The organism is Catenulispora subtropica (assembly GCF_039531675.1).
In the GTDB taxonomy this organism is placed as follows: domain Bacteria; phylum Actinomycetota; class Actinomycetes; order Streptomycetales; family Catenulisporaceae; genus Catenulispora; species Catenulispora subtropica.
Window position 1 is genome coordinate 420241 of the sequence record NZ_BAAAQM010000001.1, and the last position, 55955, is coordinate 476195.

At 70.2% G+C, this 55955-nt stretch carries 55 protein-coding genes and 1 pseudogene (2 of these 56 only partly in view); 28 read left to right on the plus strand and 28 right to left on the minus strand.

Going from position 1 to position 55955, the window contains the following annotated elements:
- Together ABD466_RS01810 and ABD466_RS01815 are read right to left on the minus strand one after the other, a co-directional pair.
- Nucleotides 1-817: the 5' portion of a carbohydrate ABC transporter permease gene (locus ABD466_RS01810; protein ID WP_344655098.1), read on the minus strand. The gene continues 83 nt to the left of window position 1, outside the view; the window shows 817 of its 900 coding nt (coding positions 1-817); its start codon is at nt 815-817; its stop codon lies beyond the left edge, outside the window.
- On the minus strand, nt 814-1746 hold the full coding sequence (locus ABD466_RS01815) for an ABC transporter permease (protein WP_344655099.1): 933 nt from the start codon (nt 1744-1746) through the stop codon (nt 814-816). The genes ABD466_RS01810 and ABD466_RS01815 overlap by 4 nt, the downstream gene beginning before the upstream one ends.
- Before the next feature lie 275 nt (nt 1747-2021).
- Between ABD466_RS01815 and ABD466_RS01820 the strand changes: the two genes are divergently transcribed.
- Nucleotides 2022-3041: a hydroxyacid dehydrogenase gene (locus ABD466_RS01820; protein ID WP_344655100.1), complete on the plus strand. Its 1020-nt coding sequence runs from the start codon at nt 2022-2024 to the stop codon at nt 3039-3041.
- An 8-nt stretch (nt 3042-3049) separates the two neighbouring features.
- On the plus strand, nt 3050-3247 hold the full coding sequence (locus tag ABD466_RS01825) for a hypothetical protein (RefSeq protein WP_344655101.1): 198 nt from the start codon (nt 3050-3052) through the stop codon (nt 3245-3247).
- Between the two features lie 110 nt (nt 3248-3357).
- Here the strand turns inward: ABD466_RS01825 and ABD466_RS01830 are convergent, their stop codons facing one another.
- Nucleotides 3358-4260 carry a hypothetical protein gene (locus ABD466_RS01830; protein ID WP_344655102.1) on the minus strand — a complete coding sequence of 301 codons (903 nt, stop codon included), beginning with the start codon at nt 4258-4260 and terminating at the stop codon, nt 3358-3360.
- Nucleotides 4261-4545: 285 nt separating this feature from the next.
- On the opposite strand from ABD466_RS01830, the gene ABD466_RS01835 reads away from it, so the two are divergent.
- Together ABD466_RS01835 and ABD466_RS01840 are read left to right on the plus strand one after the other, a co-directional pair.
- A complete protein-coding gene (locus ABD466_RS01835) occupies nt 4546-5961 on the plus strand; it encodes a magnesium transporter MgtE N-terminal domain-containing protein (protein ID WP_344655103.1) in 1416 nt (471 codons plus the stop codon).
- 1 nt (nt 5962) lies between these two features.
- Nucleotides 5963-6466 carry a DUF1003 domain-containing protein gene (locus tag ABD466_RS01840; protein ID WP_344655104.1) on the plus strand — a complete coding sequence of 168 codons (504 nt, stop codon included), beginning with the start codon at nt 5963-5965 and terminating at the stop codon, nt 6464-6466.
- Between the two features lie 24 nt (nt 6467-6490).
- On the opposite strand, the gene ABD466_RS01845 is transcribed toward ABD466_RS01840, so the two are convergent.
- Nucleotides 6491-6847, minus strand: coding sequence for a VOC family protein (locus ABD466_RS01845; RefSeq protein ID WP_344655168.1), 357 nt, complete (start codon nt 6845-6847; stop codon nt 6491-6493).
- A gap of 14 nt (nt 6848-6861) precedes the next feature.
- Nucleotides 6862-7668, minus strand: coding sequence for a methyltransferase domain-containing protein (locus ABD466_RS01850; protein WP_344655105.1), 807 nt, complete (start codon nt 7666-7668; stop codon nt 6862-6864).
- A gap of 252 nt (nt 7669-7920) precedes the next feature.
- On the opposite strand from ABD466_RS01850, the gene ABD466_RS01855 reads away from it, so the two are divergent.
- Complete coding sequence (locus ABD466_RS01855) at nt 7921-8463, plus strand: MarR family winged helix-turn-helix transcriptional regulator (protein WP_344655169.1); 543 nt, start codon at nt 7921-7923, stop codon at nt 8461-8463.
- A gap of 208 nt (nt 8464-8671) precedes the next feature.
- Nucleotides 8672-9556, plus strand: a complete 885-nt coding sequence (locus tag ABD466_RS01860) for an SGNH/GDSL hydrolase family protein (RefSeq protein ID WP_344655106.1) — start codon at nt 8672-8674, stop codon at nt 9554-9556.
- A 104-nt stretch (nt 9557-9660) separates the two neighbouring features.
- Here the strand turns inward: ABD466_RS01860 and ABD466_RS01865 are convergent, their stop codons facing one another.
- The 5 genes from ABD466_RS01865 to ABD466_RS01885 form a co-directional block, all read right to left on the minus strand.
- A complete protein-coding gene (locus ABD466_RS01865) occupies nt 9661-11223 on the minus strand; it encodes an MFS transporter (RefSeq protein WP_344655107.1) in 1563 nt (520 codons plus the stop codon).
- Between the two features lie 288 nt (nt 11224-11511).
- Nucleotides 11512-12012: a cyclic pyranopterin monophosphate synthase MoaC gene (moaC, locus tag ABD466_RS01870; RefSeq protein WP_344655108.1), complete on the minus strand. Its 501-nt coding sequence runs from the start codon at nt 12010-12012 to the stop codon at nt 11512-11514.
- Nucleotides 12009-13253, minus strand: a complete 1245-nt coding sequence (gene glp / locus ABD466_RS01875) for a molybdotransferase-like divisome protein Glp (RefSeq protein WP_344655109.1) — start codon at nt 13251-13253, stop codon at nt 12009-12011. The genes moaC and glp overlap by 4 nt, the downstream gene beginning before the upstream one ends.
- Nucleotides 13254-13330: 77 nt before the next feature.
- Nucleotides 13331-14251, minus strand: coding sequence for a UTP--glucose-1-phosphate uridylyltransferase (locus ABD466_RS01880; protein ID WP_344655110.1), 921 nt, complete (start codon nt 14249-14251; stop codon nt 13331-13333).
- A 13-nt stretch (nt 14252-14264) separates the two neighbouring features.
- Nucleotides 14265-14951, minus strand: a complete 687-nt coding sequence (locus ABD466_RS01885; RefSeq protein WP_344655111.1) for a GGDEF domain-containing protein — start codon at nt 14949-14951, stop codon at nt 14265-14267.
- Nucleotides 14952-14993: 42 nt separating this feature from the next.
- On the opposite strand from ABD466_RS01885, the gene ABD466_RS01890 reads away from it, so the two are divergent.
- From ABD466_RS01890 to ABD466_RS01910, 5 genes are all read left to right on the plus strand, one after another.
- Nucleotides 14994-15614, plus strand: coding sequence for a 5-formyltetrahydrofolate cyclo-ligase (locus tag ABD466_RS01890; protein ID WP_344655112.1), 621 nt, complete (start codon nt 14994-14996; stop codon nt 15612-15614).
- A gap of 94 nt (nt 15615-15708) precedes the next feature.
- Complete coding sequence (locus tag ABD466_RS01895; protein WP_344655113.1) at nt 15709-18039, plus strand: ATP-binding SpoIIE family protein phosphatase; 2331 nt, start codon at nt 15709-15711, stop codon at nt 18037-18039.
- 124 nt (nt 18040-18163) lie between these two features.
- Complete coding sequence (locus tag ABD466_RS01900; RefSeq protein WP_344655114.1) at nt 18164-18520, plus strand: FmdB family zinc ribbon protein; 357 nt, start codon at nt 18164-18166, stop codon at nt 18518-18520.
- A 136-nt stretch (nt 18521-18656) separates the two neighbouring features.
- Complete coding sequence (locus ABD466_RS01905; RefSeq protein WP_344655115.1) at nt 18657-19208, plus strand: RcpC/CpaB family pilus assembly protein; 552 nt, start codon at nt 18657-18659, stop codon at nt 19206-19208.
- Between the two features lie 47 nt (nt 19209-19255).
- Nucleotides 19256-19924, plus strand: coding sequence for a nitroreductase family protein (locus tag ABD466_RS01910; protein WP_425558512.1), 669 nt, complete (start codon nt 19256-19258; stop codon nt 19922-19924).
- Nucleotides 19925-19964: 40 nt separating this feature from the next.
- On the opposite strand, the gene ABD466_RS01915 is transcribed toward ABD466_RS01910, so the two are convergent.
- Nucleotides 19965-20480, minus strand: coding sequence for a hypothetical protein (locus ABD466_RS01915; RefSeq protein ID WP_344655117.1), 516 nt, complete (start codon nt 20478-20480; stop codon nt 19965-19967).
- Nucleotides 20481-20560: 80 nt separating this feature from the next.
- On the opposite strand from ABD466_RS01915, the gene ABD466_RS01920 reads away from it, so the two are divergent.
- From ABD466_RS01920 to ABD466_RS01935, 4 genes are all read left to right on the plus strand, one after another.
- Nucleotides 20561-21835, plus strand: a complete 1275-nt coding sequence (locus ABD466_RS01920) for a serpin family protein (RefSeq protein WP_344655118.1) — start codon at nt 20561-20563, stop codon at nt 21833-21835.
- 70 nt (nt 21836-21905) lie between these two features.
- Complete coding sequence (locus ABD466_RS01925) at nt 21906-22475, plus strand: FHA domain-containing protein (protein WP_344655119.1); 570 nt, start codon at nt 21906-21908, stop codon at nt 22473-22475.
- Between the two features lie 69 nt (nt 22476-22544).
- Nucleotides 22545-22808: a LapA family protein gene (locus tag ABD466_RS01930; RefSeq protein WP_344655120.1), complete on the plus strand. Its 264-nt coding sequence runs from the start codon at nt 22545-22547 to the stop codon at nt 22806-22808.
- Between the two features lie 104 nt (nt 22809-22912).
- Nucleotides 22913-23908 (plus strand): hypothetical protein, encoded by a 996-nt coding sequence (locus ABD466_RS01935; protein WP_344655171.1) that lies wholly within the window; start codon nt 22913-22915, stop codon nt 23906-23908.
- Between the two features lie 123 nt (nt 23909-24031).
- Here the strand turns inward: ABD466_RS01935 and ABD466_RS01945 are convergent.
- Nucleotides 24032-24888, minus strand: a pseudogene (locus ABD466_RS01945) (LamB/YcsF family protein).
- A gap of 117 nt (nt 24889-25005) precedes the next feature.
- Between ABD466_RS01945 and ABD466_RS01950 the strand changes: the two are divergent.
- Nucleotides 25006-25818, plus strand: coding sequence for a hypothetical protein (locus tag ABD466_RS01950; protein ID WP_344655121.1), 813 nt, complete (start codon nt 25006-25008; stop codon nt 25816-25818).
- On the opposite strand, the gene pheA is transcribed toward ABD466_RS01950, so the two are convergent.
- Both pheA and ABD466_RS01960 read right to left on the minus strand, forming a co-directional pair.
- A complete protein-coding gene (pheA, locus tag ABD466_RS01955; protein ID WP_344655122.1) occupies nt 25805-26749 on the minus strand; it encodes a prephenate dehydratase in 945 nt (314 codons plus the stop codon). The two genes, ABD466_RS01950 and pheA, sit on opposite strands and share 14 nt — an antisense overlap.
- 16 nt (nt 26750-26765) lie before the next feature.
- The gene (locus ABD466_RS01960; RefSeq protein ID WP_344655123.1) at nt 26766-27926 is read right to left on the minus strand and encodes an FAD-dependent monooxygenase; all 1161 of its coding nucleotides are present in this window, start codon (nt 27924-27926) and stop codon (nt 26766-26768) included.
- Between the two features lie 90 nt (nt 27927-28016).
- On the opposite strand from ABD466_RS01960, the gene ABD466_RS01965 reads away from it, so the two are divergent.
- The 7 genes from ABD466_RS01965 (at nt 28017) to ABD466_RS01995 (ending at nt 36158) form a co-directional block, all read left to right on the plus strand.
- Entirely contained in the window at nt 28017-28613 is a 597-nt protein-coding gene (locus tag ABD466_RS01965) for a TetR/AcrR family transcriptional regulator (RefSeq protein WP_344655124.1), read from the plus strand.
- Between the two features lie 267 nt (nt 28614-28880).
- Nucleotides 28881-30008 carry a pyruvate dehydrogenase (acetyl-transferring) E1 component subunit alpha gene (gene pdhA, locus ABD466_RS01970; protein ID WP_344655125.1) on the plus strand — a complete coding sequence of 376 codons (1128 nt, stop codon included), beginning with the start codon at nt 28881-28883 and terminating at the stop codon, nt 30006-30008.
- A gap of 1 nt (nt 30009) precedes the next feature.
- Entirely contained in the window at nt 30010-31005 is a 996-nt protein-coding gene (locus tag ABD466_RS01975) for an alpha-ketoacid dehydrogenase subunit beta (RefSeq protein ID WP_344655126.1), read from the plus strand.
- An 18-nt stretch (nt 31006-31023) separates the two neighbouring features.
- The gene (locus tag ABD466_RS01980) at nt 31024-32526 is read left to right on the plus strand and encodes a dihydrolipoamide acetyltransferase family protein (protein ID WP_344655127.1); all 1503 of its coding nucleotides are present in this window, start codon (nt 31024-31026) and stop codon (nt 32524-32526) included.
- 98 nt (nt 32527-32624) lie between these two features.
- Nucleotides 32625-33419 carry a carbon-nitrogen family hydrolase gene (locus tag ABD466_RS01985; RefSeq protein ID WP_344655128.1) on the plus strand — a complete coding sequence of 265 codons (795 nt, stop codon included), beginning with the start codon at nt 32625-32627 and terminating at the stop codon, nt 33417-33419.
- Nucleotides 33420-33478: 59 nt separating this feature from the next.
- Nucleotides 33479-35176 carry a serine/threonine protein kinase gene (locus ABD466_RS01990; protein WP_344655170.1) on the plus strand — a complete coding sequence of 566 codons (1698 nt, stop codon included), beginning with the start codon at nt 33479-33481 and terminating at the stop codon, nt 35174-35176.
- A gap of 61 nt (nt 35177-35237) precedes the next feature.
- On the plus strand, nt 35238-36158 hold the full coding sequence (locus ABD466_RS01995; RefSeq protein WP_344655129.1) for a short-chain dehydrogenase/reductase: 921 nt from the start codon (nt 35238-35240) through the stop codon (nt 36156-36158).
- A gap of 38 nt (nt 36159-36196) precedes the next feature.
- On the opposite strand, the gene ABD466_RS02000 is transcribed toward ABD466_RS01995, so the two are convergent.
- The 7 genes from ABD466_RS02000 to dnaK form a co-directional block, all read right to left on the minus strand.
- Nucleotides 36197-36601, minus strand: a complete 405-nt coding sequence (locus tag ABD466_RS02000) for a DUF3037 domain-containing protein (RefSeq protein ID WP_344655130.1) — start codon at nt 36599-36601, stop codon at nt 36197-36199.
- Nucleotides 36598-37461, minus strand: coding sequence for a HipA family kinase (locus ABD466_RS02005; RefSeq protein ID WP_344655131.1), 864 nt, complete (start codon nt 37459-37461; stop codon nt 36598-36600). The genes ABD466_RS02000 and ABD466_RS02005 overlap by 4 nt, the downstream gene beginning before the upstream one ends.
- A gap of 85 nt (nt 37462-37546) precedes the next feature.
- Nucleotides 37547-40162 (minus strand): ATP-dependent chaperone ClpB, encoded by a 2616-nt coding sequence (gene clpB / locus ABD466_RS02010; RefSeq protein ID WP_344655132.1) that lies wholly within the window; start codon nt 40160-40162, stop codon nt 37547-37549.
- Nucleotides 40163-40231: 69 nt separating this feature from the next.
- Entirely contained in the window at nt 40232-40699 is a 468-nt protein-coding gene (locus ABD466_RS02015) for a heat shock protein transcriptional repressor HspR (protein WP_344655133.1), read from the minus strand.
- 7 nt (nt 40700-40706) lie between these two features.
- Nucleotides 40707-41825 carry a molecular chaperone DnaJ gene (gene dnaJ / locus ABD466_RS02020; protein WP_344655134.1) on the minus strand — a complete coding sequence of 373 codons (1119 nt, stop codon included), beginning with the start codon at nt 41823-41825 and terminating at the stop codon, nt 40707-40709.
- Nucleotides 41826-41890: 65 nt separating this feature from the next.
- A complete protein-coding gene (gene grpE, locus ABD466_RS02025; RefSeq protein WP_344655135.1) occupies nt 41891-42571 on the minus strand; it encodes a nucleotide exchange factor GrpE in 681 nt (226 codons plus the stop codon).
- A gap of 185 nt (nt 42572-42756) precedes the next feature.
- Nucleotides 42757-44634 (minus strand): molecular chaperone DnaK, encoded by a 1878-nt coding sequence (gene dnaK, locus ABD466_RS02030; RefSeq protein WP_344655136.1) that lies wholly within the window; start codon nt 44632-44634, stop codon nt 42757-42759.
- Nucleotides 44635-45005: 371 nt separating this feature from the next.
- Between dnaK and ABD466_RS02035 the strand changes: the two genes are divergently transcribed.
- Nucleotides 45006-45752, plus strand: a complete 747-nt coding sequence (locus ABD466_RS02035) for a hypothetical protein (protein WP_344655137.1) — start codon at nt 45006-45008, stop codon at nt 45750-45752.
- Nucleotides 45753-45820: 68 nt separating this feature from the next.
- On the opposite strand, the gene ABD466_RS02040 is transcribed toward ABD466_RS02035, so the two are convergent.
- Nucleotides 45821-46873, minus strand: coding sequence for an alpha/beta hydrolase (locus tag ABD466_RS02040; protein ID WP_344655138.1), 1053 nt, complete (start codon nt 46871-46873; stop codon nt 45821-45823).
- A gap of 170 nt (nt 46874-47043) precedes the next feature.
- Between ABD466_RS02040 and ABD466_RS02045 the strand changes: the two genes are divergently transcribed.
- Nucleotides 47044-48126, plus strand: a complete 1083-nt coding sequence (locus ABD466_RS02045; RefSeq protein ID WP_344655139.1) for a phosphotransferase enzyme family protein — start codon at nt 47044-47046, stop codon at nt 48124-48126.
- Here ABD466_RS02045 and ABD466_RS02050 read toward each other — a convergent pair.
- The 3 genes from ABD466_RS02050 to ABD466_RS02060 all read right to left on the minus strand — a co-directional run bounded on the left by ABD466_RS02050 (nt 48101) and on the right by ABD466_RS02060 (nt 50767).
- Nucleotides 48101-48652 carry a bacterial proteasome activator family protein gene (locus tag ABD466_RS02050; RefSeq protein ID WP_425558513.1) on the minus strand — a complete coding sequence of 184 codons (552 nt, stop codon included), beginning with the start codon at nt 48650-48652 and terminating at the stop codon, nt 48101-48103. The genes ABD466_RS02045 and ABD466_RS02050 overlap by 26 nt on opposite strands.
- A 70-nt stretch (nt 48653-48722) precedes the next feature.
- Entirely contained in the window at nt 48723-49718 is a 996-nt protein-coding gene (locus ABD466_RS02055) for an NAD(P)H-quinone oxidoreductase (protein WP_344655141.1), read from the minus strand.
- 446 nt (nt 49719-50164) lie between these two features.
- Nucleotides 50165-50767 carry a TetR/AcrR family transcriptional regulator gene (locus ABD466_RS02060; RefSeq protein WP_344655142.1) on the minus strand — a complete coding sequence of 201 codons (603 nt, stop codon included), beginning with the start codon at nt 50765-50767 and terminating at the stop codon, nt 50165-50167.
- A 97-nt stretch (nt 50768-50864) separates the two neighbouring features.
- On the opposite strand from ABD466_RS02060, the gene ABD466_RS02065 reads away from it, so the two are divergent.
- Nucleotides 50865-51608, plus strand: coding sequence for an SDR family NAD(P)-dependent oxidoreductase (locus tag ABD466_RS02065; protein ID WP_344655143.1), 744 nt, complete (start codon nt 50865-50867; stop codon nt 51606-51608).
- Nucleotides 51609-51659: 51 nt separating this feature from the next.
- Here ABD466_RS02065 and ABD466_RS02070 read toward each other — a convergent pair whose 3' ends face one another.
- Nucleotides 51660-52442: an oxidoreductase gene (locus ABD466_RS02070; RefSeq protein WP_344655144.1), complete on the minus strand. Its 783-nt coding sequence runs from the start codon at nt 52440-52442 to the stop codon at nt 51660-51662.
- Nucleotides 52443-52629: 187 nt separating this feature from the next.
- On the opposite strand from ABD466_RS02070, the gene ABD466_RS02075 reads away from it, so the two are divergent.
- Entirely contained in the window at nt 52630-53607 is a 978-nt protein-coding gene (locus ABD466_RS02075; RefSeq protein ID WP_344655145.1) for an ATP-binding protein, read from the plus strand.
- Here the strand turns inward: ABD466_RS02075 and ABD466_RS02080 are convergent.
- Both ABD466_RS02080 and ABD466_RS02085 read right to left on the minus strand, forming a co-directional pair.
- Nucleotides 53573-54499, minus strand: a complete 927-nt coding sequence (locus tag ABD466_RS02080) for an alpha/beta hydrolase (protein WP_344655146.1) — start codon at nt 54497-54499, stop codon at nt 53573-53575. The genes ABD466_RS02075 and ABD466_RS02080 overlap by 35 nt on opposite strands.
- 14 nt (nt 54500-54513) lie before the next feature.
- Nucleotides 54514-55095, minus strand: a complete 582-nt coding sequence (locus ABD466_RS02085) for a TetR/AcrR family transcriptional regulator (RefSeq protein WP_344655147.1) — start codon at nt 55093-55095, stop codon at nt 54514-54516.
- Between the two features lie 112 nt (nt 55096-55207).
- Between ABD466_RS02085 and ABD466_RS02090 the strand changes: the two genes are divergently transcribed.
- On the plus strand, nt 55208-55955 hold the 5' portion of the coding sequence (locus tag ABD466_RS02090) for a sensor histidine kinase (protein WP_344655148.1). 473 nt of this gene lie beyond the right edge of the window; only the first 748 of its 1221 coding nucleotides appear in the window; the start codon lies at nt 55208-55210; the stop codon falls past the right edge of the window.

Sequence of the window (55955 nt, forward strand, 5' to 3'; positions counted from 1 at the left end):
CGATCACCACCAAGGCCGAGATGGCCTTCATCGGCGCGATGCCGGTGACGTCCAGACCGGCTTCCGCGTTGGGGTTGTTGCCGGCGATGACGAAGCCTCGCAGCACCGTGGACAGCGGGTTCAGCGAGCCGCCGTTGGTGTAGAGCATCGCCCGGAAGTAGTCGTTCCAGTAGCCGACGGCGTAGTACAGGCCGACCACGGCGATGATCGCCTTGGACAGCGGCAGGACTATTCGGAACAGGGTCCTGATGTCGCCCGCCCCGTCCAACCGCGCGGCCTCGTAGAGCTCCTCGGGGATGCCCTGGAAGAAGCCGCGCATGATGACGAGGTTGAAGACGTTGATCATCGCCGGCACGAACAGCGCGGCCAGGTGGTCGAACAGCTTCAGGTCGGTGACCACCAGGAAGCTCGGGATCATCCCGGCCGGGAACAGGAACGTGAACAGGATCGCCAGCAGGATCGGCTTGCCGGCCAGGACGTTCGGCCGGGACAGCGCGTAGGCCAGGAACGTGGTGGAGGCCAGGCTCAGCGCCGTGCCGATCGCGGTGACCAGGACCGAGACCCACAGCGCGTGGCCGATGGTCCCGCCCTTGAAGACGTTGGTGTAGGCGGAGAAGTCCAGCTTGTCCGGCCACAGCGACCAGCCGCCGTTCGCGTTCACCTCGGCGTCCGAGGACACCGACGTGGCGAACACCAGCCAGAACGGCACGGCCACCAGGGCCAGGATGACCACGACCGCGACCGCCTTGACCGCGCTCACGGCCGGCTTCGGCCGGCCCATCCACACCGGGCGCAGGTTCGTGCCCTCGACGCTCACTGGTAGACCCCCTGCTCGCCGAGCTTGTGCGCGATCTTGTTGGCGGCGATCACGAGGATCATCGCGACGATGCCCTTGAGCAGCCCGGCGACCGCCGCGATCGAGAACTGTCCGCTCTGGACGCCGTGGTAGTAGACGTAGGTGTCGATCACCTCGGCGGCGGCCGGCGTGAAGGTGTCCCGCTGCTGCATCACCTGGTCGAACCCGACCGACAGGATGTCGCCGACCCGCAGGATCAGCAGCAGCACGATCACCGGCCGGATCGAGGGCAGGGTGACGTGCCAGGTGCGGCGGGCCCACCCGGCGCCGTCCAGCGCGGCGGCCTCGTACAGCGCGTCGTCCACCTGGTACAGCGCGGCCAGGAAGATGATCGTGCCCCAGCCGCAGTCCTTCCAGACCAGCTCCAGCAGCATCATCGGCTTGAACCAGGACGGGTCCCGGAAGACGTCGACCACCACGTGGTGCGAGTCGCTCGTGAGCAGGCTGTTGACCATCCCGGAGGGGCCCAGCACCTGCACGAACAGCCCGACAACGACCACCCACGAGATGAAGTGCGGCAGGTAGACGAAGCTGACCACCAGCTTGCGCACCCAGTTCCGGGTCAGGCTGAACAGGAACATCGCCAGCGCCAGCGGCACCGGGAAGTAGAACAGCAGCTGCACCAGGGCCAGCTCGAAGGTGTTGCCGACGGCGTGCCAGAAGTCGGGGTCGTCGAACAGGGTCGTGAACTGCTGGAAGCCGACCCAGGCGCTGTCCTTGACGCCGACGAAGGGCACGTAGTCCTTGAAGGCGATGACGTTCCCGAGCTGCGCCAGGTACTGGAAGATCCCGAAGTACAGCACGCCCGGCAGCATCATCAGCAGCAGGACCTTGTCCCGCCGCAGGCGCGCCCAGCGCGGCATGCGCGGCGCGGCGGCGTTGGCAGCCATTGCCGGACCTCCCTTCCGCGGTAGCCGTTCGCATCGCCGTTTCGGTGCGATGGGACGCGAACCTAAAACGGTTACTGTCCCGCGTCAAGTGATCGAGGTCGACGTAGCCGACTTGTGATCTGGCATGACGTCAACGTGGAGATCTTGACCTCGCGCTCAGCGCCACCTACAGTCCCGGTGCTACGAAACCGGTTACACACCCCCAGCGTCTCGGCCGCCGCCGAGCGGGCATACCTGTACCGGCACAGACTTCGCTCCGACTGGGAGGGGACCCCATGGCCGGCCGTGTCGCCGCCGTTCTCGCCATGCGCCCGGACGTCGCCGACGCGGCGTTCCCGGCCGCCTCGCGCGCCCGCCTCGACGCCCTCGTGGCACTCGACCCCGGCCCGGTCCTGACGGACTTCGGCACGCCGCGGGCCCGGGAGGCGCTGGCCGGCGCGGAGGTCCTGCTGACCGGCTGGGGCTGCCCCGTGCTGGACGCCGGAGTGCTGGACACCGCGCCGCGCCTGCGCGCCGTGATCCACGCGGCCGGTTCGGTGAAACACCATCTGGGCCCGGACTTCTGGGCGCGCGGGATCCTCGCCTCCTCGGCGGCCGACGCCAACGCGTACCCGGTGGCCCAGTTCACGCTGAGCGTGATCCTGCTGTCCGGGAAGCGGACCTTCGAGATGGCACGGCACTACGCCGAGGGCGGCTTCAAGGACGCGGCGACCTCGCCGCGGTTCGGGAACGCCGGCCGCACGGTCGGCGTGATCGGAGCCTCGAGGATCGGCCGCCTGGTGGTGCCGATGCTGGCCCGCGAGGGGTTCCGGGTGCTGGTGTCCGATCCGACGCTGACCGCGGCCGATGCCGCTGCGCTGGTCCCGGCACCGTGGTCGGTGGAGGTGGTCGGACTCGACGAGCTGCTGCGCCGCAGCGACGTGGTGACCGTGCACGCCCCCTCGCTGCCGGAGACCCACCACCTGCTCGACGACGCGCGGCTGGCCCTGATGCGCGACGGCTCGGTGCTCGTGAACACCGCGCGCGGCGCGCTGGTCGACACCGACGCCCTGGCCCGGCACTGCGCCGCGGGCCGGATCGACGCCTTCCTGGACGTCACCGACCCCGAGCCGCTGCCGCCCGGCCACCCGCTGTTCCTGCTGCCGAACGTGGTGGTGACGCCGCACCTGGCCGGGGCCATGGGCTCGGAGGTGGCGGGCCTGGGCGACTTCGCGATCGGCGAGGTCGAGCGCTACGTCCGGGGTCTTCCCCTGCGCGGGGCGGTCCGTGAGGATGATCTCGCACGCATCGCTTAGGGGCTTCCTTGGAATCCGAGCCCACGCCGAGCATCGAGCGGATCCTCAGCGAGGGTTTCCTCGCGCCGGTGCGGGTCGAGGACCGCACCCCCGACGTCTCAGCGCCCTGCTGGGCGACGATCGTCACGGGACCACGGTGGACCGGCACGGCGCGCGGGCGAACGACTTCGAGGGCCACCGGCTCGCCGAACACCCGGATTTCCTGACCGTGCCGGCGCGGGACTTCCTCCGGCACACCTGCCTCGCGGCCGGCGCGTGGCCTTCCCCGGCCACGATCGAGACCCACGGCCCCGCTCTTCGCAGGTCCGGCCGCCGGCTACTTCGCGATCTTGGCTATGTCCACGACCTGCGCCGCCGGCGGCGGGTTCAGCGTCACAGGGCTGTCGTAGTCCAGGAACTCCAGCGTCCCGCCACCCGGCGGCAGCACGCGCAGCAGCCAGGGCGACCCGTCGATGGCGACGTAGACGCGCGAGTCGTTCTTGCCGGACAGCACGATCGACTTGGTGCCCCGGATGTCCTTCTGGCCGTCCTTCTCCAGCGAGCCCACACCCTGCATGATCTGCTGCACCAGCTGGCGCGGGTCGGTGAGCGAGGCGAAGGTCTGGTACTGCGCGTCGGCCGGGCCGATGTGCAGGTAGTTGACCTGCATCGCGCTCACCGTGATGTCGCCGGGCGTGCTGGCCGCGGACGTGGGGCTCCCCGAGGACCCGGACGCTCCGGAAGCCGTGGGCGCGCCCGAGGACGGTGATCTACCCGAGGTCGGCGACTTGCCGGAGGTCGGCGACTTCCCGGGGGTCGCCGCGGCGCTCGACCCCGAAGTGGGGTCCGAGGTCGGCGTGGGGGGCGCGGCGGCACTGTCGCCGAACCGGGCCACCACCGAGCGGTAGAACTGCTCGTCGCCCTTCACATAGACGTCGGGGCCGATCCTCAACAGCTCAATGACCTCGTTGTCTATCGTCACCGTGCCGGAGGCGCCCTTGTCCTTCACCAGCCGCACGTCCAGCGCGACGTGCTCGCCGCCGGACGTGAACTGCCCCTGGATGTGGACGCTGCTCGCGGCGACCACCGCGTCCTCGGCGGTGGTCACGATCGCGCCGGTCGACTTGGTCGCCACACCGTTCTTGCCGGTGGAACCGCAACCGGTCAGGACCGCCAGGGCTGTCACCGCCGCGATCGCCAAGACGTTCGCTCGGACGGCGGTTTCTCGGGGGGTGCGCACGATACTCCAGTCGGTCGGTGACGGGCACGAGACTAGACGGTCCGCGCCCGCGGCGGGAATGGAGTAGCGGAGCCTGCCGCGCCACCCCCGGAACCGGTAGCCTGATCGCATGATCGGACCCGCGGCGCGGCGCGGCCCGCGGCGTTTCGATCAGCGGCCCGGGCACGCCCACCCGTCGCCCACCGCCACCCTCGGCGGAGGCGCTACGTGCCACAGTTTCGATGTTCATGACCACTAGCGGCGCCCGTGCCGCCGCGCCGAGCCGGGCTGGATGCGGAGGTTGGTGTGCGAGTCCCCTCCCGCGTCTATGTCTCCCACCTCGCCGGTAAGTCGGTCTTCGACTCCGACGGCGACCCGGTCGGCCGGATCCGCGACCTGGTGGTCGCCATGGGCGGCGGCGACGCCGCACCCCGCGTGCTCGGTCTGGTCCTGGAGATGCACGGCCGCCGGCGCGTCTTCCTCCCGATCGGCCGGGTGAAGTCGATCGAGAACAACCAGGTGGTCTCCAGCGGCCTGGTGAACATGCGGCACTTCCAGCAGCGGCCGGGCGAGACCCTGGTGCTGGCCGAACTCCTGGACCGCCGGGTGACCCTCAAGGCCACCGGCGCGGCGGCGACCGTGCGCGACGTCGGCATCGAGCCGGAGCGCGGCGGCAAGGAGATGGCGCTGACCAAGCTGTTCGTGCAGAAGGCCGCCAAGGGCCTGCGGCGCCGCAGCGAGACGCTGACCGTGGACTGGGACGCGGTGACCGGGCTGGCCGCCGAGGCGCCGGGCGCGCAGGGCGCGGCCGAGCTGGTCGCGGCGCTGGACAAGCTGCACGCCGCGGACCTGGCGCACGTGATGCACGAGCTGTCGCCCAAGCGGCGCGGCGAGGTGGCGGCGGCGCTGGACGACGAGCGCCTGGCCGACGTGCTGGAGGAGCTGCCCGAGGACGATCAGGTGGAGATCCTGGGCGAGCTGGAGTCGGAGCGGGCCGCCGACGTGCTGGAGGCGATGGACCCGGACGACGCCGCGGACCTGCTCGGCGAGCTGAGCGCGGACGAGGCCGAGCGGCTGCTGGCGCTGATGGAGCCGCAGGACGCGAACCCGGTGCGGCGACTGCTGACCTACCGCGAGGACACCGCGGGCGGCCTGATGAACTCCGACCCGATCATCCTGCCGCCGAACTCCACCGTGGCCGAGGCCCTGGCGCTGGTGCGGGACGAGGAGCGGACGCCGGCCAACGCCTCCCTGGTGTTCGTGACCCGGGCGCCCACCGAGACGCCGACCGGGCGCTACCTGGGCGCCGTGCACATCCAGCGGCTGCTCCGGGAGCCGCCGATGGCGCTGGTGTCCGGGGCGGTGGACGTGGAGCTGGAGCCGCTGCGGCCGGACGCGCCGCTGAACGAGGTCACGGCGTACATGGCCACGTACAACCTGGTGGCCGCGCCGGTGGTGGACGCCGACGACCGGCTGCTGGGCGCGGTGACCGTGGACGACGTGCTGGACCACCTGCTGCCGGACGACTGGCGGATGCAGGCGGCCCGGATGCCGCACGACGAGATGCCGCCGGAGCAGCGCGAGGTCGTGGATCTGCTGGAGGAGCAGGAGCAGCAGGGTCCGGAGGAGGCACGGGGGGTCGACGGCGAGACGCCGGGGGCGGGGCCGGCACCCGACGCGGGGTCCGGTCGCGCCATGCGCGTCGTTGCAGGGGAGGCCTGACATGGCGCGCGAGTACGCCCAGTCGAGACTGGACCAGCCGCGCGGGCGGCGGCAGGTGTCGCTGAAGCCGTCGTTCGACCCGGACGCCTTCGGACGGGTGTCGGAGTCGATCGCGCGGTTCTTCGGGACCGCGCGGTACCTGGTGATCCAGTCCATGGTCGTGGTGGTCTGGATCCTCCTGAACATCATGGTCGTCACGAAGACGATCCGCTGGGACCCGTACCCGTTCATCCTGCTGAACCTGGCGTTCTCGACGCAGGCCGCGTACGCCGCCCCGCTGATCCTGCTGGCGCAGAACCGGCAGGCCGAGCGGGACAAGGTGCAGGTGGCCGAGGACCGGGCGCGCGAGGAGCTGTCGATCGCGACGATGGAGTACATCACCCGGGAGATAGCGTCGCTCCGGATGGCGGTGGGCGAGGTGGCCACCCGGGACTACGTGCGCGGGGAGATGCAAGCTCTGTTGAAGGAGCTCGACGAGCGGGACCGGGGCCTGACGGACGAGTGACGGCCCCGTGCGCGCGGCGTGTGCCTACTGCTGGATGAACTCCAGGCGGTTGCCGTGCGGGTCGAAGGTGTGCATGCGGCGGCGGTCCGGGATGGTGTCGTCCCAGGTGTACTCGTGGCCGGCGCCGGTGAGGGCGGCCGCGACGGCGTCGATGTCGGTGACGACGATGCCGGGGTGCGCCTTGCGGGCGGGGGCGAACGGCTCCTCGACGCCGGTGTGGATCTCCAGGTTCCCGGCGGCGAACCAGCAGCCTCCGCGGGCCGCCAGGACCGGCGGCTTGGGCAGCTCGGTCATGCCGAGCACGCCGACGTAGTAGGCGCGCGAGACGTCCTCGGCGCCCAGGGGAACGGCGACCTGCACATGGTGGAGCCCTGCGAGCATCATGATTCTCTCTTTCAGGCGGAACGGCCGACGGCGAAGATCCGTCGGTAAGGCAACAGCTGTACGGGACGTCCGCCCAGGTCGCGGACCGGATAGGCACGGCGGACCAGGGCGTCGTAGTCGGCGATGAACGCGGCGGCGTCGGCGTCGTCCAGGGCCTTCACCGCGGGCCGCAGTGCGGTGCCGCGGACGAACTCGGTCACCCCGCACGGTACGGAGGGATCCGGGTCGCTGGGGATCACGTAGGTGTACGTGGTCTCCCACACGTCGGGCTCCAGCCCGGCCTCGGCGAGCTTCTCCAGGTAGACGGCGGGGTCATGGGACGCGGGCCGCTCGATGCCGGCGTCGATGCGCCCGGCCCAGGCGCGCTTCACCTCGGCGAGCGCGACGTGGGACGGAGCCTCGAAGTTGCCGGGGACCTGGAAGCCGAACAGACCGCCGGGCGCGAGCTGCGCCACCAGGTCGCCGATCAGGTCGAGATGGCCGGGGACCCACTGCAGCACGGCGTTGGCGAGGATGACGTCGGGCTTCTCAGCCGGGTGCCAGTCGCGCAGATCGCCGAGCTCGAACTCGACACGGCCGGGAATCGCGTGCTCCCGCGCGGCCTCGATCATCGCCGGGGACGAGTCGACGCCGACCACCCGCGCGTCCGGCCACCAGTCGGCCAGCAGCGCGGTGGCGTTGCCGGGACCGCAGCCCAGGTCGACGACGAGGCGGGCGTCCTCTTTGGTCTCCATCTGCGCTACGAGGTCGAGGAAGGGGCGCAGGCGGTCGTCCGCGAACTTCAGGTACTGCTGGGCGTTCCAGATGTCACCGGCCATAGCCGCCTCCTCCACCTCGAGGTACCTCGCCTTCGAGATACCTCCGCATTTGAGGTACCTCGTCTTCGAGGTACCTCCGAAATGAAATACCTCGCGGCCGAACCCGCCAAAGTATCTCGACGTCAAGATACCCCGAGTCTGCCCGGTCAAGAATCTCGATGTCAAGATGCTCGGCGCCGACCTTCCCGCTAGGCTGGGATCTCGGATCATCCTGAGGAGAAGGCCGCGGTGGACACGCCCCGAACGCACGACCTGGACTCCGCCGCGCCCGCCGCCCCGGCCGCCGGCAGCCCGGATCCCGCGGCGTGCCGCGACGAGGTCGACCGCCTGGTCGACGCCTGGCGCCACGAACGGCCGGACCTGGACGTCGCCCCCCTCGAAGTGCTCTCCCGCGTGTCCCGGCTGGCCCGGCACCTCGACCGCGCCCGCCGCACGGCCTTCGCCGAACACGACCTCGAACCGTGGGAGTTCGACGTGCTGTCGGCACTCCGCCGCGCCGGAGCGCCGTATCAGCTCACTCCCAGCAAGCTGCTGACCCAGACCCTGGTCACCAGCGGCACCATGACCAACCGCATCGACCGCCTCGCCGCCAAGGACCTCGTGAAGCGCCTGCCCGACCCCGGCGACCGCCGCGGCGTGCTGGTGCAGCTGTCCGAGACCGGCCGCGAGCGCGTGGACGGCGCCTTCGAAGGCCTGCTCGCCCAAGAACGCGAACTCCTCGGCAGCCTCTCGGCGGCCGAGCGCGGAACACTGGCCGGGCTGCTGCGCACGCTCGTGCTGCCGTTCGACAACTGAGTCGGGACGTCCCGCTCGCCCCGGTCCGCCCGTTTCAACCGCTTGATCCCCCTCGGCTCAGCGTGTCCCCGCAGACCTGCTCGCCGCTTCAGCCAACCCCTCTATCCCTCCCAGATACCTCCCAGTAACATCCTGGTGTCCGCCGCCACATCTTTGTGCGAGGTACCCCTCGCCGGCGGCGTTTTCTCCACGGGAGGGGACCGAAAGCATGCACGTTCCCACGCTCAGCCTGCGCAAGGCCGCCGCGGTCGCGGCCGCCGCGCTGTGCGGCCTGGCGGTCACCGCCGGCCCGGCCAGCGCCACCGACGGCTGGAAGCACAAGCCCTTCGACTACTACCTCGCCCTCGGCGACTCCCTCGGCGCCGGCTGGCAGCCGAACGCCACCACCGGTCAGGGCTACATCAGCGGTCGCGGTTACGCCGACGACATCGCCGCCTCGCTGAAGGCCGGCGGTACCAAGTACGTGAACCTGGCATGCCCCGGCGAGACCACGGGCTCGATGATCCACGGCGGCTGCCCGTACCCGGAGCCGTACAAGAACCAGCTCGACGCCGCCGCCGACTTCCTCAAGGCGCACAGGGGCGACCGGGTCCTGGTCACCATCGACATCGGCGCGAACGACGTGGACGGCTGCGCCGGCCCGAGCGGCCTGGACATCCAGTGCGGCCTGAACGGCATCAAGCAGACCGCGCAGGACCTGCCGGTCATCGTCGACAAGCTGCGCGCGGCGGCCGGGCACAAGACCGAGTTCGTCGGCTCGACCTACTACAACCCGTTCCTGGCTTCCTGGCTGACCGGCTCCTCGGGCCAGTCCACCGCCGAGCTGTCGGCCGTGTTCCTGAACCTGTTCAACGCGGTCTTCACGGTCGAGTACCCGCTCCACGGCGTCCGGGTCGCCGACGTCAGCGGCGCCTTCAGCAGCAACGACTTCGTCCACCAGGTGCAGCTCCAGCCGGGCGTCACCGTCCCGCTGAACGTGGCCCGCATCTGCCAGTGGACCTGGATGTGCGCGCCTAAGCCGGTCGGCCCCAACATCCACGCCAACGACGCCGGCTACCAGGTGATGGCCAAGGCGTTCAAGGACGCCATCTGAGTTCTCTCAGCGACGTCGTCTGAGTTCTCTCAGCACAGAGAGGCCGGGGCCACCTCTTAAGAGGGTGGCCCCGGCCTCCTTTAGTTCCCTGCGCGGGTAGTTCCCTATGCCGGCGCTGTTTCCTTGACCGGTTCCTTACCGACGAGGTATCCCAAGCCGCCAGTGGACGCGGTCCGTCCGGCGCGCATGAAGTACACACCAGCCAACGCGATCACGCCCGCTATCGCGCACGCTATGAAGATCTGCGTATAGGCGGCATCCGTGAAGACGCCCGCGCGCTTCGTCACCCCGGTCTTGGGATCCGGCGTACCGGCGAGCACTGTCTGCCCGGCTACAACAAGCTTCACCGGGTGCGCCGCCTGGAAGGCCGCCGCTATAGCGGTCCCCACCGCGGTACCTATGGAGTTGGAGACACCGAGCATCCCCGCAGTGATCCCTTGCTGTTCCGGCGGCGAAGCCTCGACGAGCAGGTTCGGCGTCGTCGCATAGAAGGCGCCGAACCCGACACCGAACACGATGCCCACCAGCGCCAGTGTCAGGGCACCGTGATGCGCGGCCGCGTACACACCACTGGTGAGGGCGAAGGCGAGCATCCCTATAAGCAACGGCTTACGTGCGCCGATCTTCCCGGAAAGCTGCCCAGAGGCCGCACCGGAGACCATCGACACCGACGATCCCCACACCTGCACATGGAACGCCAGCCCCAGCAGGGTGAAACCGAGACCGTAACTGACGTCTCCGATCACCTTCACCGGTATCTGATCCGGCTGTACCAATCCCTTGAAGCGCGCTGCCGCACCCTGTTGCGTCGCTGCTATCAGTCCATGCGCGTTAGGCGTGGACACCATGTAAGGGATCGCGAATGCCTGGATACCCACCACTATCGCGGCGAAGAAAGCCACGAACAACACCGTCGACACGTTCGGCGAGAACAACAGCCGCATGTCGATGATCGGTTGGCTGACCCGCCGTTCCAGCACGATGAACCCCGCCATGAGCACCACGCCGAGGACGAGGTATCCCATGTAGAGCGCATTGGTCCACCCGACGTTCGCCCCGTTGGAGACATAGAGCAGCGCGAACCCGACGCCACCGGCCAACAGCAGCGCCCCAGCCGGATCCAGTTTCTGCTTCGCCCGGAACTTCGTCTCCGGGCAGACCAGGAACAGCAGCGGCAGTGTGACCACCGTGTAGATCACCAGGAACCAGAACAGCGACTTGTAACTCCAGCCGGCACTGTCGGTCAGCACACCCGAGAGCATGATGCCGCCGACGCCGGACACGCCGAGGCCCGTCGACACCAGGCCGATCGCCAGCGGCACGTACTTGCGCGGGATCAGGTCCCGGATCAGGCCGTAGGCGACGGTCGCCGCGGCGATCGCCACCGCCTGGAACGCGCGCCCGATGAGGAACAGCGTCCAGTTGCTCGTGGTGGCGCAGATCAGGGAGCCGATCAGGAACGAGACGCCGACGGCGAGCAGCATGTTGCGCTTGCCGTACAGGTCCGACAGCTTGCCCAGGATCGGCGTCGAGGCGCCGCCGACCAGGCCGAAGATGATGGTCATCCACGCGATGTTGCTGCCCACGCCGGGGAAGCTCTGGCCGATCAGCTGGGCGGCCGGCGAGACCATCGTGTACTGCAGCGGCGCGACCTCGGCGAACAGCACGACGACCGCGATGACGGTGAAGATGCGGGCACGGGAGGCACCGTCGAGGCGCCCCGTGTCGTTCTCGGGCGGCGGCGCCGCCGCGGTACTCGGATCGGTCATGGCGCGTCCTTGAGATCTCGGGGAGATGTCTGATCGGCCTATTTCGAACACGAACGTCTGGGCCCCTACGCAACCTCGATCCAAGCAACGGCGAAGCCGGTGCAGGATCGGGGGCCGGTGGGTAGGGAGGCTCACAACCGCGTTCGGGGCACCATGACACCGAGACCTTCAAGTCGCAAGGGTTATCTAACCCGCGCGCGACCAGTCCCCTGACACACCGCCGGTCTTGGTCTCGACCTGGATCCCGGTGAGGACGGCAGCCGGGTCCACCGCCTTCACCATGTCGATCACAGTGAGGCCGGCGACCGCCACCGCGGTCAGCGCCTCCATCTCCACCCCGGTCCGGTCCGCGGTCTTCACGGTCGCGGCGATGGCCACTCCCTCGTCTTCGACCCGCAGCGCGACCTTCACTCCGCTGATGGCGATCGGATGGCACAGCGGGATCAGGTCCGGGGTCTTCTTCGCGCCCATGATCCCGGCGATGCGCGCGACCGACAGGGCGTCCCCCTTCGGGACGCCCTCGCCGCGCAGCAGCTCCACGACCTTCGGCGAGACCTCGACGAAGCCGGTGGCGCGGGCCTCCCGCGCCGACACCGGCTTCGCGGTCACGTCGACCATGCGCGCGTCGCCGGCGCTGTCGAGGTGCGTCAGGTGGTCGGACTTGCCGGCCCGGTCGTCCGTGCTCATCGCGGGCCGCCGTCGAGCACGATCACCTCGACGTCGTCGCCGTCCACCACCTCGGTGACGTGCTCGGGCACCACGATCAGCGCGTTGGCCAGCGCCAGGTCGCCGACCAGGTGCGAGCCGTGCCCGCCGACCGGCCGCACGCTGTGCCCGACCGCGTCGTAGACGCCGCGCGCGAACTGTCGCTTGCCCCGGGGGGAGGAGAAGGCGCCGAAGCAGGTCGCGGTCACCGTGCGCCGCGGCCCGGCCTCCCGGCCCATCATCTTCTCGATCGCCGGGCGGATGTAGAGCTCGAAGGACACGTACGCCGACACCGGGTTGCCGGGCAGTGTGAAGATCGGGATCCGGTCCTCGCCGACGGTGCCGAAGCCCTGCGGCATGCCGGGCTGCATCGCGACCTTGGTGAACTCCACGGTGCCCAGCGTCGAGAGCACCTCCTTCACCACGTCGTAGGCGCCGACCGAGACGCCGCCGGTGGTGACCACCATGTCGGCGCGGATCAGCTGGTCCTCGATCGCGTTCAGGACGCCCTGCGGCTCGTCGCCGATGATCCCGACCCGGATGCCGGTGGCGCCCATGGCGTTCACCGCGGCGGTCAGCGCCGGGCCGTTGCCGTCGTTGATCTGGCCCGGGCCCAGCGGCGTGCCGGGCTCGACGAGCTCGGAGCCGGTGGAGAGCACCACGACCCGCGGATGCGGGTGCACCGGGGCGTGGACCTGGCCGATCGCGGCCAGCAGGCCGATCTGGCGCGGGCCCAGCTTGGTGCCGGCCTTGAGCACCACCTCGCCGCTGGCCACGTCCGAGCCGAGCACCCGGACGTGCTCGTCGCGCTCCGGGACCCGGGTGATCCGCACGCTCTCGGTGCCGCCGTCGGTCCACTCCACCGGCACGATCGCCTCAGCGCCGTGCGGCACCATCGCCCCGGTCATGATGCGCGCGCAGGTGCCCGGCTCCAGGATCCCCTCGAACACCGAACCGGCCGCGATGTCGCCGACCACGCGCAGCTCCGCGGGGCTGTCCTCCGCGGCGCCGTCCAGGTCGGCCAAGCGGACCGCGTAGCCGTCGACCGAGGAGTTGTCGAACGGCGGCAGCGGCATGGCGGCGACCACGTCGGCGGCGAGCGTCAGCCCGTTCACATCCGTGATCGGGAGCTCCATCGGGGCGAGCAGCTGCACGGTGTCCAGGACCAGGGCCAAGTGGTCGTCGACGCTGCGCATCTTCTCGTTTTCGGATTCGTCGGCCATACGTCCATCATCCCTTACGCGAAGGACGTAGAAGCCGAGATAAGGGTGATCTCCATCTACTTGGAGGACCCCCTGGCTCAGATCTGGAAGCCCTCCCGGACATAGTCGGAGAGCCACTCGCGGAACTCCTTACCGAGATCCGGACGGTCCACGGCGAGCTGGACGACGGTCTTCAAATAGTCGATCGGGTTGCCGGTGTCGTAGCGGCGGCCGGTGAAGACCACGCCGTGCACCGGACCGCCGACGTCCGGGTTCCCGGCCAGGGTGCGCAGGGCGTCGGTGAGCTGGATCTCGCCGCCGCGGCCGGGCGGGGTCTCGGCCAGGACGTCCATCACGGCCGGGTCCAGGACGTAACGGCCGATCACGGCGAGGTTCGACGGCGCCTGTGCCGCGGCCGGCTTCTCCACCAGGTCGGTGATCTGAATCAGGCTGGTGTGGTCGAAGGGCAGGGCGGGACCGTCCGGGGCGGGCTTCACCGCCGCGCAGCCATACATGTGGATGTGCTCTTCGGGGACCTCGATGAGGCCGACGACCGAACCGCCGTAGCGCCTGCGGACCTCTATCATCGCCGGCAGCAGGGGGTCGCGCTCGTCGATGAAGTCGTCGCCGAGCAGCACTGCGAAAGGCTCGCCGTTCACGTAGGACGCCGCCTTGAGGACGGCGTGGCCGAGCCCCTTGGGGTCGCCTTGCCGCACATAGTGGACGTTGGCCATGTTCGAGGACGCGCGCACCTGCTCCAGCCGCGCCTCGTCGCCCTTAGCGGCGAGCGCCTCTTCCAGCTCCGCCGCGCGGTCGAAGTGGTCCTCCAGCGGCCGCTTGTTACGGCCGGTCACCATGAGGACGTCGGTCAGTCCCGCGGTCACGGCTTCCTCGACGACGTACTGGATCGTCGGTTTGTCGATGACCGGCAGCATCTCCTTGGGCGTCGCCTTGGTGGCGGGAAGGAACCGGGTGCCCAGGCCCGCCGACGGAATGACTGCTTTTCGAACCTCCACCATGAGCGGGACGGTATCAGCTGATCCGCCAACTTCCATGAGAGTCGCGTTTAGCCGCCATGAGTTGTTCGTCAGCTTGACGCAATAGCGTCGTCGCATGGGTGCCGTGGTCCGGATATGTCACACCGCCGATGGAGATCGTGAGTTGGAGCGCGCCCTGGGCCGGATCGCTGTCCGGGCCGGCGTCGAAGGCGATCTTCCGGACGGCGTAGCAGAGCCGTTCGGCGACCTTGGTGGCGGTTTCGGCGTTGGTGCCGGGCAGGATCAGGACGAACTCCTCGCCGCCGTAGCGGGCGAAGGTGTCGGCGGTGCGGACCTCCAGGGCGAGGCGCTGGGCGAGTTCGCGCAGCACGGCCGAGCCGCGCTGGTGGCCGTACGCGGCGTTGACCCGACGGAAGTCGTCGACATCGATCATCAGCAGGGCGCCACCGGTCCCCGTGGTGCGTGCGGCCTCGAGCTCACGGCTCAGGGTGCCCTGCAGGTGCCGGTAGTTCCAGACCCCGGTCAGGGGATCGATCGCGGAGAGCCGCTCGAGATCCTCACGGCCCTGTTCCAGTCCCACCACCTCGTCGGCGGCCTCGGCCAGCGCGGCGCGGGTGCTCTCCTGGAGCCGGTCGAGCTTCTGCCGCAGGGCCAGGGTCATACCGCCCAGGAAGGCGCAGGCCACCGCAAGGAACACCAAAGCGGCCGCCGTGAGGGTCATTCGGTGGGGCTCCTCTCCCGGCCTGGCATTCTTGAGCACAGCATGACGAACCATTTCAACGACCCGGGCCCCGCCAAGGGCACGATCCGGTCACGGTTGCTGGCCGCGCGCCGAGCGTGCGCCCCCGAGCTGCGCGCGCGATGGTCGGCCGAGGCCTGCGCGACGTTGCTGGGGTGGATCGGCGACGCGGACATGGTCGCCGCGTACGCGTCCTTCGGCACCGAGCCCGACACGGGCCCGTTGCTGGCTGGGCTGCGTGAGCGCGGTGTCCGTGTCTTATTACCCATTCTAGAGAATGACATGGACCTGTCGTGGGGGCTGTACACCGGTCCTGATTCACTCGTTCGAAGGAATCCGCCCGGCGGCATCCGGCCGAGCCCGATCCCGGAGCCCTCTGAGTCACTGGGTGCGGACGCTGTGTTGTCGGCCTCGTGGATCGTGGTGCCAGCGCTGGCGGTGTCGCCCTCCGGGATGCGGATGGGCCGCGGCGGCGGCAGCTACGACCGGGTGCTGGCCAGGATCGAGGCGTCCGGAAGCGTCGCGCGCCCCCGGGTCGCGGCCCTGCTGTACCCGGGCGAGATGGACGTGGACGTCCCGGTGGAGCCGCACGACCGCCCCGTCGACTTGGCCGTCGCGGGGGAAAGCGTTCGCCGCTGGCATTAATATCCCGCCGGGTTTCCTCGCGCGGAGGGGACCGCTAGTGGCAGACTCGGCGCTTAAAGAAGGACAGGGTTCGGCAGAGCGGTTGGTATCTCACATGCGACGTCAGCCGGGGACCGGGGAACAGCTCCCGCATGCCCGGCTTCAGCCGTCGGCCGAGCTGATCCCGAACAACGCCACGCAGAGTGCGGCGATCGCGGTGCTGGAGGCGCTGCCGGATCCGGTCGTGGTGCTGAACCGGCGCGGGCTGATCACCGGCTGGAACCCCGCCGCCGAGGAGTTGTTCGGGTACAACGGCGACGAAGTCCTGGGCCGTCCGTGGACCGAGTTCGTGGTCGCCGACGGCACCAACGGCAATGCGCAGTCGCATCTGGACTCCATCGGGTCGACGGTGCAGCGCGGCGGGACCTGGGAGGGCTCCTTCCCGATCACCACCCGCAACGGCGACTCGCTGCTGGCCCGGGTGCGGGCCGCGCCGATGACCAGCGGCGGCATGATCACCGGGACCGTGGTGACGGCGATCGACCTGTTCGGGACCGACGCCAGCCGCGACGACCAGCAGCGGGCCGCGGCCCGGGCGGCGGTGCGCGCCGCGGTGCTGTCGCGGGCCGGGATGCAGCTGGGGACGTCGCTCGACACCGGCCGGACACTGGCGGCGCTGGCCGAGATCCTGGTCCCGGCGTTCGCGGACACCTGTGTGGTGGACCTGCTGGACGAGAACGGCGTCGCCGAGCGCTTGGTGACCGTGCACAGTACGGACACCGCGCCGTGTCCCCCTATGCGTTCGGGTACGGAGATCCACTACCCCGCGCGGCACCCGTGTGACCGCGCGCTGCGAACGGGTCGTCCAGTGCTCATCCAGGGGGCGCCGCGGGTCAAGGCGCTGGATCCGGATGAAGAGTGCGACCGCAAGTCGCTGCTGCTGGATGCCAAGTCTCTGATCGCGGTTCCCTTGCTGGCGCCGAGTGGAGTGCGTGGCGTGCTGGCCATCGCGCTCACTGAGGACGCGGATCCGACACCGCGCTATGACACCGCGGACTTGGAACTGGTCGAGGAGCTGGCTGCGCGGGCAGGGCTGGCCCTGGAGAACGCGGCCATGTTCGATCGGCAGCGGACATTGGCTCTGGCACTGCAGAAGTCGCTGCTGCCGACCGATCTGCCGCTTCCTGACGGTGTCTCCATCCGCGTGGGCTACGCACCGGGTGCCGCTTCTGAAGTGAGCGGCGACCTGTATGACGTGGTGGAGCTGTCGGCCGGGCGGATCGGTGTCGTCATCGGAGACGTGCAGGGTCGTGGAGCCCACGCCGCTGCGGTGATGGGACAGCTGCGGGCGGCTCTGCGGGCCTATGCGGTGCTCGATGTGCAGCCGGGGCAGTTGCTGTCGTATCTGGACGAACTGGTACGCGGGTTGAACGAGGAGATCCTCGTCACCTGTGTATACGCGATCTACGACCCCTTCACGCGGCGGTGCGCTTTAGCCAACGCCGGTCATCCCCCGCCGCTCCTCGCCTCGGCACACGGTACGTATCCCATGGAGGTCCCGCCGGACGTCCCGCTGGGCATCGGTCCGCTGGGACCGGGCGGGGGCAAGGGCGCGGTGCAGTTCGACGACCACATTTTCAGCATCCCGCCGGGCGACGTCCTGGTGATGTACACCGACGGGGTCGTGGAGCGCCGCGACCAGTCGGTGGACCAGGGTGTGCGGACCCTGTGCGAGGCCGTCGAACGGGTGGTGCGGGAGCCTCGGGCGATCTGCCGGGCGGCGTTGCGCGCCGCGGGCAGCGAGGCCCATGACGACCAGGCCGTGCTCGCCATGGCGACCTCGACGGTCGACCTGCCGCTGTCCCGCCTGGCGTTGCCGGCGCGTCCCGAGGCGGCGTTCGCGGCCCGCCACCACACCCGGGCGGTGCTGCGGGAGTGGGGCCTGAGCGAACACGCCGAGCTGGCCGAGCTGCTGGTGTCGGAGCTGATCACCAACGCGGTGCGGCACGCGAGCGGACCGCGGCCGTCGCCGTGGTCCTTCGCCGACTCCGACCAGCAGCCGGAGGCCGAGCCGCCGCCGCTGGCCGAGGACATGCTGGAGCTGGCCGCGGTCCGGGAGTACGCCCACCACCTCGGGGCTCTGGACGAGGACGGCGAGATGGACCTGCTCGCCGAGCCCGGCCTGCTGGACGAACTGGGGATGCTGGACGGCACCCTGACCGCGCCCGGCGGCTCGCGACGGCTGGACCTGGTGCTGCGCCGCGGTCTGCGGGCGCTGTGGATCGAGGTGCACGACCCGGACGTCCGGCTGCCGCGCATCCGGCAGGCCGCGGAAACAGATGAGGGCGGCCGCGGGTTGTATCTCGTGGACGCGCTGTCGGCGCGGTGGGGCGCGCGGCCCACCGACGCCGGGAAGTTCGTCTGGTTCGAGATCCCGCTGTTCTGATCCGGCCCCGCATCGAACGTGACGTGCGTCACTGCCCGGTACCCCCGCATTGGACAGCTCCGCGCCGATCCCGCAGAATTAGCAGTCTGGCGGCCAGAGTGCCAGGTCGAAGAAGGAGTTCCCCGTGCCGACTTACCAGTACCAGTGCAAGGACTGCGGTGAGGCGCTGGAGGTCATGCAGAAGTTCACGGACGACGCGCTGACCGTCTGCCCCAACTGCGAGGGCGAACTGCGCAAGGTCTTCTCCGCTGTGGGCATCGTGTTCAAGGGCAGCGGCTTCTACCGGACCGACAGCCGCTCGTCGTCGAGCTCGTCCACGCCGGCCGCGTCGTCGAACGGCTCGAGCGGGTCCTCGGGCTCCGGCTCGTCCGGCTCCTCGGGCAAGAGCGAGTCGTCCTCGTCGGGCTCGAGCTCCTCGAGCTCCTCCTCGACGTCGGCCTCGTCGTCGGGTTCTTCCTCGACCTCGTCCACAGGCAGCTGAGCACAGCCCGGCCATCCACCGGGTTATCCACAGACTTCCCCTAGTTATCCACAGGTCGCACCGCGGCCGTGGACAGGCTTCGCCGCACCTCCGGATCATTACTCCCTGAAGCGTCCCGACTACGCCAGGGAGAACGATGCCGACCACCTCCGCCAGCCGTTCGAAGCTCGCCGCCCGCATAGCCGGACGGCGCCGCTCATCCAGAACCCGCCGCCTCCGCGTGGTCGGAGCCGCCGGGTTCGCCGGGGTCTCGATGGCCCTGGTGTCCGCCGAGCCCTCCGGTCCGCCACCCCGCCGGCCACCCCGGTTCGCCGCGGAACCCCTGATGAGCGGCCTGGTCGCGGTCCCGGTGCGGTTCGCCGACGCCGGCAGCGCCGGCTATCTGCGCCCCGGCGACCGGATCGACGTGCTCGCCGCCCGCGACACCGGCCCGGGCGCGCCACCGGAGCCCGTCGCCCCCGATCCCGCCGCCCGCGACCCGCTCGGCGCCCGGCCGCGGAATGAGACAGCGGTGGCCCTCGACGTCTCAGTACTCGAGATCGCGCGCCCCGCGGACACCGCCGGCCCGGCCCGCGCCGCGCCGGACGACGGCGGTCTGGTCTTCCTGGCTGTGGACAACGCCACCGCCGCCCGCCTGGCCCGCGCCGCGGTCGCGGACCGCTTGAGCTACGCGCTTCGCCATGGGTGAGCCCGCACTTGTCCCGGCCGGGGATGGAACCTACTGTGCGCTTCACCATGGACATCTACGAAGCGCTCTACACCACCCGCGCAATGCGCCGGGTCAAGCCGGACCCGATCCCGGACACGGTCCAGGCCCAGATCCTCGACGCCGCCATCCGTGCCCCGTCCGGCGGCAACACCCAGAACTGGCGATTCCTGCTCCTGGACGACCCCGAGAAGAAGAAGCTCCTCGGCCCGCTCTACCGCGACGCCCTGGACCAGCTCTACCGGACCATCTACGCCCCGCGCATGGCCGCGGTGGCCGCCGATCCGGACAGCCCGGAGTCCATCCAGATGGCCAAGGTCGCCAAGTCCTCCCAGTGGCTGGCCGACCACTTCGAGCAGGTGCCGCTGTTCCTGTTCGCGTTCGTCCAGTGGGACCGCACCGGCGGCTCGATCTTTCCGGCGGTCTGGAGCGCCCAGCTCGCCGCCCGGGTGAACGGAGTCGGCAGCGCGCTGACGTCGATCCTGGGAGCCTTCCACGACCACGAGGTCAAGGAGATCCTGGGCGTGCCGGCCGACGACGACTGGAAGCAGGCCTGCTGCGTGTCCTTCGGGTACCCGACCGGCCGCTGGGCGGTGGCCCCGCGACGGCCCGCGCACGAGGTCGCGTACCGCAACGGCTGGGGCGAGCCGGTGGGCTTCACCGTCGACGAACCGCTCTGGCAGCCGTCGAAGGACTAGGACGAGCAGGGCCCGGATGCGTCCGGGCCCGGACCCTCGGCTAGCCCAAAGCCTTTTCCTGGATCAGGTCTGTCAGCGCCTTGACCGCGTCCGCCTTGCCGGACGACTCGACGGCGTCGCGCAGCTCCGTGAGGCGGTCCAGGACGTCGTGGACGTCCGTGTCGGGGGAGGAGGCCTCGTCGAGGTCCACGACGACGACGGTCTCGGAGTCCGCGTACTGCACCCGGCCCTCTTTCAGGACGACGAGGGTCTTGGTGCCACCGGCGGCCTTGCGCGGGGCGCTTTTCCGCTTGGGTTTGGCAGTTGTCTTCTTCTCGTCTTTCTCGTCCTTCTCGTCCTTCTCCTCAGTGGCCTCGCCGACCGGCTCCTGCTCCGGCTCCTGCTCCGTCTCCGAGGTCTTCTCAACGGCCATCTCCGGGGACCCCTCCCCGGACGGCTCGGGCGTCAGCTCCACACCCTGCTGCTGAGGGATATCAACAGATTCACCTACTAACTGCTGTTCCTCGTTCTGCTTCACGGAAAGAGGAGCCACTGGCGACAAGGTCATGACGTTCATGACCGCTTCAACGACCGGCGTCCGAGTCAGTCACTCACTCGTTCGGGAAACCGGATCGCCGTCGGCTGCGTCCAATCCGCATGCCACGTCAGCAGATAGCAGTGATCGTCGCCGCCGCCCTCGCCGCCCTGACCGCGTGCTCGTCCGGCGGCGGCAAACCGAAGGACGGCGCCCTGGTCCGGGCCGACGCGAGCCGCGCGACCGTCGCCCCGGCGGACCTGGCCGCCGCCGCCACGAGCGCGAACGCGTTCGGAGTCGACGTCTTCCACGCCGTCGCCGACGGCCGGGACGGCAACGTCATGGTCTCGCCGACCAGCCTGGCCACGGTGCTGGCCATGCTGATGCCCGGCGCCAAGGGCCAGACCGCGGCCGAGATGACCAAGACCCTGCACAGCTCGCTGCCGGCCGACCAGTTCGCGAACGCGCTGGGCGCCCTGAACGCCGCCACGGCGCAGCGTGCGCTCACCGACAAGGCGGACCTGCAGCAGTACGACAGCGCGTGGACGCAGAAGGGCTACGACCTCCAGCAGCCCTATCTGAAGGCGCTGGCCACGGCGTTCGACACCGGCATGCACGAGGTCGACTTCTCGGGCGCACCGGACGACGCCCGGCAGACGATCAACAAGACCGTCCAGGACCAGACCAACGGACTGATCAAGGACCTGTTCGGCCTCGGCTCCATCGACGCGAGCACCCGCCTGGCGCTCACCGACGCGCTGTACTTCAAGGCCAAGTGGGCCGACACGTTCCAGAAGAGCGGCACCAGCGACATGCCGTTCCACCTGGGCAAGGGCGGCACGGCCGCCGTCCCCACCATGAGCCAGCTCCACGAGTACGGCTATGCCGAGAACAGCGGCTGGCAGTACGTCGAGCTGCCCTACGAGCAGGACCACATGGCGATGGGCATCGTGCTCCCGGCGGCCGGCACCTTCGACACCTTCCGCAAGGAGGTCACCGCCGACAAGCTGGCGTCGATGGCGGCCTCGGCCTCGACCGCGCAGGTCGACCTGCAGCTGCCGAAGTTCACCTTCGACACCAGCCTGCAGCTCAAGGAGGCGCTGACCGCCCTGGGCATGACCTCGGTGTTCGACGCCGGCGCCGCCGACCTGAGCGGCATCCCGGCCAAGCCGGAGAAGCTCTCGGTGGGCACCGTCGTGCAGAAGACCCACGTCGCCGTCGACGAGGAGGGCACCACCGCGGCGGCCGCCTCCGGCGTCTCGGTCGTGGCCGGAGCCGCCCCGGGCCCGAGCCACACGGTGACCATGCACGTCGACCGGCCGTTCCTGTTCTTGATCCGCGACACCGTCAGCGGGCAGATCCTCTTCCTCGGACAGGTCACCGACCCCAGGGGTTGAGGCAGGCCCCTGACGATACCCCCACGGTCTTGCTGGACACCCGCTCGGCCGACACCTGACAATTGCTCTCATGGGAGGTCCATCGTTCGGGAACGCGGCCTGGCAGCCGCCGGACCACCGGCCCTCGGACGCCGAGCGCGATGACGCCATCGAGCAGCTGGCGGCCGGCGCCGAGGCCGGCCGGCTGTCCAGCGACACGTTCTCTCACCGCATCGACCAGGCACTGGCGGTGCGCTCGCACAACGAGCTGACACAGCTCGTCTCCGATCTGCCGATCCCGCCCCCGCGGCCGGGCCTCGGCCAGCGCATGGTCAACGCGGTCGCCGCCGTCGCGCACTTCCGCTTCCGGGTCAAGGCCGCCTGGCGCGGCCCCTCCCTCCCCCGCCTGTCCCTCCCCGGCAACGCCCAGTCGACCCTCCGCATCGGCCGCATGCCGGAATGCGACCTGCAGCTGTTCGACACGACGGTGTCCCGCTACCACGCCGAGTTCCGCCGCTCCCACACCGGCTGGTTCCTGGTCGACCTGGGCTCCACCAACGGCACCCGGGTCAACGGCTGGCGCATCACCGCCCCCACCGCCGTCCACCCCGGCGACGAGGTCTCCTTCGGCTCGGTGGTCTTCTCCCTGAACGGGCACTGACCGCCCGGGAGATCCCCCGTCCGGGGCAACGAACGGTTCCCGCACGCCCGCCCCGGCAACAGCCCGTTCATGACGACCGAAGCCCCGAAGCCCCCGCCGCAGCCCCAACGCACCGCGGCCGACAAGGCCGAGCGCTCCCGCCTGATCGGCGGCATCGTCATCGCGGTGATCGCGATCTGGTTCATCCTGGCCAACACGCACAAGGCCAGCATCACCTTCTGGGTGGTGACCGTGACCTCCCCCATGTGGCTGACCCTGGCCGGCACCTTCCTGGCCGGCATGCTGGTCAGCCTCCTCCTCACCCGCACCAGGCAACGCAAAGCTCGGCAATAATATAAAACGTCTTATCCTCAATCACCCAATTCGCCCTACATCCAACCCCACCCCTCTGCCACCCTGAAAGAACCCAAACCCCAAACCACCGCAGAGGGGGACCAATGACCACCACCACCCAGCCCTGGCTCCGCGCGGAACTCATATCCGCCCCGGAAACCACCCCCGGCGCCCAACTGATGATCCCCGCCGACGGCGTCGAGTTCCACGACGACCAACTCGTCTTCCACCACCAAGGCGAAGTCGTCTACGTAGCCGACCAAGGCCAACTCCGCTCCATCACCTGGTTCGCCAAACAACCCAACCCCGAGCTGGCCCGCCGCAAAGCCCTCTGGCCCAACCACGGCACCCGCTGGACCGACCCCCAACGCACCGATCTCCTCCACCGCCTCCGACTAGGCCAAAGCTGGGCCGCCATCAGCACCGCCGCCGGCCGCTCCCGCACCGGCTGCCAGCAAGAGGCGATCAAACAAGGCTGGATCGACCCGGACACCCTGAAGCCCCTGCCCGCCCTCTTCACGGGCCCCTTCGCCCCGGCAGATGCCACTCCCCTCGACGGGCCCGCCGCCGAACCCGCTCCCCAGGCCGGCGCCGCACCATCCGCCGAACCCGCTTTCCAGGCCGGCGCCGCACCATCCGCCGAAGCAAACGCTGCCGAAATGCCAACCGCAACCCCAGCCCCGCCCTCGGCTCCCACCCAGACTTCGGCTCCGGCCGCCACCACTCCGCATCCCGGCGTCGATGTCGGCGTCCCGGACCGTCCCGATCAGCCATCGTCCGACCAGGCCCCAGGCTTCGCTGATGTCAGCACCGTTCCAACGGACCTTCCGCCGCAGACCACCTCGCCGGCCTTCTCCAGCACGGCCGCGGACCCGACCCCGCCACCGGATCCCGACAAATCACCATCACCGGGCCCTGACATCCCACCGAGCCCGCCTCGGATCCCCCGCCAACGCACGGGATCCGGCACCGACCCGGATCCTCACAGCGACATCGGCCCCGGCGACCGCCTCCTGAATCACGCGCAGCCATCGCTAGCGGGCGCGACGCTCGCTGCGTACCTGAACCCGCCGAAGGGCCACCCGACCGGCGCGACGTGATCCCCGCCCACAACCACTCAGCGCACGGCCCTACGCCCACCCGCCGACCATCCGGAACCGGATCCGGGGTCCCCGGTCGCGCCTGCCCGACGGCATCCAAGTCCGCCCGATGGGCACACGCGATCACCGGGTACCCCCGGTCACCGGATGGTCGGCCAGAAACAGCGCCGGCCTGCCGTCCGGCGGCACCTGCATGGCACCGACCACCATCGGCTCACTAGCCGGCTCCCCATCCCGCGCCCGCCCCGCCGCCCGCGCCAACGCCACCGCCACCGCCACCGCCACCGCTGAGGGCGAGTCCCCGTGCACGCACAACGACTCCGCGCCGACGCGCACCTCGCTTCCGTCGATCGCGGTCACGGTGCCGGATACCGCCCATCTCCACCGTGCGGGCGGCGACCTCCTCGGGGAAGGACAGGACCGCTCCCGGGGTCGATCGGGGCACCAGTGTCCCCCGGGGCGTGTACGCTCGTTCGGCGAAAGCCTCGGCGACCGTCGGCAGTCCGGCGGCGGCGGCGAGTTCCAGGAACACCGACCCTGGCAAGCCCAGTACCGGCAGGGGGTCTCGTAGACCGCGGCGTATCGGGTCACGGCGCGGACGACGGCCTCGGCCTGCACCGCGTCGCGCACTATGCGTTGTACAGGGCTCCGTGGGGCTTCACATACCGCACCCGGTCACCGGCCGCCCGAGCGAAAGCGTCTAGAGCACCGATCTGATAGAGCACATCGTCAACAAGTTCGTGTGGGTCGTACTCGATGTCCCGGCGGCCGAAGCCGGGCAGGTCGCGGTAGCCCACCTGGGCGCCGATCCGCACTCCGCGGGTCACCGCCGCCGCGCACGCCGTGCGCATGGTGGTGAAGTCGCCGGCGTGGAAGCCTCAGGCGACCTTGGCACTGGTGACCAGGCCCAACAGGGCGTCGTCGTCGCCGAGGCGCCAACGGCCGAAACCTTCGCCCAGATCTGCGTTAAGGTCGATCATCCTGCGCACCACAGTACGCCCGATGCCGGAGTCGTCACCCTGTGCCACTCCTGTACCCTCTCTGCCGCAGTGCCCTGAGTAAATCTGTGAGGACAAACCGTGGAGACTGCCCAGGCCATGAGTGAGCCGTTGTTCCAGAGTCTGGAGGACGCCGTCGTGGTGGCGGAGACGAACCTGCTCGACACGCAGGTGGCCGTCGAGACGCTGCGCGCCGAGCTCGACCAGTTCACCCGGTTGCACCAGATCCAGCTGGGGCCGCTGTACAGCCGGCTCGACGAGCTGGACGCGCTCACCGCCGAGACCGAGGCGGCGATGACCGGCGACCCCGAGGCGATCCGCCGTGCCGTGGAGGCGCGGGCCAAGGTGGCCGGCGAGGACCCGCTGCTGTTCCCCGCCGACGACGCGGCCGGTGACGCGGAGGACGGCGACGCCGACGCCCCGCGCCCGCCCCGTGAGGAGTCTGCGGCGAACGGCACCGACGCCGCGGCCGACCCCGACGCCCCGGTCCGCCCCAGCAAGACCGCGCAGCGCCTGTACCGCGAGCTCGCCCGGCGCTCCCACCCGGACCTGGTGCAGGATCCGACGGAGATCGCGCGCCGCTCGGCCTTCATCACGCGGGTGAACGCCGCCTACGAGAAGGACGACCTCGCGGGGCTGCAGAAGCTCAGTGAGGAGTGGTCCCTGGCGGCCTCGGGCCCGGCCCCGGACGCCCCGCAGCGCGAGATGTGGCTCCGGAACCGGCTCATCTGGCTGCGCGCGAAGCAGGCGGAGCTGTCGCTGGAGCGCCAGACCCTGATGGAGAACCCGATGGCCGACGTCCTGGCGGCCTATCAGTACGACTCCCTGACGGCCCTGCGCTCCATTTCCGAGCAGCTCTACACCGCCATCCAGGAGCGCGAGACGCTGCTGAACGCGCTCATCGGCTCCTGAGCCCGCGCAGCCACGCGGCCGCCTCGCCGAAGTCCTCGTCGGAGGTCCCTCGCCGGACCTCCACGGGTCGCCCGTCGGCCCGCGGGTAGCTGCCCAGATACCGCACCTCCGCGGCGACCCGGCGCAGGCCCATGAGCGCCTCGCCGACCCGCTCGTCGTCGATGTGGCCCTCGCAGTCGATGGAGAACCAGTACGTCCCCAGCCGCGACCGCGTGGGCCGGGACTCGATCCGCGTCAGGTCCACGCCGCGGACCGCGAACTCCTCCAGGATCTCCAGCAGCGCCCCGGGGTGGTTGTCCCGCAGCACGACCGCGAGTGACGTCTTGTCGGCCCCGGTGCGCGCCGGCGCCGGCCCGGGCGGGACGACCATCACGAACCGCGTGACCGCGCCGCTGACGTCGTGGATGTCCTGCGCCAGCAGCGTGAGCCGGTAGAACGGTGCCGCGAAGGAGCCGGCCAGCGCGGCGTCATGCACGCCCTCCGAAACCAGCCGCGCCGCGTCGGCGTTGGACGACGCGGCGATCCACCGCGCGTCCGGCAGGTTCTCGGCGAGCCACTTCCGGCACTGCGGATAGGCGTGCGGGTGACTGGACACCGTCTTGATGTCCTCCAGCGCGGTGCCGGGACGCCCCATGAGCGCGAACTCCACCGGCAACAAGATCTCGCGCACGATGTGCAGCGGCGGCTCTTCGGTCGACAGGTCGTCGAGCGTGGCCGGGACCGCGCCCTCGACCGAGTTCTCGAACGCGACGACCGCGCCCGCCACCTCCCCGCGCCGCACAGCGTCCAGCGCCGCGGGAACAGACTCATAAGGGAGCCGCTCCGCTTCCCGCGCCCCGGGAACGTTAAGAAGCGCCGCCTCCGTAAAGGTCCCCGCCGGGCCCAGGAAGCCATAGCGGGTCGGAACGGGAAGCGGCGCACTCTCGGACATGTGGCCTAGCCTACGGTTACTGCGGCGGCTGCCACGCGACCACTGGATCCATTGCGCGCAATGCCAGGTCCGGGACGACACGTCCGGCGAGCCGCATCACCACATTCCGGAGCGCAGCCTTGGGTCGCGAAGTGGTCTGGGTCAGCGCTCCGAGCCGATGCGAGCGTCGCACTATGTCGGCACCGCGCGGAACCCTTAGCGCGGTGTACTGGGCAAGTGCTGTAGCGATCTCCACTGAATCCTTGGCAGGCCCCACAAGGGCAGCGAGGGTGACGGCGTCTTCCATGGCCTGATTCGCCCCCTGCCCGAGATGGGGAGTCATGGCATGCGCCGCATCTCCCAGGATCGCGACCGCACCGCGATGGTAGGCAGGCAACGGATCAGCCATCTCATAGACGTCGTTGTGCAGGACCGCCCCAGGTTCCGCGGCCCCGATGATCTCCGGGATGGGATGGTGCCAGCCGCCGAAACGCCGCAGGAGCTCCGCCTTCTCGTCAGGGTATGTCACACCTGCGGGCGAATGGTCAGCCGCGTACGCATAGACCCGGCCGTCAGCCAGCGGAGTGATCCCGAAGACCTGGCCCCCGCCCCACGTCTCACCGGGCAGGTAGTCGCCGGGAGGCGCCGGGACGAGCATGCGCCAGGCCGTGAAGCCGCTGTAGACCGGTCCGCCATGCTCCGGGAACAGAGCCTTACGCAGCACCGAGTTCACGCCGTCGGCGGCGACGATCAGGTCCGCTTCCAGCGGGCCGGAATCCGTCAGCAGTCGCGGCCGTTCCGAAGTGCCGCCGACCTCGACACCCGTCGCCGCGACGCCGAGCCGCAACGCATCAGGTGGCAGCGACGCCGTCAGGACGTCCATGACGGCGGCCCGCGTCGCGGGGATCACCGCGTCCCCGAAGCGCCGCTCCATGGCCGAACCGGCGGTCCGCGCTATGACCCGGCCATCAGAGCGGCGCATGGCGGCATCCCCCTGAAAGGCGGCGAGCTTCCGCACCGCGTCACCCAGCCCCAGCATGTCCAGCGCCCGCAGCCCGTTCGGCGCCACCGCGAGCCCGGCACCGACCGGCAGCAGTTCGGGCGCCCGCTCGGCGACCGTCACGTCCCATCCCCGCTGATGCAGCCCCACCGCAGCCGCCAGCCCACCGAATCCCGCACCCACCACGACAGCCTTCACAGCGATCCCCTCTCACTACATCCGTAGTTCCGACTACGGATGTAGTTCTACGCCACTACAGGCGTAGTCGTCAACTGCTAGGCTTCGACCATGACGTCCCGCCCCGACCTCATCGGAGACACCGCCATCGCCCTGCTCGCGGAGCGAGGGCTGCGCGGGCTCACCCACCGCGCCGTCGACGAGGCCGCCGGCCTGCCTCCCGGATCCACGTCCAACCACGCCCGCACCCGCGGCGCACTTTTGGAGACGACATTCGCGCGCTTGTGCCGCCTGGAGGCCGAGATCTTCGAGGACGCGGCGAACCCGGGCGGCTTGCTCGCCCTCCCGCGCCTCAGCCCGGAACTGGCTGCGGACTTGGTGGCGACCCAGCTCCACGACACGCTCACGCTGCGACGAAATCAGTTGCTGGCCCGCTTCGAACTCGCCTTGGAGGCCACCCGCCGGCCGGAACTGCGAGCCATCTACGACGCCGCCGGGAAGACGTTCCGAGACCCCGCCCGGGCTCTACTGGCGGCTCTCGGCAGCAACGACCCTGACCGCCACAGCCGGTCCTTCATCGCCTGGAGCGAGGGCTTGATGTTCGACTCCGTGGCCGGCGCGGGCCATCACGCCGTGCCTACCAGGGAGGAGATCCGCGACGGGCTGGCGGAGCTGTTCCGAGGAATGATTACGGAAGAGACACCATAAGCACGGCCAGGAAGGCCCGCATCGTGCATGTTTCACCCGCTAACGACGCATCAGCGTGCACACCGGCAACATAGCGATGCTCGAGCCCATTCACGTACTTGGCGTAGGGCATCGCGCACGCATTCCGCACTGTAACGTGGCCTCTGCACGGCCGAGGGGGATCCACGTCACACCCCGACCCGAACCTCGCGGCCAGTTCACACCTCGCTGACCGCGGCGGCGATCCCGCCGTACGTCCGTCTGAGATACGTGTAGAGGAGACATGTAGTGGTGACCTCACGCAAGGGCGCGGGTGGCAAGACCGCTGCAAAGAAGAAGGCCGCCGCCACCGCGCCGGACCTTGTGCAGCTGCTCACCCCCGAAGGGGATCTGGTCGAGCACCCTGATTACTCGATCGACCTGACGCCCGAGGAATACCGCGGCCTGTACCGGGACATGGTCCTGGTCCGCCGCATCGACGCCGAAGGCACGGCGCTGCAGCGCCAGGGCGAACTGGGGCTGTGGGCCCCGCTCCTGGGCCAGGAGGCCGCGCAAGTCGGCTCCGGCCGGGCGCAGACCGCCGAGGACTATGCCTTCCCCACCTACCGCGAGCACGGCGTGGCCTGGTGCCGCGACGTGGACCCGGTGAACCTGCTCGGGATGTTCCGCGGCGTGAACAACGGCGGCTGGGACCCCAACGAGAAGAACTTCCACCTCTACACGATCGTCATCGGCTCCCAGACGCTGCACGCCACCGGATACGCGATGGGCATGCAGCGCGACGGCCGCGAGGCGGCGGTGATCGCCTACTTCGGCGACGGCGCGTCCTCCCAGGGTGACGTCAACGAGGCCTTCGTCTTCGCGAGCGTGAACAACGCCCCGGTGGTGTTCTTCTGCCAGAACAACCAGTGGGCGATCTCCGAGCCCAACGAGCGCCAGTTCCGCGTCCCGCTCTACCAGCGCGCGGCCGGCTTCGGCTTCCCCGGCGTGCGGGTGGACGGCAACGACGTCCTGGCCTGCCTGGCGGTCACCCGGGCCGCCCTGGAGCGGGCCCGCAGCGGCAACGGCCCGATGCTGGTCGAGGCGTTCACCTACCGCATGGGTGCGCACACCACGTCCGACGACCCGACCCGCTACCGCAACTCGGACGAGCTGGAGGAGTGGAAGGCCAAGGACCCGATCCTGCGCATGCGCGCCTTCCTCGAGAAGAACGACTACGCCGACGAGGCCTTCTTCAAGGGTGTCGACGACGAGGCCGACGAAGTCGCCGCCGACATCCGCGCGCGCTGCATCACCATGCCGGACCCCAAGCCGGTCTCGATCTTCGACCACGTCTACGCCGAGCCGCACCCCCTGATGGACGAGGAACGCGCAGAGTACGGGGCTTACTGGGAATCTTTCGAGGGTGCTCACTGAGATGTCAGAGTCGACTAGCAAGACACAGCAGATCACCCTCGCCAAGGGCCTCAACCTGGGTCTGCGCCGGGCCCTGGAAGACGACCCGAAGGTCCTGCTCATGGGCGAGGACATCGGCAAACTCGGCGGCGTCTTCCGCGTCACCGACGGCCTGCAGAAGGACTTCGGCGAGGGCCGGGTCATCGACACCCCGCTGGCCGAGTCCGGCATCGTCGGCACCGCCGTCGGCCTGGCGCTGGCCGGCTACCGCCCGGTGGTGGAGATCCAGTTCGACGGCTTCGTCTACCCGGCCTTCGACCAGATCGTCACCCAGGTGGCCAAGATGCGCGCCCGCGCCCTGGGCACGGTCAGCATGCCGATGGTGATCCGCATCCCGTTCGGCGGCGGCATCGGCGCGGTGGAGCACCACTCGGAGTCCCCCGAGGCCTACTTCGCCATGACGGCCGGCCTGCGCGTGGTCTCCGCGTCGAACCCGGTGGACGCCTACTGGATGATCCAGCAGGCCATCGCCTCCGACGACCCGGTCGTGTTCTTCGAGCCGAAGCGCCGCTACTGGGACAAGGCCGAGCTGGACCCGACGGCGACCCCGCACCCGCTCTACGCCTCGCGCGTGGTGCGGCCGGGCACGGACGCCACCGTGGTCGCCTACGGCCCGATGGTGAAGACCTGCCTGGAGGCCGCCGCGGCCGCCGAGGAGGAGGGCCGCTCGCTGGAGGTCATCGACCTGCGCACGCTGTCCCCGCTGGACCTGGAGCCGGTCTACGCCTCGGTCCGCAAGACCGGCCGGCTGGTCACCGTGCACGAGGCCTCCGTGTTCCTCGGCCTCGGGGCGGAGGTCGCCGCGCGCGTCACCGAGAAGTGCTTCTACTCCCTGGAGTCCCCGGTGATCCGTGTCGGCGCGCCGCACACCCCGTACCCGCCGTCGCGGGTCGAGGAGGAGTTCCTGCCGGACCTGGACCGGGTGCTCGACGCCGTCGACCGCGCGTTCGCGTTCTAAGGGATCTGGGAGCACAGCATGGGTGAGATCAAGAGGTTCAACCTCCCTGATGTCGGCGAGGGCCTGACCGAGGCCGAGATCCTGGCCTGGTCGGTCAAGGTCGGCGACATCGTCAAGACCAACCAGATCCTGGTGGAGATCGAGACCGCGAAGGCGGCCGTCGAACTCCCCTCGCCGTACGCCGGCAAGGTCGTCGAGCTGCTGGTGGCGGAGGGCGCCACGGTGGACGTCGGCACCCCCATCATCGGCATCGACATCGACCCGAGCACGCCCAGCCAGGGCGGCGGGGCCGGTGGCGACGACATGGTGGCGGGCGTCGCGGCGACCGCCGAGGCCAAGGCCGCGCCGAAGAAGGACGAGTCCGCGAAGCGCGAGCCGGTCCTGGTCGGCTACGGCGTCAAGCAGGGCGCCTCCAGCCGGCGGCCCCGCAAGACCGCCGGCGCGGCTCCGGCCGCCGCCGACGTGATGGGCGCCTCGGTCCAGGAGGAGCCGGCCGTGGACGACGTCCCGGCTCCGGCGTACTACGGGCAGACCGCGGCGCGGGAGAAGGCCGCCCCGGCCACTCCGGCTCCGTCGGCTCCGTCGGCTCCGGTGCCGGCCCCGGCACCCGCCCCGGCCAACGGCTCGGGCGCCAGGGTCCTGGCCAAGCCGCCGGTCCGCAAGCTCGCCAAGGACCTGGGCGTGGACCTGGCCCTGGTGGCGCCGAGCGGCCCGAACGGCACCGTCACCCGGGAGGACGTCCACGCGGCCGCCTCCGGCACGCAGACGGCTCCCACGGTCGCCGCCGCGACCGCCGCCACCGCCGCCGAACCGTTCGTGAACGGCGAGCGCCGCGTCCCGATCAAGGGCGTCCGCAAGGCGACCGCCGCGGCCATGGTGCAGTCGGCGTTCACCGCGCCGCACGTGACCGAGTTCCTGACCATCGACGTCACGCCGACCATGAAGCTGGTACAGCGGCTGAAGGAGATGCCGGACTTCAAGGGCGTCCGGGTCTCGCCGCTGTTGCTGGTGGCCAAGGCGTTCCTGGTGGCGATGGCGCGGAACCCGGAGATCAACGCGCGCTGGGACGAGGCGAACGGCGAGATCGTCTACTTCGACCACGTGACGCTGGGCATCGCGGCGGCGACGCCGCGCGGGCTGATCGTGCCGAACGTCAAGGCCGCGGACACGTTGTCGCTGGTGGAGCTGGGCCGGGCCCTGAACGCGCTGACCGACGTGGCCCGCGAGGGCAAGACCGCGCTGGCGGACATGACGGGCAGCACGGCGACGATCACCAACGTCGGCGTGTTCGGCGTGGACACCGGCACCCCGATCCTCAACCCCGGCGAGGCGTCGATCCTGGCGTTCGGCGCGGTGCGGGAGCAGCCGTGGGTGCACAAGGGCAAGGTCAAGCCGCGCCAGGTGACGACCCTCGCGCTCTCCTTCGACCACCGCCTGGTCGACGGTGAGCTGGGCTCGAAGGTGCTGCGCGACATCGGTGCGGTGCTGGCCGATCCGCTGACCGCGCTCGCTTGGAGCTGACCGCTTAAGCACGCGTTCACATCCGCCCAGGGGCGCGCCGGTTCTCAGAACCGGCGCGCCCCTGCGCTGTTCATGGAAAATCTGGCACGATCGGCGGTATGCGCGTATCGCTTCTGCAGGTCGCCGTCGACGACTCGGAACGGCCGGAGGACCGCGCCAACCGCGTGGTGCAGCTGGTCGAGGCCGAACGGGAGTCCGGGGCCGAGCTGGTGATCCTGCCGGAGCTGTGGGTCGCCGGCGGGTTCGACTACAAGAGCTGGAGCGACCACGCGGAGCCCATCGCCGCCAGCCGGCCGATCGAGGCCTTGGAGAAGGTCCGCGCCGGAGATGGCGCGAGCCCTGAGATGTGGCTGCACTTCGGTTCTTACGTAGAAAGCGCACCCGATGGAACCTTGTACAACACCTCGGTTTTCCGCGGTCCCGGCGCTGTAGCGGCTCAGTACCGGAAGATCCACAGGTTCGGCTTCAGTGAAGGCGAAGCCACTCTGATGGGGCCTGGAGAGGATCTTGTCACCGTTACCTCCCCTTGGGGCACACTGGGGCTGGCAACGTGTTACGACCTCCGGTTTCCCGAACTGTTCCGCGGGCTGCTGGACAAGGGGATGGAGCACCTGGTGATGTGTTCCGCGTGGCCGGAGAAGCGGATCGAGCATTGGCGGGTCCTGCTTCGGGCACGCGCCATCGAGAACCAGGTCTTCGTGTTCGCGACGAACTGTGTGGGAACAAACGGTGGGGTCCCGCTGGGAGGCCGTTCCGCCGTCATCGATCCCTGGGGGAACGTGGTGGCCGAGGGCGGCGGTGAAGAGGAAGTTCTGCGCGTCGACGTGGACCCGGCCTTGGTGGCCCAGACCCGCGACACACTGCCGGTGCTGAAGGACCGCCGACTGCGCTGAAAGCTGAATACAGGGGAGGCAGCAGGTTGACCACGCACCATACCGAGCCCACGGGGGACTTGGCGGAGACACCAGAGGGCTCAAAGGTCGGCCCATACCGGCTCCTCACGCAACTCGGTTCAGGCGCCATGGGGCGGGTGTTCCTGGCGACCGATCCCACTGGCAGGCAGGCCGCCGTCAAGTTAGTCCGTTCCGATCTCGCAGAGATAGCCGCGTTCCGTAAGCGCTTCTCGCGCGAGCTCGACGTAGCGCAACGTGTGCACGGTCCGCATATAGCGGAGATCTACGACGCGCAGCCAGATGGCTCCCAGCCGTGGCTCGCGACCGAGTACGTACCTGGCCCCACTCTCCAGGAGGCCATCGAACAAGGCGGCTGTTTCGACTCCGCACGGCTGCGAGCTTTCGCCTCCGCCGTCGCGGAAGCGCTCCAGGCGATCCACGCGGCGGACGTCGTGCACCGCGACCTGAAGCCGTCCAACATCCTGCTGGGCCCGGACGGCCCGAAGGTCATCGACTTCGGGGTGGCGCGGGCTATCGACGCCTCCTTGTTGACGAACACTGGTCAGACCCTGGGCACGCCGGCGTACATGTCTCCTGAGCAGGCCGACGGCCGCTCCGTCCAGAGCGCCTCGGACGTCTTCGCTCTGGGTGCGCTGTTGGTGTTCGCGTCGACCGGCCGTCTGGCTTTCGGTGACGGCCCCGCCCTGGCGATCCTGCACCGAGTGGTCAACAACGAGCCCGAACTGGACGGCGTCGCCGCGGACGACGCGGAACTGTTGGGGATCATCAGGCAGTGTCTGGCCAAGGACCCGGACGACCGCCCTTCGCCGCGGCAACTGATCGAGACGCTGGGCGACGCGCCGTGGGAGCCGCTGACGAGCGTCGCGTGGCAGCCGCCGCAGCTCGGCGTCGGCCTGCCGCTGACCGTCAACGACGCGGCCGGGGCGCCGACAGTGGCCCTCCAGCCGAAGCGGAACCGGGGCAAGCGGATCGCGCTGATCTCGGCAGCCACGCTCGCTGTCCTCATCGTGGCCGCTGTCGCGATCGTCGAAGGCGGGAGCGACAGCGGCCACGACACCGCGACCGGTAAGGTCGGCGAACCACTGACGGGTGCGAGCTCCGGCGGATCGTTCCCGGCCGGCGGCGACAGCTCGAACAGCAGCTCCAGCGGTGGATCGGCCTCCACCGGCGCCGACACCGGCTCCAGTCCGTCGCCTCCCGGGTCGCCGGCGGTCGCCGTGAACCCCGGGAACCCGCCCGCGCCCACTTCCGGTTCCTCGACGTCGATCGCGGTCGGCCAGAATCCGGGAGGCGGCTCTTCGACAGCAGCGGCCTCGCACAGTTCCACCGCGCCGGGCGACGTCACGAAACCGTCGACGCCGGCGTCGAAGACGACCAGCAAGCCCGCGCCACCGCCCTCGACGACCGCCCCGCCGCCTCCGGCCCACAACCCGCCTGCGGCGTTCGTCCACCCCGAAGTCAGCGTGAGCATCCCCGGCTGGGTCGGGATGGCCACCGTCCAGGTGTCGTGGGCGACCCGCGCCGACGCCACCGGCTACGAGCTCCACTACACCATCGACAACAGCACCGATCAGACCGTGTCGGTCAACGGCACCTCATACTCGTACCAGATACCGGCAGGCAGCACCTCCTGTATCCAGGCGCGGCCGGTCAACCAATACGGCAAGCCCGCCTGGTATCCGGCGCCCATCTTCTGCTTCAACTCCTTCGGCCAGGTCGTCAGCGGCTCGATCTGACGTTCCAGCCCGCCGGCCCAGCCCCTACCGCTCAGTAAGTTACCGGCGGTAGGGTTCGGCCATGGGAACCTGGGGACCGCAAGGCATCAGCGGCAAAGTCGTGGTCATCACCGGTGCGGCGCGCGGGATCGGCGCCGACGCGGCCCGGCGCCTGGCCCGCCGCGGCGCGAAGGTGGCGCTGGTCGGCCTGGAGCCGGAGGAGCTGCGCAAGACCGCGGAATCCTGCGGCCCCGACGCCACCGCCTGGGACGCGGACGTGACCTCGTGGGAGCAGCTCGGCACCGCGATCGACGGCATCGTCGCGCACTACGGCGGCATCGACGTGGTCGTGGCGAACGCGGGCGTGGCCCCGACCGGGTTCATCAGGAACATCGATCCGGCGGCCTTCGAGCGCACCGTCGAGATCAACCTGCTCGGCGTCTGGCGCACGGTCCGCACCGCGCTCCCGCACGTCATCGAGCGCAAGGGCTACGTCCTCGTGGTCTCCTCGGCGGCGGCCCTCATCCATCCCCCGGCCCTTGCCGCCTACACGGCCTCCAAGGCAGGCGCCGAGGCCTTCGGCGACAGTCTGCGCGCGGAGGTGAAGCACCTCGGCGTGGACGTCGGCGTCGCGTACTTCTCGTGGATCAAGACGGACCTGGTCACCAGCGCCGACGCGCACCCGGTACTCGGCAAGTTCCGCAAGAGCGCCCCGGGACCCGCATCCCGTGTCTATCCGCTGGAGAAGGTGGGCCTCGCGGTCGCCGACGGCATCGCCCACCGCAGCCGTGTCATCTGCGTGCCGACCTGGGTCAACCACCTGCGACGCATCCACGGGATGCTGCCGTCTCTGGTGGAGAAGGCCAACGCCCGCGCGACCGCACGCGCCGACCGTGAGATGGTCGCGGACATCGAGAAGCGCGGCGCCCAGGCGGCTTCCCGCCTCACCGGTCCCGGAGGAGAGGCCGCCCAGAGCGCTTCAGACCGCAGCGCCGGATCCTGACCCGGCCGGCAACTCACCGAGCGACTCGCGGGCCCTCGTCAGATCCGCGATGCGCCGGTCGGGGAACCGAGAACCGCATCCGCCAGCCGCTCCAGCGCGGCCGCGGGATCCGCGGTCAACCCGGTGTGCACCGGCCCCGGCTGCACCACCGTGGACCGCGGCGCGATCAGCCACCGGAACCGCCGGCCGAGGGCGTCCTGGCCGGCGGGACCGGACTCCGGCCCGCCGCAGCACACCTTCGAGACCGCGCCGAGCAGCGCCTCGATGCCCTCGACGTCCGCGTCCGGATCCAGCGCGAGCACCCGCGCCGAGTCCAGGCGCGTGGTGCACCCCAGGAAGTCGAGCTGCTGGCAGTAGAGCACCACGCCGACGTTCACGAACTCGCCGCGCTCCACCCTCGGCACCGCCCGCAGCACCGAGTACTCGTAAGGCTGAACGCTCACTTCACCCGTCCCTGCATCCAGTTCGGGTGCTTCGCCTTGAGCCGCGCCTTGAGATCGCTGCCCTCCAGCGCCCGGGCCGCCTCCTGCGCGGAGCTGTCCACAACCTGTGGAAACCACTCCCGCGGTCCGGCGACCCGCGTCAGCAGATAGTCGACATAGGCGTCCCGGACTCCGGCGGGGGAGTCGAAGCCGGGCTCGTCGGCCAGCCACTCGTCCGGAACCATCGCCACCACCGACCGCAGCAGTTCCTCGGTGACCCGGGGCGCCAGCTCCGCGTCGGCGCCCGGCATGTCCTTCGCATAGGCCGCCAGCACGTGGTCGCCGGCGTCGAAGGGGACGAGCGCACCCTTCTGGGCGCCAGGCCAGTTGTGGTGGAAGATCAGCGAGGCGCCATGGTCGATCAGATACAGCTTGCGGTGCCACAGCAGCAGATTCGGGTTCCGCCACGACCTGTCGACGTTCCGCACCAGCGCGTCGAACCACACGATGCGGCTGGCCGTCTCGGCCTCCACGGGGAACGCCAGGGGATCGTAGCCCAGGGAGCCCGGCAGGTAGTCCATCCCGAGGTTCAGGCCCTCGCTGCCCTTGAGCAGCTCCTGGATCTCCTGGTCCGGCTCGCCCGCGCCGATCACGGGATCCAGCTCCACGCCGACCAGCGCCGGCATCGGCAGGCCCAGGGCCCGCGCCAGCTCGCCGGCGATCACCTCGGCGACCAGGGCTTTGCGGCCCTGACCGGCCGAGCGGAACTTCACCACGTAGGTGCCCAGGTCCGAGGCCTCGACCAGACCGGGCAGCGAACCGCCCTCGCGGAGCGGGGTCACGTACCGGGTGGCGGTGACGGTGGGCAGTGCGGAAGGCATGGAGTCCACGCTAGCCGCACCGCCGACCGTTGATCGTCGAATATCGGGCGCGGACCGCGGAGTCCGCGCGGCGGATCATCGGCATCTACGCCGCGGTGCCGATCACCAGCGCGTCGTTCTCCACGTCCACGTCCACCACCACGGTGTCGCCGTCCCGGACCTCGCCGGCCAGCAGCTTGCGGGCCAGCGGGTCGCCGATCGCGGACTGCACCAGGCGGCGCAACGGCCGGGCGCCGAACGCCGGCTCGTACCCGGCGATGGCCAGCCAGTCGCGGGCCCCCGGGGTGACGTCCAGGGTCAGGCGCCGGTCGGCCAGGCGCGCGGCCAGCTTCCCGACCTGGATGTCGACGATCCGGCCGAGTTCGGCGGTGCCCAGCGGGTCGAACACCACCTGGGCGTCCAGCCGGTTCAGGAACTCCGGCTTGAACGCCGCCCGCACCGCGGCCTCGACCCGCTGCCGCCGGTCCAGGCGGGCCTGCACCGGGTCCAGCGCCTCGTCGACGGTGAGGTCGAAGCTCGAGGTCCCCAAGTTCGAGGTGAGGATCAGGATCGTGTTGCGGAAGTCCACGGTCCGGCCCTGGCCGTCGGTGAGCCGGCCGTCGTCCAGGACCTGCAGCAGCACGTCGAAGATCTCCGGGTGCGCCTTCTCGACCTCGTCGAGCAGCACCACCGAGTACGGCCGGCGGCGCACCGCCTCGGTCAGCTGGCCGCCCTCCTCGTAGCCGACGTAGCCGGGGGGCGCGCCGACCAGCCGGGCCACCGAGTGCTTCTCGGAGTACTCCGACATGTCGATGCGCACCATCGCGTGCTCGTCGTCGAACAGGAAGTCCGCCAGCGCCTTGGCCAGCTCGGTCTTGCCGACGCCGGTGGGGCCGAGGAACAGGAACGAGCCGGTCGGGCGGTCCGGGTCGGAAACGCCGGCCCGGGCCCGGCGCACGGCGTCGGACACCGCCGCCACCGCCTCGGTCTGGCCGATCAGCCGCTTGCCGAGCCGCTCCTCCATGTGCAGGAGCTTCTCGGTCTCGCCCTCCAGCAGCCGGCCGGCCGGGATGCCGGTCCAGGCGCCGACCACCTCGGCGATGTCGTCCGGACCGACCTCCTCCTTGACCATCGGCGCGGCGGCCTCGGCCTCGTCGACGGTGGTGGACGCGCTCGCCAGCTCGGCCTCGACCGCCGGGATCTCGGCGTAGAGCAGGCGGGAGGCGGTCTCGAAGTCGCCGGCCCGCTGCGCCAGCTCGACCTGCGACTTCAGCGTGTCCAGCTGCTGCTTGAGCTCGCCGACCCGGTTCAGGCCGCCCTTCTCCTGCTCCCAGCGCGCGTTCAGGGCGTTGAGGTGCTCCTGCCGGTCGGCCAGGTCCAGCCGCAGCCGGGCCAGGCGGTCGCGGGAGGCCGGGTCCTGCTCCTTGGCCAGCGCCAGCTCCTCCATCTTCATCCGGTCCACGGTGCGCTGCAGCTCGTCGATCTCCACCGGCCGGGAGTCGATCTCCATGCGCAGCCGGGAGGCGGCCTCGTCGATCAGGTCGATGGCCTTGTCCGGCAGGAAGCGGGAGGTGATGTAGCGGTGCGACAGCGTGGCCGCGGCGACCAGCGCGTTGTCGGAGATGGCGACCTTGTGGTGCGCCTCGTAGCGGCCCTTGAGCCCGCGCAGGATCGCGATGGTGTCCTCGACCGTCGGCTCGTCGACCAGGACCTGCTGGAAGCGCCGCTCCAGCGCCGGGTCCTTCTCGATGCGCTCGCGGTACTCGTCCAGCGTGGTGGCGCCGACCATGCGCAGCTCGCCGCGGGCCAGCATCGGCTTGAGCATGTTGCCGGCGTCCATCGCGGAGTCGCCGGTGGCGCCCGCGCCGACGACCGTGTGCAGCTCGTCGATGAAGGTGACGACCCGGCCCTCGGAGTCCTTGATGTCGGACAGCACGGCCTTCAGCCGCTCCTCGAACTCGCCGCGGTACTTCGCGCCGGCCACCATCGCGCCCAGGTCCAGGGACACCAGGCGCTTGTCGCGCAGGCTCTCCGGCACGTCGCCGGCCACGATGCGCTGCGCCAGGCCCTCGACCACGGCGGTCTTGCCGACGCCGGGCTCGCCGATCAGCACCGGGTTGTTCTTGGTGCGCCGGGACAGCACCTGCACCACGCGGCGGATCTCGGCGTCGCGGCCGATCACCGGGTCCAGCTTGCCGTCGCGGGCCGCGGCGGTCAGGTCGACGCCGTACTTCTCCAGGGCCTGGTACGTGGCCTCCGGGTCCTGCGACGTGACCCGGGCCGAGCCGCGCACCTTGGTGAACGCCTCGCGCAGCGCCTTCGGCGTCGCGCCGTGCTGCTTGAGCAGGTCGGCGGTGGCGTCGTCGCCGAGCGCCAGGCCGACCAGCAGGTGCTCGGTCGAGACGTACTCGTCGTCGAGCTTGCGGGCCTCGTCGCCGGCCGCGTTCAGCGCGTTCAGGGTGCTGCGGGCCAGGGTCGGCGCCGAGACGGTCGAGCCGCTGGCCGAGGGCAGGCGCTCGGCGGCCGCGGCGGCGGCCTCGCGCAGCGCCTTCGGGTCCGCCCCGACCGCCTCCAGCAGCGGCCGGGTGGTGCCCTCGACCTGGCCGAGCAGGGCCTGCAGGACCTGGACCGTCTCCACCTGCGGGTTACCGGCGCGCGTGGCCTCGCGGATCGCGACGCTCAGGGCCTCCTGGCTCTTGGTCGTCAGCTTCTGCGAATCCACTGTGAAACCTCCAAGAGATCAGCCCCCCGACATTCAGTTGTCGACGCCGGCCGGGCCGGCGTCAGGTGCTCACTTGCCCTGCGGCTTCCACACCGCGAGCGCGGTGGTGAAGGTGGCCGGCAGGGCGGGCAGCAGGTCGCCGCGATAGCCGGGCGGAGCCGGCGGCAGCGGCGAGGCGGGCTGGGGCTGGGGCATCGCCTGCGGCGCCGCGGCCCGGCCGGGGTACAGCGTCGCCGCCTCCAGTTCGGCCACCCGCCGGGACAGCGCCGCGACCTGGTCCTCCAGCTCGCGGATGCGCTTGATCCCGGCCAGGTTCACGCCCTCGTCCTGGGACAGCCGCTGCACCTCGCGCAGCGTCTCGATGTCCCGCGCCGAGTAGCGGCGGCCGCCGCCCCCGGTGCGCTCCGGGCACACGATGCCCAGCCGGTCGTACTGCCGCAGGGTCTGCGGGTGCATGCCGGCCAGCTGCGCGGCCACGGAGATGACGTAGACCGGGGTCTGGTCGGTCAGCGGCAGGAACGGGTTCTTCGACGCCATCGCCGAGTCACTCTCCCTTCGCGGCTTCCAGCAGCTCCGCCCGCGGGTGGTGGTTGCCGGTCGCCTCCTGGTACTTCTTCAGCGCGGTGCGCGCGTCCTCGCCGATCTCGGCCGGGACCGCGATCTCGAAGCGCACCAGCAGGTCGCCCTTGGTCCCGTCCTTGCGCAGCACGCCGCGGCCGCGCACGCGCAGCACCCGGCCGTTCTGCGAGTTGGGCGGCAGCTTCACCGTCACCGGCATCCCGCCCAGGGTCGGGACCTGGATCTCCGCGCCCAGCACCGCCTCGGGGAAGGTGACGGGCACGCTCACGGTCAGGTTGTCGTCCTCACGTCCGAAGACGGGGTGCGGGCTCACGTGGACCACCACATACAGGTCGCCGGCCGGGCCGCCGCGCTCGCCGGACGCGCCCTTGCCCTTGAGCCGGATGCGCTGGCCGTCGCGGACGCCCGCCGGGATGCGGGCCGAGATGGTGCGGGAGGAGGCCGCCCGGCCCGAGCCGTGGCACACCGGGCAGGGGTCGTCGACCAGCAGGCCGCGGCCCTTGCAGTCCCGACAGGGCTCGGAGAAGGCGAACCCGCCCTGGTTCCGGCTCACCTGGCCGGTGCCGGAGCAGGTCGGGCACACCCGGGGGGTGGTGCCGGCCTTGGCGCCGGTGCCTGAGCAGGCCGAGCACGGGGTGTCCGAGGTCAGCCGGAGCGAGACGGTGGCGCCGTCGATGGAGTCGCTGAACTTCAGCGTCACCTCGGACTCCACGTCCGCGCCGCGCCGGGCCTGGGTGCTGCGCCCGCCGGTGGTCGTGGTCGGCCCGCCGCCGCGGTTGAACAGCCCGCCGAGCAGGTCGCCGATGTCGAAGTTGAAGCCGCCGGGCGCGCCGCCGGTGGGGCCGCGGAAGCCCCCGTTGCCGAACACCGAGCGCGAGTCGTCGTACTCCTTGCGCCGCTTGTCGTCCGACAGGACGTCGTAGGCCTCGGAGATCTCCTTGAACTTCTCCTCGGACGCCACGTCGCCCTTGTTGGCGTCCGGATGGTACTGGCGCGCCAGCTTCCGGTAGGCCTTCTTGATGTCGGCGGCCGGTGCGTCCTTCGAGACACCGAGGATCTTGTAGTAGTCCTTGTTGACGGCCACCTAAACCCACGCCTCCCGTCCGGGTCCTGCCTGCATGTTCACGCCGTCGCCCACGCTGAGAGGGGTCACAGCCCCGAATCGTCGTCGTCGTCGACGTCCACAGCCGGTTCGGCCGGCTTCTTGTTCCCGTCGGAAGCCGTCTTCCCCTTCGGCGCCGCCGCACTCGCCGCGGCGGCCGGGGCGGGGGCCGCGGCGGCCGGGGCCTCTTCGGCGTCCGGGGCCGGCCCGGGCTCGGCCACCTGCACCTGCGCCGGGCGCACGATGCGCTCGCCGATCCGGTAGCCGGGGCGGAACACCGTGTGCACGCTGACCTCGTCCACGTCCGGGGACGTGGTGCTCATCAGGGCCTCGTGCAGGTTCGGGTCGAAGACCTCGCCGGCCGCCCCGAACCGGGCCAGGCCGAGCTTGGTCACCACCGACTCGAAGGACTCGCCGACCTGCCGGAAGCCGCCCTCCAGCTCCCCGTGCTCGCGGGCCCGGCCGATGTCGTCCAGCACCGGCAGCAGCTCGCTCAGGGCGCCGGCCACCGCGGCCTCCTTGACCAGCTGCCGGTCGCGCTCGACGCGCTTCTTGTAGTTGCTGAACTCGGCCTGCAGCCGCTGCACGTCGTTGGTGCGTTCGGCCAACTCCGCCTGCACGCCCTGCAGCTCGTTGGTCCGCTCGGCGAGCTTGGCCAGCAGCTCGGTGACCGCGAGGTTGGCGCGCTCGCCCTCGCCTTCCCGCTCGGCCGCGTACTCGTCGCTCACGAAAGGTCCTCCTGAACCCGCCGCTTCCCACGTCCTCGGGAAGACTTCAGTGTCGCTGGTGGGGGTGGTGCCGCGCGGGTCGTCGGTCCATCCGTGGATGGTCCTGCCCCGCGCGGCACCGTCTAGCCGTCGTGCCGTGTCGCCCGTCAGGGGGAACCTGTGCCGGACCTGGGCGGATGCCCGGGTCAGGCCTGGCCGCCGCCCTTGCCCTCGTCGACGATCTCGGCGTCCACCACGTCGTCGTCGGAGCCGCCGGCCGCGCCGTCCGCACCGGGCTCGCCGCCGGGGGCACCGGCCTCGCCGGAGGCCTGCGCCTGCTGGTACAGGGCGGCACCCAGCTTCTGGCTGGTGGTGGCCAGCTTCTCCGAAGCCGAGCGGATGGTGGCGCTGTCCTCGCTCTTGAGGGCTTCCTTGGTCTCGCCGATGGCGGCCTCGACCTCGGACTTCACGTCACCGGGGACCTTGTCCTCGTTGTCCTTGAGGAACTTCTCGGTCGAGTAGACGAGGGTCTCGGCCTGGTTGCGGACCTCGGCGGCCTCGCGGCGGCTGTGGTCCTCGTCCGCGTACTGCTCGGCCTCGCGCATCATCCGGTCGATCTCGTCCTTCGGCAGCGCCGAGCCGCCGGTGATGACCATCGACTGCACCTTGCCGGTGCCCAGGTCCTTGGCCGAGACGTTGACGATGCCGTTGGCGTCGATGTCGAAGGTGACCTCGATCTGCGGCAGGCCGCGCGGCGCCGGCGGCAGGCCGGTCAGCTCGAACATGCCCAGGCGCTTGTTGTAGGCCGCGATCTCGCGCTCGCCCTGGTAGACCTGGATCTGCACCGACGGCTGGTTGTCCTCGGCGGTGGTGAAGACCTCGGAGCGCTTGGTCGGGATCGTGGTGTTGCGCTCGATCAGCTTGGTCATGATGCCGCCCTTGGTCTCGATGCCCAGGGACAGCGGGGTGACGTCGAGCAGCAGGACGTCCTTGACCTCGCCCTTCAGGACGCCGGCCTGGAGCGAGGCGCCGATGGCGACGACCTCGTCCGGGTTCACGCCCTTGTTCGGCTCCTTGCCGCCGGTCAGCTCGCGGACCAGGTCGGCCACCGCGGGCATCCGGGTCGAACCGCCGACCAGCACCACGTGGTCGATCTGGCTGATCGAGACGCCGGCGTCCTTGATCACGTTGTGGAACGGCGCCTTGCAGCGGTCCAGCAGGTCGGAGGTCAGCTGCTGGAACTGCGAGCGCGACAGGCGCTCGTCCAGGTGCAGCGGGCCCTCGGCGCTGGCGGTGATGTAGGGCAGGTTGATCGAGGTCTCGGTGGAGCTGGACAGCTCGATCTTGGCCTTCTCGCCGGCCTCCCGCAGACGCTGCATGGCCATCTTGTCCTTGGACAGGTCCACGCCGTGCGCGTTCTTGAACTGCGTCACCAGCCACTCGACGACCTTGTTGTCCCAGTCGTCGCCACCGAGGTGGTTGTCGCCGTTGGTGGCCTTCACCTCGATGGTGGAGAAGCCGTCCTCGTCCTTGCCGACCTCCAGCAGGGACACGTCGAACGTGCCGCCGCCCAGGTCGAAGACCAGGATCATCTGGTCGCCCTCGCCCTTGTCCAGGCCGTAGGCCAGGGCGGCGGCGGTGGGCTCGTTGATGATGCGCAGGACGTTCAGGCCCGCGATCTCCCCGGCCTCCTTGGTGGCCTGCCGCTCGGAGTCGGAGAAGTACGCCGGCACGGTGATGACCGCGTCGGTGACCTTCTCGGACAGGTACGCCTCGGCGTCCCGCTTGAGCTTCTGCAGGATGAACGCGGAGATCTGCTGCGGCGTGAACTGCTTGTCGTCGATGGCGATCTTCCAGTCGGTGCCCATGTGGCGCTTGACCGACCGGATGGTTCGCTCCACGTTCGTGACGGCCTGGCGCTTGGCGACCTCGCCGACCAGCACCTCGCCGTTCTTGGCGAAGGCCACCACGGACGGCGTCGTCCGGGAGCCCTCGGCGTTGGTGATGACGGTGGGCTCGCCGCCTTCCAGGACGCAGACGACGGAGTTCGTCGTCCCGAGGTCGATGCCGACCGGACGTGCCATGGGGATTCCTCCGCGAAAGACGTTTCGTTGTCGCTGTCGCGCGCCCACTACGCCCCTGGTTGAGACACAGCGTGGGGAAGGCCCGCGGCAGGTTGAGTCGAGTTCGCTCAATGATGCACGGCACCCGGGCATGAAGTCAAAAAGGTTGCGCGAGTGTGACTCAAGTTTGACCCGCGCAGGGGCTTTGACCTGCCACGGAAGGCTTAGGGGCGATCAGCTGACGCGGGTCTCCGCCCGGGCCCGGATGGGCTGCGTCGCCCGACCCGGCCTCTCTCAGGTCGCCCGGCTGCGCCGCCGCCGGCCCGCCAAGGTGCAGCCCGGCTACCAGCGTCATACCTTCGGCCTAAGGGGTAGGTGGAAGGAGCCTCGGCATGAGTCTCAGCGTGCGCAACATCATCGGCAGCGTCCTCGCCGTCGTGGGCGCGGCCCTCACGCTGGTCAGCCCCTGGCAGGCCTGGTACAACGGCCGCCACGGGAGCACCTACAAGTTCTATGAGGTCTTCGGCACGGGGATCACCGCGTCCAAGTCGGGGATCATGGACTCGGTCTTCCTCGTCTTCCTGATCACGGCGATCGTCACGGTGGTCGGCGTGGTGATGCGCTCGAGGGTCGTCGTCGGGGTCGCCGGCGTGATCGCGTTCGGGTTCACCATCCTGTGGATGATCCGCCAGGGCAACGCCGCGGGAGAGCTCACGATCAGCTCCAACAGCCGTGGCCTGGGGGTCGGCGTGGCGTTCGCTTTCGGGGGCTCGCTCCTGATGATCATCGGTGCGCTGGTGATGACCAGCATGCCGATGCGGATCATGATGGCCGACCGGGACCGGGGCGGGGCGAGGACCGTCGGCGCGGCCGGGGCGGCTGGAGCGGCTGGAGCGACGACCGCGCCGGCCGCGACGAGGGCTCCGGAGTCCAGCGCCATCCCCACCAACCCTCCGACCCCGTCGGCTCCGGCGAAGCCGGTCCGCCCGGCCCCTCCGCCCGCCGCCACGACCGGCACGCAGGGCACCCCGACCACTCCGCCGGCCGAGCGCACGGGGACCGAGCGGCTGAGCAAGGAGGAACGGGAGATGCTCGGTCTCGACCAGGACACGCCGTCGCGGGGCAAGCAGGAGAAGTGAGCGCGCCCCGGCGATGTTTCACGTGAATCATCGCCGCGCCGGCGCGGGCCCGGCCGGCCGCCGCCGGCTCAGAACCCCTGGTCCAGGAACCCTATGACCGTGGGAAACGAGTCGGTGACGAAGTCGTAGCTGTGCCCGCCGGGCTCGAGGTGCCAGTTCAGGTCGACGTCGCACGCGCAGTCGTGCAGCCGTTTGGCGAACTCCTCGGCCTCCCCGTTGATCAGCGGATCGGGCTCGTCCTGGTCCTCCAGCAGCAGCACCCGCTTGCCGGCGGCCTGCTTGACCAGTGCGTCCGGGGTGTTGGCGGCCACCAGCTTGCTGTCCGCGCCGAACATCCCCGCCGGGTCGTCGACATGGAAGTAGCCGGCCAGCGAGGCGAACTGGCCGAACAAGTCCGGGTGCCGCAGCGCCAGGTTGGCCGCGCCGTATCCGCCCATGGAGAAGCCGACGACCGCCCGCATGCCGGCCGGGAGCGGCTCGGGGCCCTCCACCGCCGGGATCACGTCCTTGACGAGGTAGGTCTCGACCATGTCCTTGCCGTCGGCGGCGTCGGCCCACTCGGTGTCGTCGTGCGCGTTGCCGCCGCCGGTCGGGGCTGCCACCACGAACGGCGCCTCGCTCCCGCTGGTGAAGGCCTTGTCCAGGGTGTCCTTCACCGCCTCCATCATCCGGTCCGGCTCGCCCGGCACGCCGTGCAGCAGGTACACGACCGGCAGCACCGTGCCGGGCGGCACCGCCGGGCGGTAGACCACGACCGGGCGGTTCGTCAGATCGCTGTCCGCCGAGGCCACGTTCAGGGTGGTGACGGTGCCCGGCCCGCTGGCCTTGGGAATCGGAGGATGTGACCTGGCCGGCGCGCTGCCGGTCGACGGCGCCGGGCTCTTGGCCGCGGCACTGCTCGTCGCCTGCCCGGAGTCGGCCGTGGGCTCCCCGGCCGGGCTCGCGGCCTCGGCGTTCGCGGTGCCCTGATGCTTGGCGAACAAGTGCGATGCGTAGCCGATGGCCGCGCCGGTTCCCGCCACGAGCACCGTGCTGACCAGGACCAGAACCAGGACCCGGCCCGGGGAGTTCCGGCGTCGGCGTTTAGGGGCGCGACGCCGCCCCCTCGCCGAACTCGCCATAGGCCCGTCGCCCTTCTCACGGCCCGCGACCATCTCAGGGCCGCGACGTATCGTCTCGCCGGACGATACCCCGGATGTCCACCGGTTCACACGAGGCTAGTCAGACAACATAAAGCCCTGGTTAAGGAGGTTCCGGGAGATAGAGTGCGCGCATGTCAGGGACTTCGGCAATGCTCGAGGGCCTGTTCCTGCGGTTCGGCCTTCCGGCACCGTCCGGCTTCCGCGTCGTCGACAGCGGGCTGCTCAATCGGTCGTATCGGGTGATCTCTGCGGGCCAGAGCTACTTCCTGAAACACTACCTGCCGTGGCGTGGCCACGGGACGGGGCTGCCCGACGAGCATGGCCGACGGCGTAGTGCGGCGCAGACGCTGCACTGGCAGCACGAAGCCGTAATCCGATTACAGACCTTGGGGATCCCTGCGGTGGCTCCCCTAAGGGATCTCCGCGGCCGCACAGTCTCTTATGTTCGCGGGCGTCCTCTCGCGGTCTTCCCCTGGAAGAGCGGGGTGCACCGCTACGGACTTCATATGCAGGAGGCTGATGCGCACTATCTGGGCACCCTCTTAGCAGACATCCACAGCGGCTTGGCTCAGGTCCTTCCAAGTGTTCCGCAGCCTCTGTTCGTCACCACCAAGTCGGAGCAATGTGCTCTCGCTGAAGCAGAACAACTCTTAACGCTGGTCGTCGCACGCCCCGATCCCGACATGATGGATCTCCTCTGTGCGCACCGGCTCAGGGAACGTCTTGCCCTCATTCCCGAGGTGGCGCACTTACGCCCGGCACCGGGTGCGGCCGGCGCCGTCGGCTACATCCATGGGGACTTCCATGGCGGCAACGTCATGTGGTCGGCTCTGGGACCCGGCAGCCACGTCACCGCCATCATCGACTGGGAGAAGACCGCGGTAGGTCCCTGTGGGGACGAAGTGGTGAGTACCGCGCTCGTCTTCTTCACCGAGCAGATCTCCGGTCAGCTCGACCTGGACCTGGTGCGTATGTTCATCGCGGGCTACGTCACGTCCCGCCCGCAATTCTCGGAGGGGGAGCTCGCGGACTCGGTGCGCCGCGTCTGGTGGGAGCGCCTCACCGACTTCTGGATCCCGGTGTGGCGGTACCACCACGCCGACCACCGGGCGGACTCTCTGTTCCCCGCCACCGCGGCCCTGGTGCCGTGGTGGACGGAGAACTACCAGAAGGTCCTGGACGCCTTCCTGGAAGGCGCCGGACTGGCTACAGGTACGGTCCCGCGCCGCTGATGCGACCCGGCTGCTCGTTTTCGCCTCCGGCCATGCCGGGGGGAACCGAGCCGGGCGGAAGCGCGCGGCGGATCTGCTCCAGCTGCGCCCGCGCGGCCATCTGCTGCGCGAACAGGGCGGTCTGGATGCCGTGGAAGAGCCCTTCCAGCCAGCCGACCAGCTGCGCCTGCGCGATCCGGAGCTCGGACTCGCTGGGGACCTCGTCCTCGGCGAACGGAAGAGACAGCCGCTCCAGCTCGGAGACCAGCTCCGGGGCCAGGCCCTTCTCCAACTCGGCGATCGAGGAGCGGTGGATCTCGCGCAGGCGGGCGCGGCTGGCCTCGTCCAGAGGCGCGGCGCGGACCTCCTCCAGCAGCTGCTTGATCATCGAGCCGATGCGCATCACCTTGGCGGGCTGCTCGACCATCTCGGCGACGTTCATCGGGTTCTCGCCGGACTCGTCCTCGTCCCCGCCGGCGGGCACCACGATCACCCGGCCGGGCAGATCGCCATCGTGCTCGGGGTCCGTGTTCAAGCTCATATTCATCGCTCCGAAGATGTCGCCGGTCATTCCCGTCATGTATCCGTCCCTATGTTCCACGCGCGCGACTCGGCGGTCACCCGCCGCTTCCCGTCGCCACATCCAGCACGACCTTGCCGACGTGCCCGCTCTCCTCCACGATCCGGTGCGCCTGCGCCGCCTGCTCGACCGGCAGCACCCGGTCCACCACCACGCGGAAGCGACCGGCCTCGATCAGCGGCCACACCGCGTCGCGGGCGGCCGCCACGATCTCGGCCTTCTCCCGAGCCGGCCGGGCGCGCAGCGTCGTGGCGGTGACACTGGCCCGCTTGGTGAGCAGAGTGTTGAGGTTCACGTCGCCCTTGACGCCACCCTGCAGCCCGATGATCATCAGACGGCCGTTCACGGCCAGCGCCTGGACGTTGCGGTCCAGGTAGGCGGCGCCCATGTTGTCGAGGATGACGTCGGCACCGTGGCCGTCGGTGGCCTTGCGCACCTGTTCCACGAAATCCTCGTCGCGGTAGTTCACCGCGAGGTCGGCGCCGAGGTCGCGGCAGGCCTGGAGCTTCGCCTCGGTCCCGGCCGTGACGATGACCCGGGCTCCGAGCTGGTGGGCGAGCTGGATCGCGGTAGTGCCGATGCCACTGGAGCCGCCGTGCACGAGGAAGGTCTCCCCGGCGGACAGACCGGCCAGCATGAAGACGTTCGACCACACAGTGCAGACAGTCTCCATGAGGCCGCCCGCGTGCAACAGGCTCATGCCCTCCGGCAACGGGGCGACCTGCCCGGCGGGCACCGCGACGCGCTGCGCGTAGCCGCCGCCGGAGAGCAGGGCGCACACCTCGTCACCGACCACGAAGCCGGTGACCCCGGAGCCGACCTCCACGACCCGTCCGGAGCACTCCAGCCCGGGATAGGGCGAAGCGCCGGGCGGCGGCGTGTAGAAACCCATGCGCTGCAGGATGTCGGCACGGTTCACGGCCGTCGCCGCGACCTCGATCAGCACCTCGCCGGCACCGGCGACCGGATCGGGCACCGCGGCCCACACCAACTGCTCGGGCCCACCGGGCTCGGCGATCGTGATGGCACGCATGACTTCACCCTAGCGAGGCCCACGCGCGGGGGCCGGATCGAGCCCACACAGCGGTCCCCCGCGGGACTCCTGACGACGACTGGGGCCACTGATCAGGATGAGGCGCCCTGATCCCTCCATTCGGTCGACGAGAAGTAAAAACCCACCAGTAGCACTTGGCAGCGCCCCGTAACGGTCGTAGAAAGGAAAACAAGGCCAGGTGACCTCCAACTCAAAGAGAAGGAATGGTTGGTACAAGGCCGCCAGACCTCGACATCGATCGGGAACCCACGCAAAGACCGACCCCTTAAGGGGCCAGCCAGCCAGGCAGACGGAGAGCAAGAACAAGGACCTGGAAGGCGACTACGGACAAAGACGCTTGTTAACTCGTTCTCGATGTCCCTTATTACAGCGGTGCCGCCGTATAGCGGCACCGCTGACCTTTTGTTTTCGGAGAGCGTTGTCGGCTACGAGTCCGAGGGCGCTGAGGGCGCAGGCGCACTGGCGGCGACCAGCGCCGCGGCGAGCTTGCGGGCGGCGTCGTCGTCCAGCGGCCGGTGGCCGATCAGGCCGCGGTACCAGAGCAGGCCGTAGGCGAGGTCGGTCAGGAAGTCCAGGTCGGTGCCGTCGGCCATCTCGTGGCGGGCGGCGCCGCGCTCCAGCAAAGAGCGCAGACTGGCGCGGCGGTTGGCCAGGAACTCCTTGAACGGTGCGGCGGTCTCGGGGTTCTCGATGGAAGCCGCCATCATGTGCTTCAGCTGGTTGATGACCGCCGGGTCCTCGGACTGGCGGAAGGTGGTCTGGAAGAACTCGGCCAGGTCGGTGCCGAGGGCGCCGGTGTCCGGGAGCGGGATGGTGTGCTGCGCGCGGGTGCCGATCGCCTCGGCGACCACCGCCGCCTTCGACGGCCACCAGCGGTAGACCGTCTGCTTGCCCACGCCGGCGTCCTTGGCCAGGCGCTCGATCGTGAAACCTTCGTAGCCGACGTCCTGCAGCAGAGCGATCGCGGCGTCGATGACCGCCTCGCGGGCCGCCTCGTTGCGGCGTCTTCCGGTGTGGGGGCGCTCCATGTCCCGCAGCTTAGCCGAGTTGTCTAGACGCGTCGTCTCGGCAATAATTGTCGAGACGGATCGTTTCGACAAAGAGTCATCCGACGGAGGGGACCCCATGTCCACGCAGGGCACGTTCACCGGCAAGACCGTCTATGTCATCGGCGCCAGCCACGGCATCGGCGAGGAGATCGCCCGCTCGTTCGCCGCGGGCGGCGCGCGGGTGCTGATCACCGGCCGCAGCAAGGAGCGCCTGGACGCGGCCGCCGAGCGCATCGGCCACCCGGTCCAGGTCTTCGAGGCCGACGCCACCCGCCAGGCCGACGTCGACGCGCTGTTCGCGGCCGCCGACACCGAGATCGACCACCTGGTGCTCGCCGTCAGCGGCGGCATGGTCGGCCTCGGCGCCTTGGCCGACCTCACCGACGAGGCGCTCCGCGAGGGCTTCGAGGGCAAGGTGTTCGCCCAGCTGCGCGTCCTGAAGGCGGCTCTGCCGCACCTGTCCGAGCACGCCTCGGTGACCTTCATCGGCGCCGGCAGCTCCCGTGCCGCCTTCCCCGGCACCGTCGCCCTCGCGGCGGCCAACGGCGCCCTGGACGCGTCCGTCCCGCCGCTCGCGAGCGAGCTCGCCCCGGTCCGCGTCAACGCGGTGGCCCCGGGCGTGATCGACACGGCCTGGTGGCACCCGCTGGGCGAGAACCGCGACGGCTTCATGGCCCAGCAGGCCGCCGCCACGCCGGTGGGCCGCGTCGGCCAGCCGCACGACGTGGCCGAAGCGGTGCTGTTCCTGGCCGGCAACGGCTTCACGACCGGCGTGGTGCTGGACGTGAACGGCGGCGCGGCGCTGGCGGCCGGGAAGTAGAAGGGGCAGCGGGGGCGGCCCCGGCGGCTCACGCATCAGCCGCCGCGGGGCCTAACCCCGCATGATCGCCTCGCACACCGCCAGCGACTCGCGCGCGCCGAGCGCGACCGCCTCGGCGTAGTGGTCGAGCCACGCGGCGCGGCCTTCCTCAGTCCCGCCGGCGTAGCCGCGCGCGGCGTCCAGATACGCCTCGACGCCCAGGTCGACGTGGCCGGCTTCGACCACGGCGAGCGACTGGGGGTCCAGACCGCGGTCGGCGAGGATCAGGCGCGAGGAGGCCCGCGCCAGGAGACCGTCGCCCCAGCCGAAGGGCTCGGCGATGAGGAGCTCGGCGTGAACCGCCGCGGCGACGACTACTGCGGGGACCGAGGCCGACTCCGGATCCCGCAGGTCGTTCGCCAAGGCGGTCAGCAGTGCCGCGGCCTCGGGGTCGCGCGGGCGGCCGACGTGGTCGGGGTCGACCGAGCCGGCGGCGGCCAGGAGATGCATCCGGGACAGGGCCTGGATCGGCGAGCGCTTCCAGACCGCCGCCAGAGCACCCAGTTCGCCCGAGATGCGGAGAGCGCCGCGGAGGTGGCCGGAGCCGTCTTCGTCCCCGAGGTCCGTGCGGCGGCGGACTTCCTCCAGCGGCCAGTCGGTGCCCGGTTCGCTGAGGGAGCCCAGCGCCGCGGAGGCGCGGGCGCCGCGGAGCTGGGACTCGGCGGTGACGCGAGAGGACTGGCTGCGCAGGACCTTGTGGCCGCGGACGCGGTCCACGGCCTGGCGCGCGGTCTCCGCCGCGGCAGCGGCGTTGGGGGCGGCGGCCAGGCGCCGGATCGGGGAGCTGCTGTCCATGCCCCGGACTCTACCTACTGGCCGGTAGTGGGGCCGCCACCCGATCGGAGGACGCGTTGTTGACGCGCCGCCGCCGGGACGCCGAGACTCGGCGCGTACCCGTTTTATTGAAAACGGTTGTCATCAGGCGCGGACCCCTCCGGGGGCCCGCGCCGTGGTTCCCTCTCCCCGCGCAAGGAGGTCCGGCATGCGCATCGCCCTGGTCGGCAAAGGCGGCAGCGGCAAGACGACGGTCTCAGCCCTGCTCATCCGGCACCTCGCGGCCGGCGGCCGACCCGTGGTCGCGGTGGACGCGGACATCAACCAGCACCTCGGCGCGGCGCTCGGCCTGTCCGACGCGGAGACCGCCGCGCTGACCCCGATGGCGGCGCGCCTGCGGGAGATCAAGGACCACCTGCGCGGCGACAACCCGCGCATCGCCGACGCCGAGGCGATGGTGAAGACCACGCCCCCGGGCCGTGGCTCGCGCCTGCTCCGGCTCGACGAGGACAACCCCGTCCACAGCCTGTGCGCGACACGGCTCGCCGGCGACCTGGAGAGCGTCCGCCTGATGGTGACCGGCGGCTTCGACGAACAGGACCTGGGCGTGGCCTGCTACCACTCCAAGGTCGGCGCGGCCGAGCTGTACCTGAACCATCTGGTGGACGGCCCCGACGAGTACCTGGTGATGGACATGACGGCGGGCGCCGACGCCTTCGCCTCCGGCCTGTTCACCCGTTTCGACCTGACCTGCCTGGTGGTGGAGCCGACCCGGAAGTCGGTGTCCGTCTACCAGCAGTACCGGGAGTACGCGAGGGAGTACGACGTCACCATCCGCGTGGTCGGCAACAAGGTCACCGGTCCGGAGGACGTCACCTACCTTCGCGAGCACACCGGCGCCGACCTTGTGGCCTGCCTGGGCGCGTCTACGTATGTCCGCGCCCAGGAACAGGGCCGCGACAAGGGCTTCGACTCCCTGGAGCCGACTAACCGCACTGCCCTGGCACGCCTTCAGCTGGAGGTGGACTCGGTATCGCAGGACTGGGCCAAGTTCACCCGGCAGGCGATCCACTTCCATCTGAAGAACGCCAAGGCATGGGGCGACCGCGCGACCGGCGTGGACCTCGGCGCACAGGTCGACCCCGACTTCGTCATGGGACCGGAAGCGTTCGTGGCACCGAGCTGAAGGCCACGATCTTCCCCACCACGTCCGGATCGATCAGGATCCGGAAGTGCCCGAGACTCGTCCACGGATCGAACTCCGCACCGGGCCACATCGCCTGCAGACGCTCTCCAGATGACACCGGCACCTGACGGTCCCCGAGGTCGTGGACGATCAGCAGAGGCGGAAGCGTAGCCGGGTCCACAACGCGCATGCGCTTGGGGATGTCGTAGACGTCCATGGACGCCCCCACACGCTGTTCCAGGACCTTGAGGAACCGGGTCCTTATACGTTCCCCGAACCCCAGCATCTTCGCGAACTCATAAGAGAACCCGATCGGGTCGGACATCGGCGCTATCACTGCGACACGACCGGCCGGAAGACCGTCGAGCACCGCCAGAACGACTGCGGCCGCACCGAAGGAGTGCGCGATCACAGCGTGGGGTTCCCCATAGCGCTCCACAGCGGTACGCAAGCTCTCTATGAACTCCGGAAGAGTCGAGAGACCACGACCGGCCATGCTCTGCGTGGAGTTCCCATGCCCCGGCGCATCGAAAGACACCACGCGATGCCCCGCGTCCACCAATGGCTGCACGAAAGCGTCAAGCTGCTCAGCTGTCCCTCCCCATCCGTGCATCAGGTAGACAGTCGGCCCTTCGCCCCACGTCCGGCCCCGCACCGTGCTGGCCCCGATCCGCATAGTGAACGGCTCACCCTCGGCGACTGGCGGCAGGGACTTGGGACGCCACGGCTGTTTGGGCACGGTCAGCCAGATCCGCTCGGCCCAGCGCGCGCCGGGCCCCGGCGCGAGGACCTCCAGCACCCGGAACGTGGTGCGCAGCGCACCGACCGCCACCACCTTTTTAGCACGAACGATCGTGCTTTTTTTGCCCGACGAAGAAGACGCGGAAGACATGGGACGATCCCCTCTCAGCGGTTGGATTCGATCAGCCGGGTGAAGGCGCGGCGCGCCCGGTCCTCGGCCTTGGCGTCACCGAGCAGGTGACGCGCCTGGAAGTGGATGAGCATGATCCCGTGCAGGTCGTGGGCGAACTGTTCGGGGTCGGCGTCCTCGGCGAAGAAGCCTTCGGCGATCCCGGTCCGGAACATCTGGGCCACGGAGTCGTTGAAGTCCAGATACATGCGGACCAGGCGGTCCCGCACCGCGCCCGGCTGGTCGTCGTACTCCCACGCCGCCGACGTGAACAGGCATTCCGCGCCCCCCTCGCGGGACACCCCCAGCCAGCTCTCGAACAGCACGGTGATCCGCTTCTCGCCGCGCGGCGCGGAGAGCGCGGGCCGGATGACGTCCTCCACGAAGGTCTCGCCGGCGAACTCCAGGACCTGGATCTGGAGCGCTTCCTTGGACTTGAAGTGCGCGAACAGGCCGCTCTTGGACATGCCCGTCCGCTCAGCGAGTGAGCCGATGGTGAGCGAGGCCAGGCCGCCGGACGCCGCGACGTCCACCGCCGCCTCCAGCACCGCCCTGCGGGTCTCCTCGCCCTTGCTCACGGTCCAAAAATAGCACGATCGTTCGCCGTGTGCGACGGATTCCGGCCGCCGACACGCGCGCCCCGCCGCTTTGCCCTCGACTTCGAACCCTGATCCCATCAGACTGGGGCATGTGGCATCGAACCCCGCCACCGTCGGCATCGTGGCCGCCCTCATCGCCCCGGCGGTCGCGGTGTCCCGCGCCGTCCAGCGGCACCGGCTGGCCGGCACGTCGGCCGAGCGCGCGGCGTACGCCGCCATGCACGCGGTCGCCCTGGCCGGACCCCCGCTGCGGGCCGGGCTCACCCCGGACTCCACCCGCCGCGCGGCCCGGCACCTGCGACCGCTGCTGGGCACCGCGGCCCTGGCCTTCCACGACACCGACCGCATCCTGAGCTGGGACGGCGCGGGCCAGCACCGGCACTCCCAGAATTCCTACGAGCTCTCGGTCGGGGCCCTCGACTCCGGAGACCTGCGGGTCCTGGGACCGGACGACGTGCACTGCGGCAGTGAGTCCTGCGTGCTCCGGCACGCCGTCGTCGCCCCGATCATCCCGCCGAGCAGCATCGGCGGGATCCGTGATGAAGGCGGCAGCTCGGCGATCGGCACCCTGGCCGTCTACAGCCCCAGTACCTCTGTCGCCCTGGTGCGGGCGGTAGGAGAGGTCGCCTACTGGGTCGCCACCCAGATCGAGCTGGCCGAGCTCGACCGTTCCCGGACCCGTCTGATGGAGACCGAGCTCAGGGCGCTACGGGCGCAGATCTCCCCGCACTTCGTCTACAACTCCCTGACAGCGATCGCCTCTTTTACGCGGACGGACCCGCAGCGCGCGCGGGAGCTCCTCTTGGAGTTCGCAGACTTCACGCGCTACTCGTTCCGCG

What these genes read in the sequence shown, in the direction of transcription:
- ABD466_RS01935 (WP_344655171.1), top strand. Translation starts at nt 22,913, where the DNA reads ATGACCACCACCACCCAGCCCTGGCTCCGCGCGGAACTCATATCCGCC.
- ABD466_RS01815 (WP_344655099.1), bottom strand. Translation starts at nt 1,746, where the DNA reads ATGGCTGCCAACGCCGCCGCGCCGCGCATGCCGCGCTGGGCGCGCCTG.
- dnaK (WP_344655136.1), bottom strand. Translation starts at nt 44,634, where the DNA reads ATGGCACGTCCGGTCGGCATCGACCTCGGGACGACGAACTCCGTCGTC.
- ABD466_RS01820 (WP_344655100.1), top strand. Translation starts at nt 2,022, where the DNA reads ATGGCCGGCCGTGTCGCCGCCGTTCTCGCCATGCGCCCGGACGTCGCC.
- ABD466_RS01895 (WP_344655113.1), top strand. Translation starts at nt 15,709, where the DNA reads ATGCGACGTCAGCCGGGGACCGGGGAACAGCTCCCGCATGCCCGGCTT.
- ABD466_RS01965 (WP_344655124.1), top strand. Translation starts at nt 28,017, where the DNA reads ATGACGTCCCGCCCCGACCTCATCGGAGACACCGCCATCGCCCTGCTC.
- ABD466_RS02005 (WP_344655131.1), bottom strand. Translation starts at nt 37,461, where the DNA reads ATGCCTTCCGCACTGCCCACCGTCACCGCCACCCGGTACGTGACCCCG.
- ABD466_RS01920 (WP_344655118.1), top strand. Translation starts at nt 20,561, where the DNA reads ATGCCACGTCAGCAGATAGCAGTGATCGTCGCCGCCGCCCTCGCCGCC.
- ABD466_RS01890 (WP_344655112.1), top strand. Translation starts at nt 14,994, where the DNA reads ATGACGAACCATTTCAACGACCCGGGCCCCGCCAAGGGCACGATCCGG.
- ABD466_RS02060 (WP_344655142.1), bottom strand. Translation starts at nt 50,767, where the DNA reads ATGGAGCGCCCCCACACCGGAAGACGCCGCAACGAGGCGGCCCGCGAG.
- ABD466_RS02035 (WP_344655137.1), top strand. Translation starts at nt 45,006, where the DNA reads ATGAGTCTCAGCGTGCGCAACATCATCGGCAGCGTCCTCGCCGTCGTG.
- ABD466_RS01860 (WP_344655106.1), top strand. Translation starts at nt 8,672, where the DNA reads ATGCACGTTCCCACGCTCAGCCTGCGCAAGGCCGCCGCGGTCGCGGCC.
- ABD466_RS02065 (WP_344655143.1), top strand. Translation starts at nt 50,865, where the DNA reads ATGTCCACGCAGGGCACGTTCACCGGCAAGACCGTCTATGTCATCGGC.
- ABD466_RS01915 (WP_344655117.1), bottom strand. Translation starts at nt 20,480, where the DNA reads ATGAACGTCATGACCTTGTCGCCAGTGGCTCCTCTTTCCGTGAAGCAG.
- moaC (WP_344655108.1), bottom strand. Translation starts at nt 12,012, where the DNA reads ATGAGCACGGACGACCGGGCCGGCAAGTCCGACCACCTGACGCACCTC.
- ABD466_RS02055 (WP_344655141.1), bottom strand. Translation starts at nt 49,718, where the DNA reads ATGCGTGCCATCACGATCGCCGAGCCCGGTGGGCCCGAGCAGTTGGTG.
- pheA (WP_344655122.1), bottom strand. Translation starts at nt 26,749, where the DNA reads ATGTCCGAGAGTGCGCCGCTTCCCGTTCCGACCCGCTATGGCTTCCTG.
- ABD466_RS01910 (WP_425558512.1), top strand. Translation starts at nt 19,256, where the DNA reads ATGGACATCTACGAAGCGCTCTACACCACCCGCGCAATGCGCCGGGTC.
- ABD466_RS01975 (WP_344655126.1), top strand. Translation starts at nt 30,010, where the DNA reads ATGTCAGAGTCGACTAGCAAGACACAGCAGATCACCCTCGCCAAGGGC.
- ABD466_RS02050 (WP_425558513.1), bottom strand. Translation starts at nt 48,652, where the DNA reads ATGAATATGAGCTTGAACACGGACCCCGAGCACGATGGCGATCTGCCC.
- ABD466_RS01905 (WP_344655115.1), top strand. Translation starts at nt 18,657, where the DNA reads ATGCCGACCACCTCCGCCAGCCGTTCGAAGCTCGCCGCCCGCATAGCC.
- glp (WP_344655109.1), bottom strand. Translation starts at nt 13,253, where the DNA reads ATGGCCGACGAATCCGAAAACGAGAAGATGCGCAGCGTCGACGACCAC.
- ABD466_RS01840 (WP_344655104.1), top strand. Translation starts at nt 5,963, where the DNA reads ATGGCGCGCGAGTACGCCCAGTCGAGACTGGACCAGCCGCGCGGGCGG.
- ABD466_RS02075 (WP_344655145.1), top strand. Translation starts at nt 52,630, where the DNA reads ATGCGCATCGCCCTGGTCGGCAAAGGCGGCAGCGGCAAGACGACGGTC.
- ABD466_RS01925 (WP_344655119.1), top strand. Translation starts at nt 21,906, where the DNA reads ATGGGAGGTCCATCGTTCGGGAACGCGGCCTGGCAGCCGCCGGACCAC.
- ABD466_RS01985 (WP_344655128.1), top strand. Translation starts at nt 32,625, where the DNA reads ATGCGCGTATCGCTTCTGCAGGTCGCCGTCGACGACTCGGAACGGCCG.
- ABD466_RS01950 (WP_344655121.1), top strand. Translation starts at nt 25,006, where the DNA reads ATGAGTGAGCCGTTGTTCCAGAGTCTGGAGGACGCCGTCGTGGTGGCG.
- ABD466_RS01850 (WP_344655105.1), bottom strand. Translation starts at nt 7,668, where the DNA reads ATGGCCGGTGACATCTGGAACGCCCAGCAGTACCTGAAGTTCGCGGAC.
- ABD466_RS02015 (WP_344655133.1), bottom strand. Translation starts at nt 40,699, where the DNA reads ATGGCGTCGAAGAACCCGTTCCTGCCGCTGACCGACCAGACCCCGGTC.
- ABD466_RS01930 (WP_344655120.1), top strand. Translation starts at nt 22,545, where the DNA reads ATGACGACCGAAGCCCCGAAGCCCCCGCCGCAGCCCCAACGCACCGCG.
- ABD466_RS01880 (WP_344655110.1), bottom strand. Translation starts at nt 14,251, where the DNA reads ATGGTGGAGGTTCGAAAAGCAGTCATTCCGTCGGCGGGCCTGGGCACC.
- ABD466_RS02070 (WP_344655144.1), bottom strand. Translation starts at nt 52,442, where the DNA reads ATGGACAGCAGCTCCCCGATCCGGCGCCTGGCCGCCGCCCCCAACGCC.
- ABD466_RS02040 (WP_344655138.1), bottom strand. Translation starts at nt 46,873, where the DNA reads ATGGCGAGTTCGGCGAGGGGGCGGCGTCGCGCCCCTAAACGCCGACGC.
- ABD466_RS02080 (WP_344655146.1), bottom strand. Translation starts at nt 54,499, where the DNA reads ATGTCTTCCGCGTCTTCTTCGTCGGGCAAAAAAAGCACGATCGTTCGT.
- ABD466_RS01995 (WP_344655129.1), top strand. Translation starts at nt 35,238, where the DNA reads ATGGGAACCTGGGGACCGCAAGGCATCAGCGGCAAAGTCGTGGTCATC.
- ABD466_RS01845 (WP_344655168.1), bottom strand. Translation starts at nt 6,847, where the DNA reads ATGCTCGCAGGGCTCCACCATGTGCAGGTCGCCGTTCCCCTGGGCGCC.
- ABD466_RS01980 (WP_344655127.1), top strand. Translation starts at nt 31,024, where the DNA reads ATGGGTGAGATCAAGAGGTTCAACCTCCCTGATGTCGGCGAGGGCCTG.
- ABD466_RS01885 (WP_344655111.1), bottom strand. Translation starts at nt 14,951, where the DNA reads ATGACCCTCACGGCGGCCGCTTTGGTGTTCCTTGCGGTGGCCTGCGCC.
- ABD466_RS02045 (WP_344655139.1), top strand. Translation starts at nt 47,044, where the DNA reads ATGCTCGAGGGCCTGTTCCTGCGGTTCGGCCTTCCGGCACCGTCCGGC.